This window comes from Rhizobium sp. 268 (genome assembly GCF_036571585.1).
Lineage (GTDB): Bacteria > Pseudomonadota > Alphaproteobacteria > Rhizobiales > Rhizobiaceae > Rhizobium > Rhizobium redzepovicii.
In genome coordinates, this window is record NZ_JAPPSO010000011.1 from 114,707 (window position 1) to 170,664 (window position 55,958).

The 55,958-nt window shown below is 58.5% G+C and carries 57 protein-coding genes (1 of these 57 cut by a window edge); 29 read left to right on the forward strand and 28 right to left on the reverse strand.

The window, feature by feature from the left end; genetic code table 11:
* Nucleotides 1–88 precede the first annotated feature (88 nt).
* Complete coding sequence (locus OS035_RS21915) at nt 89–514, reverse strand: helix-turn-helix domain-containing protein (protein WP_003590742.1); 426 nt, start codon at nt 512–514, stop codon at nt 89–91.
* 170 nt (nt 515–684) lie between these two features.
* Nucleotides 685–1,317, reverse strand: coding sequence for a class I SAM-dependent methyltransferase (locus OS035_RS21920; RefSeq protein ID WP_097626416.1), 633 nt, complete (start codon nt 1,315–1,317; stop codon nt 685–687).
* Nucleotides 1,318–1,789: 472 nt separating this feature from the next.
* Between OS035_RS21920 and OS035_RS21925 the strand changes: the two genes are divergently transcribed.
* Nucleotides 1,790–2,677: a DUF6030 family protein gene (locus OS035_RS21925; protein WP_097626414.1), complete on the forward strand. Its 888-nt coding sequence runs from the start codon at nt 1,790–1,792 to the stop codon at nt 2,675–2,677.
* A 27-nt stretch (nt 2,678–2,704) separates the two neighbouring features.
* Here the strand turns inward: OS035_RS21925 and OS035_RS21930 are convergent, their stop codons facing one another.
* Nucleotides 2,705–3,040: a hypothetical protein gene (locus tag OS035_RS21930; RefSeq protein WP_245426845.1), complete on the reverse strand. Its 336-nt coding sequence runs from the start codon at nt 3,038–3,040 to the stop codon at nt 2,705–2,707.
* A 243-nt stretch (nt 3,041–3,283) separates the two neighbouring features.
* On the opposite strand from OS035_RS21930, the gene OS035_RS21935 reads away from it, so the two are divergent.
* From OS035_RS21935 to OS035_RS21990, 12 genes are all read left to right on the forward strand, one after another.
* Entirely contained in the window at nt 3,284–4,357 is a 1,074-nt protein-coding gene (locus tag OS035_RS21935; RefSeq protein WP_097626410.1) for an endo-1,4-beta-xylanase, read from the forward strand.
* 31 nt (nt 4,358–4,388) lie between these two features.
* The gene (locus OS035_RS21940; protein WP_003590733.1) at nt 4,389–5,540 is read left to right on the forward strand and encodes a glycosyltransferase; all 1,152 of its coding nucleotides are present in this window, start codon (nt 4,389–4,391) and stop codon (nt 5,538–5,540) included.
* On the forward strand, nt 5,540–6,046 hold the full coding sequence (locus tag OS035_RS21945) for an acyltransferase (RefSeq protein ID WP_003590730.1): 507 nt from the start codon (nt 5,540–5,542) through the stop codon (nt 6,044–6,046). The genes OS035_RS21940 and OS035_RS21945 overlap by 1 nt, the downstream gene beginning before the upstream one ends.
* Entirely contained in the window at nt 6,043–6,945 is a 903-nt protein-coding gene (pssM, locus tag OS035_RS21950; RefSeq protein ID WP_097626408.1) for an exopolysaccharide glucosyl ketal-pyruvate-transferase, read from the forward strand. Before OS035_RS21945 ends, pssM begins: the two co-directional genes overlap by 4 nt.
* Before the next feature lie 150 nt (nt 6,946–7,095).
* Entirely contained in the window at nt 7,096–8,598 is a 1,503-nt protein-coding gene (locus OS035_RS21955; protein WP_003590726.1) for a lipopolysaccharide biosynthesis protein, read from the forward strand.
* Nucleotides 8,599–8,629: 31 nt separating this feature from the next.
* Nucleotides 8,630–9,661 (forward strand): polysaccharide pyruvyl transferase family protein, encoded by a 1,032-nt coding sequence (locus OS035_RS21960; RefSeq protein ID WP_183777539.1) that lies wholly within the window; start codon nt 8,630–8,632, stop codon nt 9,659–9,661.
* A gap of 12 nt (nt 9,662–9,673) precedes the next feature.
* Nucleotides 9,674–10,495 carry a galactosyl transferase gene (locus OS035_RS21965; RefSeq protein ID WP_097626404.1) on the forward strand — a complete coding sequence of 274 codons (822 nt, stop codon included), beginning with the start codon at nt 9,674–9,676 and terminating at the stop codon, nt 10,493–10,495.
* An 83-nt stretch (nt 10,496–10,578) separates the two neighbouring features.
* Nucleotides 10,579–11,523, forward strand: a complete 945-nt coding sequence (locus tag OS035_RS21970) for a glycosyltransferase (RefSeq protein WP_097626402.1) — start codon at nt 10,579–10,581, stop codon at nt 11,521–11,523.
* 24 nt (nt 11,524–11,547) lie between these two features.
* Nucleotides 11,548–12,432, forward strand: a complete 885-nt coding sequence (locus OS035_RS21975; protein WP_183777538.1) for a glycosyltransferase family 2 protein — start codon at nt 11,548–11,550, stop codon at nt 12,430–12,432.
* Nucleotides 12,429–13,412, forward strand: a complete 984-nt coding sequence (locus OS035_RS21980; protein WP_097626398.1) for a glycosyltransferase family 2 protein — start codon at nt 12,429–12,431, stop codon at nt 13,410–13,412. The genes OS035_RS21975 and OS035_RS21980 overlap by 4 nt, the downstream gene beginning before the upstream one ends.
* 209 nt (nt 13,413–13,621) lie before the next feature.
* Nucleotides 13,622–14,080, forward strand: a complete 459-nt coding sequence (locus OS035_RS21985) for a glucuronosyltransferase (RefSeq protein ID WP_097626396.1) — start codon at nt 13,622–13,624, stop codon at nt 14,078–14,080.
* On the forward strand, nt 14,077–14,553 hold the full coding sequence (locus tag OS035_RS21990) for a glycosyltransferase (protein WP_097626394.1): 477 nt from the start codon (nt 14,077–14,079) through the stop codon (nt 14,551–14,553). Before OS035_RS21985 ends, OS035_RS21990 begins: the two co-directional genes overlap by 4 nt.
* 93 nt (nt 14,554–14,646) lie before the next feature.
* On the opposite strand, the gene OS035_RS21995 is transcribed toward OS035_RS21990, so the two are convergent.
* The 4 genes from OS035_RS21995 to OS035_RS22010 all read right to left on the reverse strand — a co-directional run bounded on the left by OS035_RS21995 (nt 14,647) and on the right by OS035_RS22010 (nt 20,701).
* Nucleotides 14,647–15,342 carry an SGNH/GDSL hydrolase family protein gene (locus OS035_RS21995; RefSeq protein WP_097626392.1) on the reverse strand — a complete coding sequence of 232 codons (696 nt, stop codon included), beginning with the start codon at nt 15,340–15,342 and terminating at the stop codon, nt 14,647–14,649.
* 154 nt (nt 15,343–15,496) lie between these two features.
* Entirely contained in the window at nt 15,497–16,804 is a 1,308-nt protein-coding gene (locus tag OS035_RS22000) for an HlyD family type I secretion periplasmic adaptor subunit (protein WP_097626390.1), read from the reverse strand.
* A gap of 15 nt (nt 16,805–16,819) precedes the next feature.
* Complete coding sequence (locus OS035_RS22005) at nt 16,820–18,589, reverse strand: type I secretion system permease/ATPase (RefSeq protein WP_097626388.1); 1,770 nt, start codon at nt 18,587–18,589, stop codon at nt 16,820–16,822.
* A gap of 492 nt (nt 18,590–19,081) precedes the next feature.
* A complete protein-coding gene (locus OS035_RS22010) occupies nt 19,082–20,701 on the reverse strand; it encodes a right-handed parallel beta-helix repeat-containing protein (protein WP_131711328.1) in 1,620 nt (539 codons plus the stop codon).
* A 686-nt stretch (nt 20,702–21,387) separates the two neighbouring features.
* On the opposite strand from OS035_RS22010, the gene OS035_RS22015 reads away from it, so the two are divergent.
* Complete coding sequence (locus OS035_RS22015; protein ID WP_097626384.1) at nt 21,388–22,098, forward strand: Ig-like domain-containing protein; 711 nt, start codon at nt 21,388–21,390, stop codon at nt 22,096–22,098.
* A gap of 120 nt (nt 22,099–22,218) precedes the next feature.
* Here the strand turns inward: OS035_RS22015 and OS035_RS22020 are convergent, their stop codons facing one another.
* The 5 genes from OS035_RS22020 to OS035_RS22040 all read right to left on the reverse strand — a co-directional run bounded on the left by OS035_RS22020 (nt 22,219) and on the right by OS035_RS22040 (nt 28,953).
* Nucleotides 22,219–22,923 carry a hypothetical protein gene (locus tag OS035_RS22020; RefSeq protein ID WP_183777537.1) on the reverse strand — a complete coding sequence of 235 codons (705 nt, stop codon included), beginning with the start codon at nt 22,921–22,923 and terminating at the stop codon, nt 22,219–22,221.
* Nucleotides 22,923–25,199: a polysaccharide biosynthesis tyrosine autokinase gene (locus OS035_RS22025; protein ID WP_097626380.1), complete on the reverse strand. Its 2,277-nt coding sequence runs from the start codon at nt 25,197–25,199 to the stop codon at nt 22,923–22,925. The genes OS035_RS22020 and OS035_RS22025 overlap by 1 nt, the downstream gene beginning before the upstream one ends.
* Before the next feature lie 47 nt (nt 25,200–25,246).
* On the reverse strand, nt 25,247–25,948 hold the full coding sequence (locus tag OS035_RS22030) for a sugar transporter (RefSeq protein ID WP_097626378.1): 702 nt from the start codon (nt 25,946–25,948) through the stop codon (nt 25,247–25,249).
* Between the two features lie 82 nt (nt 25,949–26,030).
* Nucleotides 26,031–27,242, reverse strand: coding sequence for a polysaccharide biosynthesis/export family protein (locus tag OS035_RS22035; protein ID WP_097626376.1), 1,212 nt, complete (start codon nt 27,240–27,242; stop codon nt 26,031–26,033).
* 286 nt (nt 27,243–27,528) lie between these two features.
* Entirely contained in the window at nt 27,529–28,953 is a 1,425-nt protein-coding gene (locus OS035_RS22040; protein ID WP_331814080.1) for an O-antigen ligase family protein, read from the reverse strand.
* 302 nt (nt 28,954–29,255) lie between these two features.
* Here OS035_RS22040 and OS035_RS22045 point away from each other — a divergent pair, with 302 nt between their 5' ends.
* Nucleotides 29,256–29,855, forward strand: coding sequence for a transglutaminase-like cysteine peptidase (locus OS035_RS22045; protein WP_097626372.1), 600 nt, complete (start codon nt 29,256–29,258; stop codon nt 29,853–29,855).
* A gap of 268 nt (nt 29,856–30,123) precedes the next feature.
* Complete coding sequence (locus OS035_RS22050; RefSeq protein WP_003590689.1) at nt 30,124–31,449, forward strand: UDP-glucose dehydrogenase family protein; 1,326 nt, start codon at nt 30,124–30,126, stop codon at nt 31,447–31,449.
* Between the two features lie 96 nt (nt 31,450–31,545).
* Here the strand turns inward: OS035_RS22050 and OS035_RS22055 are convergent, their stop codons facing one another.
* Nucleotides 31,546–32,340 carry a metallophosphoesterase gene (locus OS035_RS22055; protein ID WP_183777534.1) on the reverse strand — a complete coding sequence of 265 codons (795 nt, stop codon included), beginning with the start codon at nt 32,338–32,340 and terminating at the stop codon, nt 31,546–31,548.
* Between the two features lie 647 nt (nt 32,341–32,987).
* On the opposite strand from OS035_RS22055, the gene OS035_RS22060 reads away from it, so the two are divergent.
* Nucleotides 32,988–33,239 (forward strand): KTSC domain-containing protein, encoded by a 252-nt coding sequence (locus OS035_RS22060; RefSeq protein ID WP_003590684.1) that lies wholly within the window; start codon nt 32,988–32,990, stop codon nt 33,237–33,239.
* 80 nt (nt 33,240–33,319) lie between these two features.
* On the opposite strand, the gene OS035_RS22065 is transcribed toward OS035_RS22060, so the two are convergent.
* The 3 genes from OS035_RS22065 to ung all read right to left on the reverse strand — a co-directional run bounded on the left by OS035_RS22065 (nt 33,320) and on the right by ung (nt 35,707).
* On the reverse strand, nt 33,320–33,925 hold the full coding sequence (locus OS035_RS22065; protein WP_183777533.1) for an alpha/beta hydrolase: 606 nt from the start codon (nt 33,923–33,925) through the stop codon (nt 33,320–33,322).
* Nucleotides 33,926–33,936: 11 nt separating this feature from the next.
* The gene (locus OS035_RS22070; RefSeq protein ID WP_183777532.1) at nt 33,937–34,869 is read right to left on the reverse strand and encodes a VOC family protein; all 933 of its coding nucleotides are present in this window, start codon (nt 34,867–34,869) and stop codon (nt 33,937–33,939) included.
* Between the two features lie 130 nt (nt 34,870–34,999).
* Nucleotides 35,000–35,707, reverse strand: a complete 708-nt coding sequence (gene ung, locus OS035_RS22075) for a uracil-DNA glycosylase (protein WP_183777531.1) — start codon at nt 35,705–35,707, stop codon at nt 35,000–35,002.
* A gap of 234 nt (nt 35,708–35,941) precedes the next feature.
* On the opposite strand from ung, the gene OS035_RS22080 reads away from it, so the two are divergent.
* The 3 genes from OS035_RS22080 (at nt 35,942) to OS035_RS22090 (ending at nt 39,378) form a co-directional block, all read left to right on the forward strand.
* The gene (locus OS035_RS22080; protein ID WP_183777530.1) at nt 35,942–37,366 is read left to right on the forward strand and encodes a phosphomannomutase; all 1,425 of its coding nucleotides are present in this window, start codon (nt 35,942–35,944) and stop codon (nt 37,364–37,366) included.
* Nucleotides 37,367–37,403: 37 nt separating this feature from the next.
* Nucleotides 37,404–38,831 (forward strand): mannose-1-phosphate guanylyltransferase/mannose-6-phosphate isomerase, encoded by a 1,428-nt coding sequence (locus OS035_RS22085; protein ID WP_183777529.1) that lies wholly within the window; start codon nt 37,404–37,406, stop codon nt 38,829–38,831.
* 241 nt (nt 38,832–39,072) lie between these two features.
* Entirely contained in the window at nt 39,073–39,378 is a 306-nt protein-coding gene (locus OS035_RS22090; RefSeq protein ID WP_003590675.1) for a hypothetical protein, read from the forward strand.
* Between the two features lie 14 nt (nt 39,379–39,392).
* On the opposite strand, the gene OS035_RS22095 is transcribed toward OS035_RS22090, so the two are convergent.
* A complete protein-coding gene (locus OS035_RS22095; RefSeq protein ID WP_183777528.1) occupies nt 39,393–40,349 on the reverse strand; it encodes an endonuclease/exonuclease/phosphatase family protein in 957 nt (318 codons plus the stop codon).
* Between the two features lie 280 nt (nt 40,350–40,629).
* On the opposite strand from OS035_RS22095, the gene OS035_RS22100 reads away from it, so the two are divergent.
* Nucleotides 40,630–41,646 (forward strand): NAD-dependent epimerase/dehydratase family protein, encoded by a 1,017-nt coding sequence (locus OS035_RS22100; RefSeq protein WP_097626356.1) that lies wholly within the window; start codon nt 40,630–40,632, stop codon nt 41,644–41,646.
* Nucleotides 41,647–41,693: 47 nt separating this feature from the next.
* Here the strand turns inward: OS035_RS22100 and OS035_RS22105 are convergent, their stop codons facing one another.
* Together OS035_RS22105 and OS035_RS22110 are read right to left on the reverse strand one after the other, a co-directional pair.
* A complete protein-coding gene (locus OS035_RS22105; RefSeq protein ID WP_183777527.1) occupies nt 41,694–42,005 on the reverse strand; it encodes a hypothetical protein in 312 nt (103 codons plus the stop codon).
* Between the two features lie 240 nt (nt 42,006–42,245).
* A complete protein-coding gene (locus OS035_RS22110; protein WP_003581757.1) occupies nt 42,246–42,398 on the reverse strand; it encodes a hypothetical protein in 153 nt (50 codons plus the stop codon).
* Between the two features lie 301 nt (nt 42,399–42,699).
* On the opposite strand from OS035_RS22110, the gene OS035_RS22115 reads away from it, so the two are divergent.
* The 6 genes from OS035_RS22115 (at nt 42,700) to OS035_RS22140 (ending at nt 48,934) form a co-directional block, all read left to right on the forward strand.
* A complete protein-coding gene (locus OS035_RS22115; RefSeq protein WP_183777526.1) occupies nt 42,700–43,407 on the forward strand; it encodes a CerR family C-terminal domain-containing protein in 708 nt (235 codons plus the stop codon).
* Complete coding sequence (hlyD, locus tag OS035_RS22120) at nt 43,404–44,417, forward strand: secretion protein HlyD (protein ID WP_183853091.1); 1,014 nt, start codon at nt 43,404–43,406, stop codon at nt 44,415–44,417. Before OS035_RS22115 ends, hlyD begins: the two co-directional genes overlap by 4 nt.
* Nucleotides 44,414–46,171 carry an ATP-binding cassette domain-containing protein gene (locus OS035_RS22125; protein ID WP_183777524.1) on the forward strand — a complete coding sequence of 586 codons (1,758 nt, stop codon included), beginning with the start codon at nt 44,414–44,416 and terminating at the stop codon, nt 46,169–46,171. The genes hlyD and OS035_RS22125 overlap by 4 nt, the downstream gene beginning before the upstream one ends.
* Nucleotides 46,168–47,295, forward strand: coding sequence for an ABC transporter permease (locus tag OS035_RS22130; RefSeq protein ID WP_183777523.1), 1,128 nt, complete (start codon nt 46,168–46,170; stop codon nt 47,293–47,295). Before OS035_RS22125 ends, OS035_RS22130 begins: the two co-directional genes overlap by 4 nt.
* 1 nt (nt 47,296) lies before the next feature.
* Nucleotides 47,297–48,409, forward strand: a complete 1,113-nt coding sequence (locus OS035_RS22135) for an ABC transporter permease (protein ID WP_183777522.1) — start codon at nt 47,297–47,299, stop codon at nt 48,407–48,409.
* 129 nt (nt 48,410–48,538) lie between these two features.
* Entirely contained in the window at nt 48,539–48,934 is a 396-nt protein-coding gene (locus OS035_RS22140) for a DUF1236 domain-containing protein (RefSeq protein WP_097626342.1), read from the forward strand.
* A 104-nt stretch (nt 48,935–49,038) separates the two neighbouring features.
* Here OS035_RS22140 and OS035_RS22145 read toward each other — a convergent pair whose 3' ends face one another.
* From OS035_RS22145 to OS035_RS22165, 5 genes are all read right to left on the reverse strand, one after another.
* On the reverse strand, nt 49,039–49,476 hold the full coding sequence (locus OS035_RS22145; RefSeq protein ID WP_097626340.1) for an EamA family transporter: 438 nt from the start codon (nt 49,474–49,476) through the stop codon (nt 49,039–49,041).
* A gap of 41 nt (nt 49,477–49,517) precedes the next feature.
* A complete protein-coding gene (locus tag OS035_RS22150; protein ID WP_097626338.1) occupies nt 49,518–50,561 on the reverse strand; it encodes a Gfo/Idh/MocA family protein in 1,044 nt (347 codons plus the stop codon).
* A gap of 9 nt (nt 50,562–50,570) precedes the next feature.
* Complete coding sequence (locus OS035_RS22155; RefSeq protein ID WP_183777521.1) at nt 50,571–51,356, reverse strand: ThuA domain-containing protein; 786 nt, start codon at nt 51,354–51,356, stop codon at nt 50,571–50,573.
* Nucleotides 51,357–51,547: 191 nt separating this feature from the next.
* Nucleotides 51,548–51,889 (reverse strand): DMT family transporter, encoded by a 342-nt coding sequence (locus OS035_RS22160; RefSeq protein WP_179611833.1) that lies wholly within the window; start codon nt 51,887–51,889, stop codon nt 51,548–51,550.
* Between the two features lie 17 nt (nt 51,890–51,906).
* Entirely contained in the window at nt 51,907–52,470 is a 564-nt protein-coding gene (locus OS035_RS22165) for a TetR/AcrR family transcriptional regulator (RefSeq protein ID WP_183777520.1), read from the reverse strand.
* Nucleotides 52,471–52,635: 165 nt separating this feature from the next.
* Between OS035_RS22165 and OS035_RS22170 the strand changes: the two genes are divergently transcribed.
* Nucleotides 52,636–53,025, forward strand: a complete 390-nt coding sequence (locus tag OS035_RS22170; protein WP_183777519.1) for a group II truncated hemoglobin — start codon at nt 52,636–52,638, stop codon at nt 53,023–53,025.
* A gap of 2 nt (nt 53,026–53,027) precedes the next feature.
* Nucleotides 53,028–53,399, forward strand: a complete 372-nt coding sequence (locus tag OS035_RS22175) for a DUF423 domain-containing protein (protein WP_097629191.1) — start codon at nt 53,028–53,030, stop codon at nt 53,397–53,399.
* Between the two features lie 272 nt (nt 53,400–53,671).
* Here OS035_RS22175 and OS035_RS22180 read toward each other — a convergent pair whose 3' ends face one another.
* From OS035_RS22180 to OS035_RS22195, 4 genes are all read right to left on the reverse strand, one after another.
* Entirely contained in the window at nt 53,672–53,986 is a 315-nt protein-coding gene (locus OS035_RS22180; RefSeq protein ID WP_183777518.1) for an antibiotic biosynthesis monooxygenase family protein, read from the reverse strand.
* Nucleotides 53,987–53,995: 9 nt separating this feature from the next.
* Nucleotides 53,996–54,268, reverse strand: coding sequence for a hypothetical protein (locus tag OS035_RS22185; protein WP_183777517.1), 273 nt, complete (start codon nt 54,266–54,268; stop codon nt 53,996–53,998).
* Nucleotides 54,265–54,672, reverse strand: coding sequence for a DUF2325 domain-containing protein (locus tag OS035_RS22190; protein WP_003590644.1), 408 nt, complete (start codon nt 54,670–54,672; stop codon nt 54,265–54,267). Before OS035_RS22190 ends, OS035_RS22185 begins: the two co-directional genes overlap by 4 nt.
* Nucleotides 54,673–54,780: 108 nt before the next feature.
* On the reverse strand, nt 54,781–55,958 hold the 3' portion of the coding sequence (locus OS035_RS22195) for a cell envelope integrity protein TolA (protein WP_183777516.1). It continues 172 nt past the right edge of the window; the window shows 1,178 of its 1,350 coding nt (coding positions 173–1,350); its start codon lies off the right edge, out of view; the stop codon is at nt 54,781–54,783.

Genomic DNA, 55,958 nt, shown 5'->3' on the forward strand with positions numbered 1-55,958 from the left:
AGCCCCATGACCGGACGGCTGAGCAGTCACCATTCGTCTCGATCAACCGCAGATCGCCGAATGTTTGCAGGCGATGCACCATCCGTCCTCAGCCGTTTACAACCGGATCCTGCAAATCACCGTCGATCTCCGACAAGCCGGCGACGGCCAGACTTTTGGCCAATGCCACCAGTTTTTGCCTGATATTCGGATCCTCGATAGCGATGAACGCCTTGTTGAGCGCCAGCCCCTCCTTCGAGGACAAAAACTTGTTCAATTCGCTCGTCTCGCCTTCGATCGGTCCGGAGCCACCGTTCTCGAAGAAAAAGCCGATAGGCACGCGAAGAATCTCGGATATGCGCTGAAGGCGGCTGGCGCCTATCCGGTTCGTTCCTTTTTCGTATTTCTGGATCTGCTGGAAGGTAATGCCCAGAAGTTCGGCCAGACCATGCTGGGTCATCCCGAGCGTCTTTCGCCGCACCCTGACGCGGTTGCCAACATAGACGTCGATCGAATTCGGGGATTTAGCCTTCATGTGAATAAGTCTCCCACTTTATCAGCATGCCAGCCGTATAATGGAGAGTTTAAGCAAAAATGCAACTAAAAGTAAATATTTCGTAACGATTTTTTTCAGCGCTGCTCACAGTATAAACAACCTGCGCTCGCGCACTGCTGTTCGAAATGACGGCCGCTTAGAAACCGCCCCTAAAGAGGCTTTTGAGCCACGGCGATCATCGACTTAGCCAAGACGGGAATTCTTCCGACATAACGAAAACGGACGTTATCGAAGCCGGCATCCAGCAGCAGCATGCTCAAGGTGTCTTTCGACCAGAACTTGATATGCCCATGATCCTTCAGCGGCATGAAGTGATCATCCATTTTCCCCATCGTGGCGAGTGCAAGGTTCTTCAGATAACCGTGATAGGGCGTCGACATCACGGCGACGCCGCCCGGCTTGACAAGATCGTACACCGTCGAGGCGAATGCCCTCGGATCGTAGACATGCTCGACAACCTCCAGGCTGATGACGGCGTTGAACGTGCCGTACTCCCGGGAAAGATCGTCATAGGCCGAGCCGACATTCAGCGGCAGTTCGGGATAGTTGATATTGGCCTTGGCAATACCATCGCTGGAAGGATCAACGCCAACGACATAATAACCCCTCTCCGCAAGAGCAGCGGCCGCGCCGCCCGTACCACATCCCAAATCAAAGACGTCGTTTTTCGCAGAACCGTCGAAATGGCTCTCCAGCGCGTCAAGCACGGCGGGCAAGATGTAGGAATGCGCGGTTGTCGGCTTGGCATGAACATAGGTAGTTGCGTCTAATTCGACGGACATGTCCCCCTCCGCAATTGCGCGGCAGACACTATCGAAGAATACGTCCAAAATTTGATGAGATCCACCAAACAGCAAGGATATAAAAAGATATAATCCGGAGTTTTATAATTAAAAACAAAATCTATGCGCGAAATATTAAAAATTCGACGAACAAAATACACAAGAGAATACAGAATCTCGGAAAATACTTTAAATAATTCAATGGATTCATTGAATTCAAGACAACGATCAAAAGCAATATCTCGAAGTTACGAAAGCACCAGACCAGCGGCGACTGCTTTCATAGAGCCGCACGAGCTGTTCCCGATTGGATGGTGCTGCGTCTTCACCGAATTTGCCGCGCCCATCCTGATGGCGAGGGCATAAAGGCGCCCAATTGCCGACACGAAGCCAAAGATATTTAACGGATAAATGTATACTGCTGGATTTAGACAGCCCGATCGAAATCCTTCTCGGACCGGAGAAGACAAGCTTGCCCGATAATTCGTCGTCCGCAAATGCGAAACAGCCATTGGGAAAACCGACGATTCCCGTGGTCTTCTGGTTGCTGCTGACGATCTCCCTGTCGCTGGTCATGGGAACGGTGCTTCTTTCCAACGACATGAAACACTTGAAGACGGTGGGCCATTATTTTGGCTTCGATCTCTTTCCCCCTGTCATTAGGCCGCCCTCCCCCAAAGCCTTTCCCCGCCCGACGCCGCCCGCCGCCTTTACGCTTCCGTTGCATCTTATCGACCCGCCGGTGGCGCAGACCGTGTCGACCTTTCTACGCACGTGGCGAATATCCGGGCCCGCAATGTGTGCAGCTCTGCGCGATGCCGGTATCGAAACCAGCGATTGGGCGGCGGCGAGCTTCAACGCCGATACGTTCGAATGCTTTTTCGAACATGGCGTCAAGCGGGAAAAGGATCAGCTTCCGAGTTCCATCTTCGTCATCGTTCGCGGCGACGCCGCCGGCGTGATCAGCAATATGCGGGTGAAAATCATCAATCCCGAGACGGAGCAAAACGGCCAGCTCGATCCCGCCATCCTGCGAATCTTCGAAACCATGTTGCGGCAACCGCAATGGCTGGATTTTCACGAGACGTTGAACGCAATCAAGAATCTGAAAGACATCAAGGAAGACGGTTTCGGAGCCAGCATCAACTTCGCCCGTGAGGTGCTCAATCCCGGGCGCTATAATTTCACGCTGTCGCTGGATGCGACCTCCGGGCCCCAGAAAAGAACAAGAAGCTATTTTTCCGACAGAACATGGCTTCCATCGCCCGAACCGACGGTCGAGCCCAACGTGCCACCGGCACAGCTATCCACCCCTGCCGATGCCGAGGCACCCGCAAGAAATGCGGACCATCCGCGTTAGGATCTCCGGAGATTATGCGTCGGTTTGTCACGCCATATAACTTGCATCGTCGTGATGCGTGGCCAGTCTCCTGTAAAGCTCTTTCAAACTTTCCGCGCTCGGCCGTTCGGTGCCGTCTCCGCCCGCCAGGCGCCAGAGACGCTCGACATTGAGGTCCTGCGTGACCTGGGCAAGCTCATCGCTCAGTGAGCGAATAGCTGCCGCCGATCGACGCAACCGCGAGGATGTTCTGATCAGTGCTGCAAACAGGATGAGAATGATGCCGACGACACCCAGGACAAGGGCTGTGAACTGCCGGCCGTCGAGAAGGAATAGGTCGTTTCGGACGGTCGCCATAAAAAAAGCGGCATTTTGAAATGCCATATGAAAACAGCTCATCGGATAGCTAAACCAATATTCCATCGCGGGCGCCCTCCAGAACGGTTTATATCTTGGAGCAAGCTGGAAAGTCTAGCAGATACCGACAATATCCCCTAGTTCGACAGTATATTTGAGGTTGCATTACTCTACTGAATTGAAACACAGACCCGCGATAGATCGTTGCCGGCGAGCCTGGCCCGTTAAATTCCGCCGCGGACATGAAAAAAGCCAACAGTGAGAGATAGAATGAATAGAAGACGTTTCCTCGCCTCGATTCCGCTTGCTCTGTTGTATGCCAATGCGGGCGACGTCCTCGCACAGGTGCCTCCGGCGAAAGGGTTGCGCGCCGTTGCCGACAGCAAGGCGTTCCGATTCGGATCGGCAATCGACCTGCAGGACATAAACGACCCAATCGCTTCCGGGATCTACACCGACAACGTCAATTCGATAACGCCCCGAAACGAGCTGAAATGGAATGCGACGGAAAAGAGACCGGGTGTATTCAGCTTCAAGAATGCCGACCTTATGGTTGCATTTGCACGCAAAAATAACATGAGGGTTTATGGCCATACGTTGATCTGGTATCGCGTCCCGGAGTGGGTGTCTGAGATCACCGACGCAAAGACGATTCAGGCGACGATGAACCGTCATATAAAACAGGTTGTCACTCGCTATAAGAACTCGATCGACGCTTGGGATGTGGTGAACGAGCCGTTGGAATATGATGCGCCGGATCTGCGAAATTGTGTTTTCCGACGCCTTCTTGGCGACGACTATATCCGTATGAGCTTCGACATGGCACATCAGGCCAATCCCGGCGCGACGCTTGTGCTCAACGAAACGCATCTGGAGAAAAAATCCGACGTGTTCGAACTGAAGCGCGCCCGCATCCTGAAAATCGTCGAGGACCTCGTCGCCCGGAAAACGCCGATCGGCGCGGTCGGGCTGCAGGCGCATTTCCGGCCCGGCCTCGACCGAATCGATCCGGAAGGAATGGGGCGCTTCTGCGCCGCGCTGAAGGACATGGGGGTCGGCGTTTTCATCACCGAACTCGATGCGTCCTGCCACTTCCTCAACCGCGACAAAGGCTTCACGCCGGCGTCATACGGCGGTATTTTCAGTGACGTGATCACCGTGGCGGCCGAGCGTGGCGACTTGAAAGGCGTGACGGTATGGGGCATGTCGGAAAAATACGCCGAGCCCGACGAGAAGGCGGCCGGTCCCGACGCGGCTTGCACCAAGCGCGTTAATCTTTACGACGAAAACAACACGCCGAGAAGTGCAGTTGATGGCATCCGACGGGCAATAGAGGCGATGTGATGCGCAAGACAACGGAGACATCGACAGATTCATGAGAAAAGCCGTTATTTACGTGGAAAAATTTTTGCCTGCCAGCCAGGCATTTGTTCTCAATCAGGCGGTGGCATTTCGTTCCTTCGAAGCTGAAATTCTTGCCGGGTCCCGAATTTCTTCCGCCCATACCAAAAAATCCACTGTTCCGGTTCATGACATCCGTCGGTCTCCCGTTGCGAGGGCTGGTGAACTGCTTCTGAAAATCCCCCAGATCGGCCTCCCCTTTCTCTTTCCCGCGATCGGCAATGCCGATGTTATCCACGCCCATTTCGGCAAGAACGGTTATGTCATCGGGCCCCTGGCGCGCGCCGCCGGCAAGCCGCTGGTCACGACATTCCACGGCTTCGACGCCACCTACGGCGGCGATCCGAAAAAGCCGGGCGGCTTCAACCAAGTGCGCTTCTTCGCCAAGGGACGCCGGGAGATGGCCGGCTGGAACAGCTGGAATATCGCCGTCTCCGATTTCATCCGCGACCGGCTGCTGGCGCTCGGCTTTCGCGCCGACCGGGTCTTCCGCCACCACATTGGCATCGATCTCGACCTCTTCAAAATGGAACCGCGTCCCCGAAAAAAAGGACTGGTGGTTTCCATTGCCCGTTTCGTCGACTATAAGGGCCACCGCTTCATGATCGACGCGCTGTCGCGCGTGGCGGCGACCGGCACCCCGGTCGAATTCGTCATGGTGGGTCAGGGACCGCTGAAAGAGGAAATCGAGGCGCTGGCGCGTCGTTCCTTGCCAAGCGTCACGATCCATGAAAATCTGTCGCAGACGGAGATAAGGGATCTGCTCGCCAGTGCGGAGCTCTATCTTCATGGCAGCGTGACCCTCGACAATGGTCACGCTGAAGCGTTCGGCCTCGCCAATCTAGAGGCGGAAGCCGTCGGAACTCCGGTCGTCGCATTTCGCTCGGGAGGCGTGGGCGAAGCGATCGAAGAGGGGAAAACTGGTTATCTCGTGGAGGAGCGGGATGTCGCAGGAATGGCCGAAGCCGTCGGAAGGCTGCTCAACGACCAGTCCCTGTGGACAGCCTTCAGCGCGCGGGCACCGCTTCTGGTGGCCGAGCGCTTCGACTTACGTCGTCAGACGGGGATGCTCGAGGACTATTACAGTTCCGTGCTAGACGAATTTTCCAGCCGGGGTCGGACTTGATGGTGCAGACAGGAAAGAAGCCGAAGTGGGGACTGAACGTATTTCGTCCGCTGCGGAACAGCATAGTGACGGCCAAGTGGCTCTATTATACGAAATTCTGGGGTATGGACATCGATCCGACGGCGAGCTTTTCCCTAAGCGTCCGGTTCGACAAGACCAATCCGAAAGGCCTTCATATCGGCGCGGAAACCTATGTCGCCTTTGAGGCAGCGATCCTGACGCATGACCTCACGCGCGGGCTCTACCTTCACACGCGAATCGGCAAACGCTGCTTCATCGGCGCCCGCAGCATCATTCTGCCCGGTGTTGAAATCGGCGACGAATGCGTTATCGGCTCCGGCTCGGTGGTGACCAGGAGCGTGCCGCCGCGTTCGCTCGTGGCGGGCAATCCGGCAAAGATCATCCGCAGCGACATCAAGATCATTTCGCGTTACGGCCGCATGGCACGCGAAGACGAAGCGGTCTCGCAGATCGTCACGCATTTGCCGACTGGAGAAGCACGATGAAGATGTTTGCCTATCGCGGGAAACACGAGAATTTTGGCGACGAGCTCAACCATTGGCTCTGGGAGCGGCTGCTGCCCGACTTCTTCGATGATGACGAAGGTCAGCTCTTTCTCGGCATCGGTTCGATCCTCTACGACAATTTCGATCCGAACATGCAGAAGATCGTCTTCGGCTCAGGTTATGGCGGTTACACCAACCCGCCGAAAGTCGACGGCAACTGGACCTTCTATTTCGTGCGTGGAAAGAAGACCGCCGAAGTCCTCGGCATCGATCCGAGCTACGCCATCGGCGATTCGGGCATCCTGACCCGCAGTTGCTGGGATGCAAAAAGCATCGAGAAGCGCTACCCGGTCTCCTTCATGCCGCACTACGAAAGCGCCATGTACGGCAGCTGGGACAAGGTCTGCGATCTCGCCGGTATTCACTATATCGATCCGCGCTGGTCGGTGGAAAAGGTTCTGACCGAAATCAGCGCATCACATAAGGTTGTGTCGGAAGCGATGCATGGCTGCATTATTTCGGATGCGCTGCGCGTTCCGTGGCGGGCGATCCGCCCGATCGCGCCGGGGAACAGAGCCAAGTGGTATGACTGGGCGAGTGCGCTCGATCTGGAGATCGATTTCGACCCGATCGGCCCGTCGAACCTCGTCGAGGTCGGAGCGTCGCTGGTGCGGAAAAATACCACCCTGTTGAAGAACATTACATTCCGTCACCGCCGCATTCGCCAACTGACCGGAAATTACGTCTTCGGATCGACGGTCAAGACGTTGCAGCGGGTGGCGGAGAAGCCGGGCCAGCTCAGCACAGACGAGTCGATCGTAAGAGCACACGATAGAATGCTGGTCGAACTGAACCGGCTGAAGCAAGATTTTTCCAAGAAAACGGCAAGCGCCCTCTAAGATCGCAACCGGTTTCGTGACGAGGCAATAAGGCATGATGCTTTTCGACTCCCTCAATACCCTCTGCGCCCGCAAGGGCCAGAAGCACCTTGAATGTGCATGTGGTCCGCTCAAATGGTCGATATCCTCGATCTCGGGAGCCGTTCGCCCATGAGCAGTGTGACCGACCGACTGATTCAAGGCAGCATGTGGCTGAGCCTGTCCCGCGCCATCGTCAACGGGCTTTCGGCACTCAGCACCTTTGTCCTCGCCTGGTATCTCGTACCGGCGGATTTTGGTCTCGTCGCCATTGCAACGACGATCCAGGTCATCTTGAGTTCGGTCACCGAGCTTTCGCTCAATCAGGCGCTCATCCGCCACGAGTCTCCGAGCGAAACGCACTTCAGCGCGGTTTGGACATTGAGCGTGACGAGAAGCGCCATATTGGCGCTGCTGTTTGCCGCCGCGTCCTATCCGATTGCCGAGTTTTACAACGAACCTCGTTTGACGAGTGTGATGCTTGCTCTGAGTTTCAGCCTGCTGCTGAGCGGTCTCGCCAATCCGCGCCGCGTCATGCTCCAGCGCGATCTGATCTTCTGGCAGGAATTCGTCCTCAACGTCTCGCAAAAGCTCGTCGGCTTCATCGTGACGGTGGCAATTGCTGCGATCTACCAGAGCTATTGGGCGCTCGTGATCGGCACGCTTGCCTATCAGGTGACCAATATCATCGTCTCCTACACCGTTTTGCCGTTCTGGCCGCGCATCACCTTCCGCCATGCCCGGGAGCTGTTTTCGTTCTCGGTGTGGCTGACGGCCGGACAGATCGTCAATACGCTGAACTGGCGGATCGAGTATCTGCTGATCGGCAAGATGCTCGGCGCCACGCAGCTTGGTCACTATACCGTCGGCAACACGCTTTCGACGCTGCCGACGCGCGAGGCGACAGCGCCGTTGAACCAGACGATTTATCCGGGCTTTTCCAAGGTCCGCAACGATCCGGTCCGGCTTATCGCAGCCTATCAGCGCGCGCAGGCGCTTCTGGCTGCGGTGGCGCTTCCGGCAGGTATTGGCATGGCGGTTGTGGCTGATCCGATGATGCGGTTGGCCTTGGGAGAGAAGTGGGCTCCCGCCATCTTCATCGTCCAGGCACTCGCATCGGTCTTCGCCCTGCAGACGCTCGGTTCGCTCGTCCAGCCACTGGGCATGGCGAAGGGCCATACCAAGATGCTGTTCATCCGCGACACGCAGATGCTGGTGGTTCGCATTCCCATCATCATCGCCGGCCTGATGATGGCCGGGCTTCCGGGCGTCGTGTATGCGCGTGTGTTCACGGGTCTGATTTCCACCGTGGTCAACATGCTTCTCGTCAAGCGGCTGATCAATCTGCCGTTCTTCCAGCAGCTGGCGGCTAATTTCCGCGCGCTTGCGAGCGTCGCCCTGATGGCCGCAGGCGTCTGGGGATTGTCGCATATCCTGAACACCCCCACCGACAAGCCGGCGCTGGCCCTGCACCTCGCCATCCTCGTCGTCACTGGCGGTATTCTCTATATCGGTTCCAGCTTTGTCCTTTGGCTCGCAATGAAGAAGCCAAATGGCCCGGAAACCGAAGTTCAGCGTATCGTCGTCAAGTTTCTGTCAAAAGCCAAACGTATTGCCGTTCCCAAGTCGGCTTAAAGCTAAAACGAACATTAACAAGTGAGGCAGAATGACCAGCCTATCCAGATCTGAGCTGATCGCAAAACTCAATGGCATGATCCATGATTGCCTGAAGGACTATGTCTCGCGCGACGAGCCGCTCGCGATCCTAGACTTCCCCGACATCCGCAATTGCGGCGACTCGGCGATCTGGCTGGGTGAGATGGCCTATCTCAACGATCGTTTCGGCAAGCGCCCGGACTATGTTTCCAGACTATACGACTTCTCCGCGGAAGAGCTGAAACGGCGCGTTCCCACAGGCCCGATCTTCATTCACGGTGGCGGCAACTTCGGCGACATCTGGGTTGCCCATCAGGATTTCCGTGAAGCGATCATGGAACGTTTCCCCGATCGGCAGATCATCCAGTTCCCGCAGTCGATCCACTACAGTTCGGCTGAGCGCATCGAGCAGTCCAAACGCGCAATCGGGCGCCACAAGAATTTCGTGCTGCTCGTGCGCGACGAAGAATCGAAGGAATTTTCCGAGAAACATTTCGACTGCACGGTGCGCCTATGCCCCGATATGGCTTTCGCCATCGGCGCGCTTCCGGAACGGGCGACGCAAATTCCCGTGCTCGCCATGCTGCGGGAGGATGCGGAACGGGTTGGCGGCACTGATCGCAATATCCCTTCCGACATTCCTGTGGAAGACTGGATCACGGAATCAAAACGGAAGGTGAATATCGCCAAGAAGCTTGGAGTAGCTTCGGCCTATCTCGCATGGAAGCCAAGCGAAGTTGCCTTGCGCAGGCTGGACGCGGCCGCGCACAACCGCTTCGAACGCGGCATCAGCCAGATCTCGCGTGCCCGCGCAATCGTCACCGACCGCCTGCACGTCCATATCTGCTCGGTGCTGCTCGGCCGTCCGCATGCCGTACTCGACAACAGCTACGGAAAGATCCGCCGTTTCATGAACGCGTTCTCCGGCGGAACGGATCTTTCCTACAAGGCAACTTCGCTCGAAGACGGGATCGAGTGGGCGCGTCACCAGGCAGCCAATCGGCGTATCGATAACAGAGAAGCTGTGAGCTTGCGGGCTTAAGGGGGTTATTCGATGCCACTTGTCACCTTCATTATCCCGGTCCGACATCAGGACAATGCCCGCGACTGGAGCAAGCTGAAGGCGAATCTCAGCCAGACCGTGGCCTCCATTTCCAACCAGACCAATGGAGATTGGCGCGGAATCATCGTGGCCAACGAAGGCGCCGATCTGCCTGATCTGCCGGAGAAATTTTCCGCCGTGCGCGTGACTTTTCCGCCGAACGACCTGCATGAACTCGGAAAGGGCAGCAAGGAGGACTTCCTTGACGCCTTCCGGGCAGACAAGGGCCGGCGCGTCCTGAGCGGCATGTTGACCGCCGCCGATAGCCGTTTTTTCATGATCGTCGACGATGATGATTTCGTCAGCTCCCGGATCGTGCAGCACGCATCCGAAAATCGGGACGCCAATGGGTGGACGATCGACCATGGTTATATCTGGGACGATGGCGGCAACTTCCTGTTCGGCCATGATGATTTCAGCCATCTCTGCGGCACATCACTGATCATTCGGGCCGATCTTTACGAACTCCCCAGCCGCTTCGAGGATGCTTCGCTCGACTGGATCAAATCGATGCTGGGCAGCCATGTCCGCATTGCGAATATACTGTCCCAGCGTGGAGCGCCGCTGACGAAACTTCCCTTTCGCGGGGCGGTCTATCGGGTTGCCCATGGCGGATCGCATAGCCAGGCACCGAGCCTGCTGCGGCAGTATTTCCTGAACCGCGGCGTGCTCACTAAGCCGCGGCGCTGGTTGCGCAATCTTCGCAAGCTGAGGGTACTCGGTGAAAGTCACAGACGCGAGTTTTTCGGCAAAATACGGTCGAACCCCGCTTAGGCGCCGATCCCGTTCAAACATCGCACAGGCAGTTAAAATATGAGACTTTTCGCTTTCGACTTCACCAAGAGGGTTGGTCACTGATGTCGGATCTATTCGTCAGCGTAATCTTTTCCTCCTACAATGGCGCCAGCCGCCGGCTGCGCCATACTTTGGATTCCTTGGTGCGCCAGGAGCTTCCGCATGATCGATGGGAACTGATTGCTGTCGACAACAACAGCAATGACGACACGTTTGATCTTTTGACCTCGTATAGCGACAAGCTCCCCATCACGATCCTGCAGCAGCGCAAGCCGGGAAAGTCCGGGGCGCTGAATTTCGCTCTGGATCGGGTGAAGGGCGATCTCGTCGTCTTTACCGATGACGATGTTCGCGCCGAACCCAACTGGCTGAAAGCCATCGTCGACTGCGCTGCCGCCCACCCGGGTTATGGCGTCTTCGGCGGCAGAATCGTCCCCGATTGGGAAAGAGAACCAAAAGACCCTTTCATCGAGTGGATCCCTATGGGCTCCACCTTTGCGATCGTCGATGAAACGCAGAGCGGGCCGTGTGACCCGACAAAAGTCTGGGGTCCGAATACGATCATTCGGCGGGAACTGCTGGGATCCAGCGTGCGCTACCGCGAAGATATCGGTCCTCTTCCCGGAAAGTTATTTGCCATGGGTGAAGATGCGGAAATCATCATTCGCCTGGCGGCAAATGGCGCCAAATCCTATCGATGCGCCGAAGCCGTGGTTCATCACTGGATTCCTGCATCGAGCGTCACCGAAGATTGGGTGCAGAAACGCGGCGAGCGTCTTGGCTATGGCATGCCGGCGCTGTTTCCCGACGAGGTGCCTGGAGGAGTGAGGTTAAGCGGCGTTCCGCTTCCGACCTGGATCGAAAGCGCGCAATGGGCATTCCGGGCAGGCACGCTTTATCTCTTGCCGCAATCCAAGAAGCGTTTCTGGGCTATCTGGAAATATTACTACATGCGGGGGTATCGTGCGGGAATTCGCCGATATGCGCCTCAGACGCTGGCGCGGTGATCGATTGATCCAGGAGGCGGTAATTTGAAGCTCTCGGTGCTCATCAATAATTACAATTATGGTCGCTTTCTCGGCCCATGCATCGATAGCGTGCTGTCGCAGACCTACCCTGACTTCGAAGTGGTGGTGGTCGACGACGGATCGACGGATGATTCCCGCGAGATTCTTGCCTCCTACGGGGATCGGATTCTGGCTGTATTAAAGGAGAACGGCGGTCAGGCCTCGAGCTTTAATGCAGGTTTTGCTGCCGCAAGCGGCGATATCCTTTTTCTCCTCGACGCCGACGATACGTTTTTGCCCGGCAAACTTGCGCGGATCGCCGAGATCTACGATCGCAACGAGATCGACTGGTGTTTCGACCGGGTGACGACCGAGGAAGGCGACCAGCCTTCTGCAGAACTGCAAGTGACGCTCTTCGACAAGCGGGACACGCTTCGCAAGGGCGGCTTTCCCTCGCTTCCGGTGCCGACATCGGGCCTGAGCTTCCGCCGCAGCCTGCTCGCCCAGATATTGCCAATGACCGTCGCGGCAGACGTCGTCCTCAGCGACAATTATATCAAGTTTGCCGCAGCCTATCTCGGCCGCGGCGCCATCGTCGAAACACCGCTGACCTTCCAGCGCATTCATGCGTCGAACCGCTATACGGGCACAAGCCGGGCAAAAACGCTGCGCCCGCGGATCATGATCGCGACAGGCCTGGAACTGGCGCGCCGATATGATGGGCTGCAGGCACTCGGCAAGAGCCTGGTGGCCGGCGGCATTGCCGAGACGACATCGCTGCTGAAGCTCAGGAGCGAAGCGCGCAACACGGTGACCGGCGGTCCGTTCGGCGATGCTGCCGCAACCGAGGTGGCCCTGATGGCGGCGCGCAAGCGTTTGGCAAATATGCTGCGGAAAGGACAGGCATGAACCAGCAGGAAACCTTCCCGCACTCGTCCGTCGGCACCGATCAGGCAGGTGCTGCGCCGTTAAAGATCGCCGTCGGGGTGCTGACCTATCGGCGTCTGGACGGAATTGCCAAGCTGCTTGACGTCATGACGCGCCAGATCAGGCACCCGGCCCGCCCCTATCATCTCACCATGGTGATCGTCGACAATGATGCGGCCGGCAGCGCCAAGGCAACGGTGGAAGGCTTTGGACAGACAGGCGCCTACGACCTGATCTACGTCGTCGAGCAAAACCAGGGCATCCCTTTTGCGCGCAACCGCGCGCTGGATTCGGCACCGCCCGGCACCGACCTCTTCTGCTTTCTCGACGATGACGAATGGCCGGACGACGGCTGGCTGGACGCCATGCTGGAGACCCGCGAGAAAAACCGCGCCGATTGCGTCTACGGCCCCGTCCAGCCGGTCTATCCCGAAAACCCGCCGGAATATTTCATCAAGGCCAGGGTATTCGAACGCAGGAAGAACACCGACGGCCAGCGCATCGGTTATGCGGCCTCGAACAACGTCATGTTCGACTATCCGCTGATCCGCTCATGGAATCTTCGTTTTGAGGAAAAGATGCGCTTCACCGGCGGCACGGATTATCTGTTCTTCAATCAGGCCATCCGCCGCGGCATGCAGATTTTCTGGGCTGACAAGGCCCTTGTCTATGACATCGTTCCCGCGAACCGGATGACCTGGAAATGGGTCTTGCAAAGACAGTACCGACTAGGCAACACCTTCGCCGTCAGCGAAGTTCTGCATGGCAACCTCAAGCGCCGGATCTATCGCGCCGCCTATGGCGCCACGAGGGTCGTGCTCGGACTGGTCATGCTGCCGGCGATCTTGATTTCACCTTACTGGGGCATGCGCGCCCTCACCCATGTTCTGCGCGGCGCCGGCATGGTTAATGGGATCCTCGGACATGCCTATCAGGAATACAAGCCCAATGCCGCCCACTGATATTATTTGCGGAAGCGCTCTTGGAGACGTCCTGGCTGTTACTATGTTTCAGCCAAAAGCATCATGCCTAATAACATCGATGAACTTGATGGCTTCAACCAGCCGGGCGAAGAATGGTACACTCCTGCTGAACCATCGTGACACAACCGCTGTTCGGACAGAACGGTTTTTCTCTCTTACCGCCGGTCAATCATAGGAGATGCCTGTCTATGACTGAGAAAAGATTAAAGGTTCTCGCTGCCTCGTCAGGCGGCGGCCATTGGGAGCAGCTGATGGCCATGCGCGGCGCGTTCGAGGGCTGCGATATCGTCTTTGCAACGACCATTCCCGGATTGCTTGCCAAATATGATATTCGCGACGGGCTGGTCCTTCCCGATTGCAACCGCGACTCGATTACCATGTCGATCCGGTGCTTTTTCAGCGCCTTCGCCATCGTTATCAAGCAGAGGCCCGATGTCGTCATTTCCACAGGTGCCGCGCCCGGGCTTTTTTGCCTGCTTGCCGGCAAATTGACGGGCAAGCGAACGATCTGGATCGACAGCGTCGCCAATGTCGAGAAGCTGTCGTTGTCGGGGAAATTGGCTGGCCGTATCGCGACGCTGTGGCTGACGCAATGGCAACATTTGTCGCGGCCTGATGGCCCCCACTACGCAGGAGCTGTGCTTTGATCCTTGTCACCGTCGGAACGCAGCTGCCGTTCGATCGCCTCGTCAAGGCTGTCGACACTTTCGCAAAGGAACTGTCCAGACCGGTTCTGGCGCAGATCGGCAAGGGCACCTACACGCCACAGAATATGAAATGGATCAAGAATATCGAGCCGGCGGACTTCGACCGGGTCTTTTTCGATGCAAGCGTCATCGTCTCTCATGCGGGAATCGGCACTGTGCTGACCGCGAAACGTTTTGGAAAACCGATCATTCTCGTGCCCCGGCAGGCATCCCTCGGCGAGCATCGCAACGATCACCAGCTTGCCACGGTAGGCCAGCTCGCGGGCCGGCCAGGCATCTATGTCGCGCATAGCGACGATGATCTCAGGAACTATCTTCTCGACGATCTGGACAGCCCCTCTCACGAGGATCCGTCCGAGCTTGGACGGGCTTCGCTGGTCAACTACCTTAAAGGCTATCTCGCGACAGTCTGAACCGGCAACGCGCTAAAGAGCGTCGCATCAAATTTGATTCATGCAACGAGCTTCGCCGCCTTGCGGACGGCGCTATCGGCAAGCAGGGAGCTTTCATTCGTTGCAATTGCCGCCGGCAATATGTTTGACAAGTTCCGGCACGATGATTTCGGCTGCAATGTCAGGCAGGGGATGGGCGCCATCAGGAATTGCCGCGGCCAGATCCCCCGGCGTCAGACGCTGCCAGTTCGGCCGGTGGTCGACAAACTCGAGACCGCGTTTTTCTGCTTCCGCCCGATGGGCCGAGATGTAGCTGCCAACAAACGGACGGATCAGTCCACGCAGTCCCGAAAATGGATTCATCGCCATGACGATGATCCGCGCTTGCGGCAGGCGCTGCCGAAGCTGGTCGAGGATGTCGCCGATATCCTGTCGGCTTTGCGCAAGCGACACGAACCGCTGCAATGCTGCGTCGTTAGCGTAAAGCTCGATCAGAACGACATCCGGCTGTTCGGCAACGACGCGATCAATCTGGGTCAGAGCCCAGAGCGACGTCTCCCCACTCTTTGCAACGCTCTCGATTTTCACCGGCCTCTGCAAGCAGGCTGCAAGCCTTGTCTTGAGAGCGGGCTGCCACCCTCCTCGGGCCGTCAACGATGTTCCGAAAGCTACTATTTTCAACGGCGAGGAATTTTCGGCATAACCGCTTTTCGGGGCCGAGAGCATCACCAGACACGCCAAAAGCAGAAGCCATCCATAGGTCGGTCGTCTCTCGATTGGCAGCATTCGCCAAAGCCGCAAACTTGTCATGGAGGAATCATATCTCAGCGGGACCGGTAGGTCACGCGTCAGAACTCCGGCTGGACGGGCAGCCATGCCCTTCTTCAACCAAGCTGCAGCCGCCTTGAGACAATGTCATGACGATGACCGCTCACGCCGCTTGTGACGCGGCACGGCCGCGCCATCACTCCTCACGAAATACATGCTGCATCTGATCGGTCAGCGGCTTCGTCAGATAGGAAATAACTGTTCTGTCGGCGATCTTGATGAAGACTTCGGCCGGCATGCCAGGATAGAGCTTTATCGACTTCAGCTTGGCGATGCTTGCAGCCTCCGGCTTGACGCGAAGGGGATAATAGCTGATGCCCGTCCGCTCATCCTTGACGACATCGGGCGCAATCGACGTGATCTCGCCGCGTACATCAGGCGTCGTGCGCTGATCAAAGGCGCTGAACCGCACGTCGACGGGCTGGCCGACGTGAAGCTGGTCGATATCGCGCGTAGCGACTCTCGCCTCAACGGTAAGATCTTCATTTTCGGGAACGACGAGCATCAGGGTCTCACCCGGATTGACGACGCCGTTGACCGTGTGAATGGAAAGCTCGTGGACACGCCCGCTGAGCGGCGCGACAATGTCGAGACGGCGGAGTTGATCGAGCGCGGTTCCGCGGCGCTCTTCATTTTCGGCGATCTTCGCCTCGACGTCGGTCAGTTCCTTGGCGATCTCCGAACGGCGATCCTCGTCCAGCTGGAGCGACTGGCGATCGATCTCGATTGCCTTGCCTTCGGCCTCGGCCTTTGCAGCGATTTCCTGGCCGCTATTGCCCTGAAGGTCGGCGCGGGCGCGCTTGAGTGCATTCAAACGCTGCAGCGTGACCAGCCCCTTCTTGTAGAGCGTATCGACGCCTTCGAGCTCTTGTTCGATCAGGCTGAGGGAATCATTGGTGGCGTTGATCTGAACGACCAACCCCTTGATCTGCTCGGCCAGCTGGTCTTTGCGCGACGCCAACTGGCTCTTCATTCCCACAAGCGCCGACCTGCGGCTGTCGAACAATTTCGTCTCGCCGTCGAGCAGATCCCGCGCCGCGGTGCTGGATGTCAGATCGCTGATGTTTTCCTCGACATCGAATGACTCGGCGTCGATCCGTTCGGCCTTCAGACGGGCACGGCGCGCATAAAGCTGAGCGAGTGTGCTTTCGACGATCGAAAGCTGTGCTTTTGTCGTCGTGCCATCGAGCTGTATCAGGATCTGTCCAGCCGTCACATGGTCATTTTCGGAGACCAGCAGTTTCGACACGATACCGCCGGTCAGGTGCTGGATCTTCTTGACGTCGCCGTTAACGACGACCACGCCTTCGCCGATGACGGCGCTCGACAGCTCCGTCGTCGCCGCCCAACCACCGATGCCGCAAACGAGAGCTATCGACAACACGCCGACAAGGGCGACATGGCGATTGAGGGAGCGCTTGGATTCACTGATGACTTTTCTCACTATCTTCCTTCCGGCCTATTCAGCCGCATTCATGCCGTCGACCACGACCTTGAGCTGAGCCACGCGATCGGCAATCGGCGTACGCGCCGCCGGTTCCGGCCGGCTGACCCGTGCCAGAACTTCCTCCTTCGGACCGAATGCGATCATTCGGCCGTCCTGCATCATCAGCACGAAATCGCAGACCGCCAGAACCCCGGACCGATGCGCGATAACGACGACGATGCCGCCGCGTGCGCGCACGCTCATGATCGCGGCGCTCAGCGCCCGCTCGCCTTCCTCATCGAGGTTGGAGTTCGGTTCATCGAGCACGACGAGGAAGGGCTCGCCGTAAAGCGCTCTTGCAAGCGCGATACGCTGTCTCTGGCCGGCCGAAAGTGCCGCACCCCCTTCACCGATTTCGGTTTCGTAACCGTTCGGCAGACGAAGGATGAGATCGTGAACACGCGCCGCCCGCGCCGCGGCGACCACTGCCTCCGGCGACATCTCCTTGGCGAAACGGCAGATATTCTGTGCGACGGTTCCTGAGAACAGTTCCACGTCCTGCGGGAGATAACCGATATGCCGGCCAAGTGCGTCGCCATCCCACTGGTCGAGTGCTGCGCCATCGAGGCGAATGGATCCCCTGACGGTCGGCCAGATGCCCATCATCGCCCGCGCCAGCGACGACTTGCCGGAGGCGCTGTAGCCGATAACCCCGAGGGCACTTCCTGCTCTCAGCCCGAAGCTGACATCGGAAATAACCAGGCGCTGGCCTGCCGGCGGCCCGCTTGCCAGCCCCTCGACTGTGACCTGCTTGGAAGGCGCTGCGAGCGCCAGCGGTGCCGGGATTTCCGGAATGGTTTTCAGCAGGTTCGCAAGCCGCGCCCAGCTTTGCTGGGCGGAAACGAAACCGCGCCAATTCCCGATCGCCGCCTCCACAGGCGCCAGAGCGCGCGATGTCAGAATAGAGCCCGCGATGATAATGCCTGAAGAGGCCTGCCCTTGAATGACCAGGATCGCGCCGGTCGCAAGTGTTCCCGATTGCAGAGCAATCCGGAAAATCTTCGACAGGGTCGCATATCCGTTGCCGACATCCGACGCCTGCCGGGTGATGAGCCGATATTCTTCGTTCTTGCGGTCCCAGATTTCAGCCATGGTGCCCGCCATGCCCATGGCGTGAATGACCTCGGAGTTGCGGATCGAGGTCTGCGCGAAGGCATTGCGCATATTGGCGGCGTCGGACTGCTGTTTTGACAGCGTCCGCGTTCCCTGGTTGGTCAAGAACGTCAGGATGGCGAGAACCAGCGATCCACCGATCGCAATATATCCGATCGCCGGATGAAACAGAAAGCAGATCACGAGGTAGAAGGGAAGCCACGGCAGATCGAACATCGCCGTCGGGCCCATGCCGGACAGGAAGGTTCTTATCTGGTCGAAGTCGCGCAACGGCTGAAGCCCGTCCCCGCCGATTTTGACCTTCAGCGGCGCCTTGATGAGCGCCCGGAACACCCGTCCGTTCACCATCTCGTCGAGCGCACCGGCAACGCGCACGAGCATCCTGCTCCGGAGAACCTCGAACGCGCCCTGGAACGCATAAAGAGCCAATGCAAGTATCGCGAGGGCAGCCAGCGTCGGTATGCTTTTGCTCGGAATGACGCGGTCATACACCTCAAGCATGAAAAACGAGCTGGTAAGATAGAGAATATTGATAAGCGCGCTTGCTATGCCGATGAAGACAAGTCCCCCCTTGCACTTCCGCAAGGCTTTGGACGGCTCACTGGCATCGGTCGCTGAACTCTGAAACACGAATTAAATCCCTCTCTACCGCATCGCATACAGACAAATAAGCCTGCGTATATCGCAGCTACAGGCCTATCAAGGCCAGACAATGACATAGCTACTTCGAACGTTCGACACTGGTGCCGAAACCCGCTGACAAGTCCAAAGCTTATTACATGAACCCCACTGAAAAATTACCGAAAATCCCCATTTATAGCGAATGATTTCAGAGGCCCTAGCTTAACGCTACGCTAAATATATCGGCCTAAGCAAGGGAAAACCGCAAATCGCCCAATAACGGTTCAAAGAGATGAACATGACGCGCCCATAGACGCGAGATTTACTGGGTGATTAACTATAAATTCAGTCTATAGTTTGTTCTGATTATGACCCGCAGACATATTTTGCCATCTGCCATCTCGCGCTTTCGACAGCCTGGCAGCAAGCATCGGCATTGAAGCCGGGAAACGTCAACCGGGCGAACACGATCGATTGACGCTGTCTCAGCGTTGGCGGGCTTCAGACCAACAAGTGCGATGCTTGGCTGGAATGAAACGCATCGACATTGATGTAGATACCCAGCGCGTCCGTGTCGATGTGCGAAGCACCGTCGGAAATTTTGTACTGGAAGGATTCGCTGACGTTCCCGTGAAGGCCGACGAGTTTTGCCGCGTCCACGGTGTAGGTGTAATCGCCATCACTCTCAATATGGATGACACCGTATTTCCCCGTAACCGTCAGCCCATGTTTATCCACGGCATTGTCGCCAAAGCGACGCAGCAGCACACTGCCATTGGCAGCACTGTCGTTTTCAAGAAGGTTTCCATGATATGCGCTGCCGGTGTCGGCCGAAATCTTCAAGTTGTCGTGGACAGCGACAATTTTTGGGGCGGCGACCGACGGCGTGGTCGCGACCGGCGTTTCGGTCGCAGGCACTGGAGTGGTAGTCTGCGGCGCCGGCATTTCCGCAGGGTGTTCGACGACCGGTGCAACAGGCGGCTGCTCATGGCTCGTTGACGTATCGCTATTCGTGCCGCCGGCGCTGTCGAGTTCGGCCTGCGCTTGCTCGAATGTTTTGTTGTCGCCGACAAAGAACGTGTTTTGCGCAGCGATTGTGGCGGGCATCGTCAGCGTCGATACATCGCTGTCGATGATATTGTCATAGAAGGAGCCCGATGCTGGCCGGTCGACCTTAAGCGCCGAGGAGGACAGATCGTCAAAGACATTGTCATGAACATCGATATTCTCGCGAATATAGACGGGATTGCCGGCGGCGCTGACCAGAACCCCATACACCCCGTCATGGACATAATTCCCGCTAATATCGTAGTTCTTCGCATCGCCCTGATCGCCAAGGCCGATGCCGTAGGACCAGCTGTAGCCGCCATATCCCGAGATGTCGTTGTCGTGGATGGCGATGTTGGTGCCAGCCTGTGCGCTCAATCCGAAGCCGCCGCCAACGAGCGTATTGCCCTCGACCAAAGCATCTTGAGCTCGGACCAGTACCAAAACACCTTTGGCGCTGTTGGTTTGCGTTTGCTCCAGATGATTGTCCTTGACGAGAATATTGCTGCTGTCGTTGAGCTGAATGGCGTCTGCGGCACTTCCCTGGCTGTTGGTGACGGTGTTGTTGATCAGGGTGACGCCCTTGACCTTTTCCATCCAGATCCCGTCGGAATGGACACCGGTCAGCGTGCTGTTTTCGATGGTGATGTTCTGGCTGCTTTGGAAGCTGACGGATCCGGGCTTTCCGGCAAGGCCGGTATTGGTCACCTCGACATTCCGTACGACCCAGTTCGACACGTTTCCTGCATATATCGCGTTCGCTCCAGTGTCGGCGATCTTGATATTCTCGATAACGATATTCGAGGCCTTGGAACCATGGATGCCGTCATTGCTGCTGTGAATGACCGGGGCGTCGCCAAGACCGTAGCTGCCAATGGTGATCGGAGCCGCAACGCTGCCGGAGTATTTCAAATCGAATTGCTCATTGAACACGCTTCCGGCAGCGAGCAGGACACTGTCGCCGGGGTTCAGCCTCAGGGATTCGACAGCGGACAATGTCGCGAAAGCTGAGTTCTCCGTGGTTCCGCTGTTATGATCGGATCCTGTCGCTGAGTTCACGTAGTAGACGGTCATGCTTTGATCTCCCCAAGGTAATGGGAATCTTCTAAGCGTGGACCTCTCTCTGGCGGCTAAAATGAAACACTAAAATTCTTTCTATCTGCCGTTATTCTTCATCGTCAGACGCATTTTCTTCGTCGCCGATGTATTTCTATGGCGTTAAAGTTGCAACGCATGACAAGAATGTATTTTTACTAGAAAGCAATTCGATGGAAGCCCATTTTCCGTAACCGACGGATTGCCGTGATCATGTTGCTACAACCAGGCAGGTTGTTCCTCAGCCTACCCCAACTATGAGAATGACAGTGATGACCTTAATAGGATGTGAGAGAGGCTATCGAGAAAACATGACAAAATCACCAAAAGAGATTGCTAGCCCGATGTGATTATTTGACAATTTCATCTGCGGGGAAGTGACGTCCTGTATTCCTATTGATTGCTTCCGAATAAAACTTCTTACCTTGTGAAGAAATATGTTCAATTTTCCAATATGCCGCGTATTCACTTATTATTAATGCGCCGATCAGCCGGCGTTTCGCCCAATTACTCCGATTGTATGTGTGCCATTATTGCACACCGGGCACTCCAATGTTAATCTCAGGTTAATCTCAGCCTTGACTCTCTGTATTAATATATCCTTAATCGCACCCGTCGCTAAGGTTAAAATTGGCCAGCGAAGATCAATTCAAGGAGAGACAACAATGGCTATTCACGCAACCGACGATACTGCCACATTTCTAGAAACCGATGTCATCTCTGGAAATCTGCTCAGCAACGATTCATCCGACAACGGTCACCTATTCCTCCGCGCATTCGACCAGCAGAGCGTTGGCGCCAAGCAGGGCAACAGCCAGGTCACCGAGATCCAGGGCGATTACGGCACCTTCTTCGTCAAACCGGACGGCAGCTACACCTATGTCCTGAGCGATGCTGCCAAGGTCAACTTCACCAATGGTGAATTGCTCCAGGAAAAGGTCTCATACAAGATCTCCGACGGCAGCGGTCATACCGATGTCGGCCTGTTCACCCTGAACATTCAGGGCGTAACCCAGGTCAAGCCGATCGCTGTCGACGACCACTACAGCTTCACCGAAGGCAGCCCCATCGCCGGCAATGCTCTCGACAACGACATTCCCGGCGACAATGGACATCTCTTCCTCCGTCAGTTCGCCGGCACGAACGTCAACGGCAATCCGAGCGCAACGACCGACGTCGCCGGGACCTATGGCACGTTCCATGTCAAGGCGGACGGTTCATTCACCTACGATTTGGCAGCGGATATCGCTCCGGGCGATCACGTCACGGAAACCATCCAATATTACAAGATCTCCGACGGCGAAGGTCATACGGATGCCGGCGTTCTGACGCTCAATATCACGGGCACGGACTTTGTCTCGGGCGCCAGCGTCTAATCGTTCACCAGATAATCAGTAGACGACGCCCGCCGCGCGAGCGGCGGGCGTTATTGCCCTTAAAGCCCTGGTTGACGGCAGTTCTGACTCTGCAGCTGTTCTCCTTAGAACGGCCGACGATTACTTGCTGCAGCGCTGCCGGAATCGGGCTGTCGCTCCATCCCCAAGCCCTGCCCAGGTTCGATCGAAGATAGGGCGGAGTTGTGGGCTGATCTCTCTAATAGCGGCGTTGACCCTGCAACGATCGCCAAGTTTCAGCATCGTCACGAGATCGCTATTAAGCGCAGCCTTTGCCGTTGATAGCGTTGCATTCGTAAAATCGTTCCAGAAGTAAAACCGCGTCAGAATCATCGACTCGTCGTGGGGCGCCAGAGCGACGGACCGCTTCATCATTTCCGCAACCGAAAGCGGATCTTCAGCAATCACGGATTGGACGGCGGCGAGACGAAGCCAAAAATTGCTGTTCGTCGGCATGCACGAGAGCGCATGTTGCAGGTAGTGTCGGGCCCTCGATGCCGCGGCAGCCCAAGCGTCGTAATTGACGTTGACGTTCTGCCGATCGAGTTGCGCCAGGACAAGTGTCACACCGGCGGAGACAATGTCGGACCGACAATAATGTCTATCGACAATATCGATGGTCCGCGCCGCATATTTGGCTTCAACATCATCGGTGACAGTCTCGCCGTGCTCGAGCCTTTCAGCGACGATAGAGATACTGGCGGTTTTTATCGAAGCGTACAGCTCTCTACCGGCCAGCAACGCAAAGACTGCGGTGACGACAAGGAAAACAATCCGTGTGACCGAAACGAACGGGCCGCGAGGCATCAGCTTTCAGTGTAGTATCGCGAGTAACGCTTATAATAATACTCACTGGAGCCGAATGTCCTGTAAAGCTTCATCTGCGACGGATCGACCTTGGTCAATATAGCGCCGACGCATTTCGCATAGAGCTCCGGCTCCGACAGCAGCGTCGACTGCACGACCTTGCGCGATGTCTTTCCCCACTCGATAACGAAAACCACTGCATCGAGCTTCGAGTTGATAGCGCGCGCATCGACGACGGGCGCCAAAGGCGGCAGGTCGACGATAATGTAATCGAAGCTTTGACGCGCAATTTCAAGAAGCTGGTCCATGCCGCGTGACGCGAGCAGCTCCGACGAATGCGGGACACGATACCTTGCAACCGTCGGAAGAAATGCAAGCTTTGTCTTGGGATCAAGAAGGATTAGATCCTTGAGCGGACGGCCATCGACGATCGCCTCGAGCAAGCCGGCCTCGGCATGACGACCAATTGCTCGGGTCGCACCGGGATTGCGCATATCGCCGTCGATCAGCAGGCAGCGGGCACCTTGCATTGCCAGAAGCTTGGCAAAATTGATTGATGTCGTCGACTTCCCCTCGCCGGGCAAGCTCGACACCACACCAATGACCTTGCAGCGCTGATCGGCCGCACTGAGGTCGATCGCAATCTTGGCGCTTCGAAGCGTCTCGGCAAACGCCGAGAGCGGGTGCTCCTCGACGTAGGTCGTGGTCTTGCTACCCCTGGCGATGCTTCGCGGGTTGCTCGGATCGACGAGCGTAGGATCATCGATGTTATCGTCAACCAGCGGCATGACGCCAAGCGATTCAACATCGAGCACTTCCTTGACGTCATCACCGGTGCGGAAGAACCGATCGCGGAACTCTCGGAAAGCGCCTATGCCGCTTCCGACCGCACATCCGAGGAACATCGCAAAAGCGACGACAAGGGCTCTCTTCGGAGCACTCGGCTTCGTCGGAGTCTCTGCCATGGTGATGATGCGCGCAGCGGTAATTGGGAAGCTCTGCTGCTGAATGGCTTCCTGGTAGCGCGTCAGGAAACTCTGATAAAGATTCTTGTAGGTGTCGCGCGTGCGCTCGAGTTCGCGAACCTGCACCTGCGTTTCACCGGCCGTCGCGGCAACGCCAGTCGCCTTCGTGACACTGTCACGCAAAGAGTTTTCCCGTGACTGCGCGACCTGCAGCTCGCTTTGATAGCTCTCGGCGATGCGGTTCAACTCATCGAACATGAGTCTCTTATATTCTTCCATCTCCGCACGAAGCCGAACGGCCTGGACGTGATCGGGACCAAGTCGCGCCTCGATTTCGGTCTCGAGCTTGGACGCCTCGAGATATTTCTTGCGCAGGTCGTTGGAAATGGAGCTGTCGAGCACGTCGGTGACGATCGCGTCGGTTTGCTTGGCGTCGATGATCGATTTGACGCGCGCATACTTTGCCTCGGCCTTCGCCGTCTCGGCCTGGGCATTGATCAACTGCGTGTTGATCTCGGAAAGCTGCTGCTCGCTGATCAGGGTACCGGATCCGGCCTCGACAAGCCCATGCTCGCTGCGGAATTTCTGAACCGCAAGGTCGGCATCAAGCGCCTGCTGCCGCAGCTCTTCGATACGCTCCTGAAGCCATTCGCCGGCCCGGCGTGTCGCCTCGTATTTCGAATTGAGTTTGTCGACCAGGTAGACGTCGGCAATGGCCGCGGCGATCTGACGCGCCATATCGGGCGACTGCGAGGTATAACTGACATCGAGAACGTAGGATTTGCCGACACGTTCGACATCGATATTACCGGCTACAGTTTCCGCAGCGTACCGCCGCAGCATTTCCCGATCGGGCGCGACTGCTGCGGCGTCGGCAAACCATGATTTGAAATTCACCATCGACTTCAGCGTCGCGACTGAAAACAGCGAATTCCGCTGGGCGTTGAACACCGGATCGTCGACCAGTTTCAACTTATCGACCACGGCATAGGCGATCGTGTCGGACTTCAACAGCTCGACCTGGCTGAGTACGGTCCCTTCGTCATCGTCCATCTGGCCGAAAGCCGCCAGTTGGTTGATCACCTGGTTATCGCTGCGGTCGATCAGCACGCTTGTATCGGCGGTGTAGACCGGCACCGACGTCAGCACATACACAACGCCGAGAATGGCGAAGGCGAACGCGCATGCCGCAACCATCCGCCACTGTCGGCGGGCAATCGCGATGAGCTTGTCGAAATCGATGAAATCAGCGTCGTTTCCTGCATCGCGGGAGGGGTCGATACGCGGGGTAAGTTTATCTGGCGATAGCAATTTCGATCTCCAACAAATCAAGCGCTAAGATCTAAGGGCAATTCCAGCTATTGTATGACCGCGACGCTCGGACTCGTCGACTGGGTCGTGTCGGAGGAGGATTGGCCTCCCCCATTTGTGCTGACAATCGTAATAGTGCTCGAAGACGAGTCGTCGCCGGCATTCGAAACTTTCAGCGTACCCGCAGTCGTCGCGGCGCCGTCAAAAGGCGTGCCATCGTCAGCGCCGGGGCCAGTTTGGCCAACCTGCCCGTCATTGCCGATGCCAGATGCGGCAGCGGCGGAGCTTGCACCTGGACCGAGCGCCGCGGTCCCGCCTTCGGCAAGGACCTTTGCAAAGGCGGCGAGTAGCGGGGCAAGATTGGGATCGGCGCTCGCAGCCTCGGCGACCGCCTTTTCGATCGCCAGCTTGGATAGCGGGTCCGTCACCTGACAGCTGTTTGCAGCCCGACCAAGACCCGAGCCGATGGCCGCCATCTGTGCGGCATTGGCTGTCTTGGCCTGCTCGATTACCGGTAATAGAGCCTCGCCGCTACTGCCGACCAGCGCACGAACGAGTGACGATAGAACCAGCGGATCAGACATGTCGAGCAGAATGGCCGGATTAGCCGTAAACGCGTTGACATCGACGGTAGTGAGATTTGCGAGGCGCACGCAAGCGGCCGCCAAGGCGCTTGAATTCATGCCGGCAAACATCGCAACGGCAAGTCCACTATATGCAAGCTTACGATAAACACCAAACCTTGCCATATCGGTGGTTCCTTCATCAAATCCGCTATGGAAAATACCACGCGGCGTTGGTCATCTGCGAGCAACGCCGCCTATATTTCAATCAATTTCCGAGATCCTGGACCGCGTTGCGAGTATCGTTCGCATCGTCGGTCACGCCTGCCACAGTGGACGATACCGAGTTTACGATGTCAAGGAACTTGACCAGTTCAACCGAGTCCGAATTGGAAATATAGATAATATCCTTGTCTTCCATCTTGAATTGCTGAACGGCAAACAAGGTCGCCGGATCGCGCAGATTCGCACGGACAATCACTGGAACCGTCTCACCCGCAAATCTCGTCGTGTCGACGTTCATCGACTGAACCGTTTTCTTCGGGACCAAGCGATAGAGCAAGACCTGAGCCGGATCGGCGCGGTCGTCGCGCAAACCGCCCGCCTTGGCGATCGCTTCTCCGAGGGTCAGGTCGGATTCTTCGAAATCGAAGCGGCCGCTGACGCCTGCGGCGCCGAGCGTGAGATAGGTGCGGCGCTCATGATCGATCGAGACCGTATCATTCGGCGCGACATAGATATTCTCCGCCGGATTCTTCAACAGCGTATTGTAGGCGACGGTTGCCGTCTTGCCGCGACGCTGCAGCGTAACATTCGTTTCGATATTGTTGGTCGTCAAACCGCCGGCGGCGGAAATGACATCGAGAACACGCTCTCCGGCCGGGCTGATCGTGATGCGCTGAGGATTGTTGACGTCACCGAGCACCGCCACCTGACTGGAGCGGTTGGTCGTCGTCGTGATGACCACCTGAGGCTCGATCGCGCGGCTCGCCAGCCGGTCCTCGACATCCTGCTCCACGGTCTCCTTCAGGCGACCGGCGGCCGGAACGCGACCGGCATAGGGAATCGTAATCGTCCCATTTCTATCGATGGTCTGCTCTGGCAAGGAAATGTAATTGCCGGGTCGACTGCCGGCATCGGACGGAATGAAGAGACCGCCGGACTGAGCTTCGAAGATGGCAACCTGGACGACGTCGCCATAACCAAGCGGAATTTCAGGCGCCCCGCCGCGACCACCGCCAAATCCTTTGAAGGACGTCGGCTGGGCAGAGGTAAAATAGGGCAGAACGTTCTTGCTGAGATCGATCAGGGCGTAGTCGATGCCGACACGACGCTCCTTCGTTGTCACTTTCACTGCCGCATCTCGATCAACATCTTTGTGATCGGGACCGGATCTTGGCAACGATGTGCAGCTTGCCAATATAGTGGTTAGCGCTACAACAATGGCGACGCGTGTACTACCGATACGAGAACAACCCATAGAATAACCTGTGTTGACGCCCCTGAAGCTACTGCCCCGCAATCTGACAAAATACAAGACAAACCCCGATCAATAACACTGAAAGCCGATTAACATTCCCCTAACTGTGGCAGGCTGGCAACGCCGAGCCTCTGAGGAAGCGAATAACGACCCAGTTTAACTTTTCTGGCGCCGTAAGAACCCGAGGGCTAGACCCGCTATAAAATTTCTTGCGTTTCAGAGTCAACAGTTCGCACCTGCACAATCGCTATTTTTCAAAAACCTTCATAAACCATCTGTTTAAATTTTAGCGGCTGAGCGGCCGCTCATATGCCACATCCGCGTCTCCGTTGCTCCGCCCAAGGCTTATGGCGACGACCGCACTGAGGAAGGCGGAATAAAACACGGCAAAACCCGGTATTTGCAGCGAGAAATCGACGGCCGCATGAAGCGCGACCAGTACCGTTGCCGCCAGGCCAAGCAGCACAAAATGCCTGAGACGCCGCCTTTGGGCGAACCCCTGCCGAAACACCTTGGCAAGGACCGCGAAGGCAAGGATTGCCGTGACCGGGAACAATACCCCGAGGCCCAGGAATCCTTCGAGATAGAAATTATGCGCTCGGTCGAAGATCCCGAAAATTCCGCAGGCCGAGTCGCGGTAGGCAGGAAATACGGTCCGGAAGGTTCCGAGGCCGGTCCCGGTCAACCAATGATCCAAAATAGCACGCCATATGCCCGGCAGAATGCAGAACCGATCATCATCCTCGAGCCGACGCTCTTGCGCGCGCAAAATCGCCTGCCCTGCAAACACCGACAGCAGCACGACGATGAAAACGATCGCCGAGAGGAGTTTCAGCATCGAACGCCATTGCGGCGCCGGTTTCAGATAACGCCGCGAGCCGTTCCAATTCATGGCCAGCCATGGAAAATAAATGAGGGCGGCAATAAAGGTCGCGAATATGCCGGCGCGCGAGCGGCTCAGCATCAGTGCGGTGAAGCATGCGCAAAAGAGCAGCATGTAGATCCACGATTTTAACAGAAGCGTGTTTCGGCCCGGCTCGCCGGGCGGGTGGTTTGAACAGGAACGGGCGATGTCTCTGACCAGGGTCAGCATCAGCAGCGTTCCAAGCCCGAGGAAAGTCGCCGCGGTATTGCGGTTGACGAAGACCGCGGTCAGGCTGTCGAGGTAGGCCTGTTTCTCCACGACGATCAGGATGTTTGGGAACAGTGTAAACTGGATCAGGCCGAACACAGCGATGATGCCCGCTGAAAGCCCGAGGACGGTCAGCACTTTCCTTGCGCGCCGATCAGTATCGCATAAGAGAAGCCCCGTCAGGAAGGTGACGAAAGGCAGCGCCACCGAGAGGATCGAAGCCAGCGTGTCGGCCGGCGCGACCGAGATTGCCGCGTACTCGACACCTGCCAGGTCACGAGCAGGCCCCCAGGCCGGATTTGCCAGCCAGTTGGAAGGCAGTTCGATGGTCTGGATGAACGTGCAGCCTGTCACCACGACGAGCACCAACAAAGCGCTGCTGAAGACCCATCTGCTCTGTCTCGGCTCTCCGAACAGCAGTGCCGAAATGGCGCCAAGGGCAAACATGCCGATCGCGGCAAAGGCGAAGGGAAAGGGCGTAACGCTCCCGAACGGAATGAGCGTCAGTATAACGAGGCCGATAAAGGCGAGCAGAAGAGCTTCTCGCAAGACCTGCCGATTGATGAGGTTGGATAACATTCGATTTCCTCATCAGCGGGCAGCAATAACGGAATTGCAACCAACGCGCTTAATATGCACGTACTAACATAAATTGCATATCAATGGCTTGCGTGTTAAAGTGCAACAGAATTTCACATCGTTTAAAATTGTCGCGAAAGACTTAAGCCAATCGAGACAAGGCCCGGCTATGCTCCGTCAAGCAGCAGGAACGGGACAGACGTTCTGCGGTCAATACTTGGCAGATCACTAAATCGCCATGCCATTGACTGGGACAAAATGCAAGCCTGATCTCAATCGGTTGCCCTGAGGGGATTTAACAGATGAAGAAAACATTCGTTACACTTCTGGCACTGGCCTTTACAGCAGGAAATGCCTGCTCGGCATTTGCCGCCGGTCCCGCAGGTTTTGCCCGCGGCCTTAATGGTAATTCTGCGGTCAATTATATCTCTGAAAAGGGCAAGATCATTCCGCCCTTCGCCCAGGTATTGTTCTGCGCCCAGAACCCGGCCGAATGCCGTGACAACAACGGTGTCTCGGTCATCGCGCTCACCGATGAGCAGATGCTACAGCTGAAAACCGTGAATGGCGCCGTCAATCGTACGATGATCGGCAGGAACGATTCCCGCAGCGAATTGAACGGCGACGTCTGGAAGGTGAACGTCCGCAGCGGCGACTGCGAAGATTTCGCCCTCACCAAGCGCAGCCGGCTGATTGCGATGGGCTGGTCGTCGCGCGCTTTGCGGATTGCGACCGCCTATACGCCCTCCGGCGAAGGGCATGCCGTCCTGGTGGTGAGGACTGATAAGGGCGACCTCGTGCTCGACAACAGGCAAAGCAGCATCAAGAACTGGCGGGACACCGATCTGCGCTGGGACAAGATTCAATCGGGAACAGACCCCTATGTCTGGTACCGGCTGTAATAGCGGACGCAGCAAAATAAACCGAACGCACCTCCTCGAGATCGAAGTCGAGCCGCTCTGATGGGCGGCTCGACTTGTCATATCGCCCACATAAACCTATGCTTTTTGCTATCGGCAGGGCCACCGACACAGAGCTGCGGCGCCCCAAGTTCGATTTCCGGTGTGGGTATCAAGCGATCTTCGATATTGTCTTTTCGCCCAGATTAAGTATGACGGACGCCATGCTGCGACGCAGCATGATGTCCTACTCTAATGATTTGAGGGAATTATGCGCATCACGATGATTGGATCAGGCTATGTCGGCCTCGTTTCAGGCGTTTGCTTTGCGGATTTCGGCCACGACGTCATCTGCGTAGACAAGGATCTGAGTAAGATCGAAGCCCTTCGCGAAGGCCGCATTCCGATCTACGAGCCGGGTCTGGAACAATTGGTCGCCGAAAATACCAGCACCGGCCGGTTGTCGTTTTCGACGGATGTCGGTGAAAGCGTCCGTAGCGCCGATGTCGTCTTCATCGCGGTCGGCACGCCATCCCGGCGCGGCGACGGCCACGCGGATCTTTCCTATGTCTACGCCGCTGCGCGCGAGATTGCCACTTACGTGGAAGGCTTCACCGTTATCGTCACCAAGTCGACGGTGCCGGTCGGCACCGGCGACGAAGTCGAGCGCATTATGCGCGAAACCAATCCTGCGGCGGATGTGGCCGTCGTTTCCAATCCGGAATTCTTGCGCGAAGGCGCGGCGATCGAAGATTTCAAACGTCCTGACCGTATCGTCGTCGGGCTGAATGACGACCGGGCGCGCGAAACCATGACCGAGGTCTATCGTCCGCTTTACCTCAACCAGGCGCCGCTGGTCTTCACTACCCGCCGCACCTCGGAACTGATCAAATATGCGGCCAATGCCTTCCTCGCGATGAAGATCACCTTCATCAACGAGATCGCCGATCTCTGCGAGCGGGTCGACGCAAACGTCCAGGACGTCTCGCGCGGCATCGGTCTCGACGGCCGTATCGGCGCCAAGTTCCTGCATGCCGGCCCCGGTTACGGCGGCTCGTGCTTCCCCAAGGATACGCTTGCCCTTGCCAAGACGGCGCAGGATTATGACGCGCCGATCCGTCTCATCGAGACGACGATCTCGATCAACGACAATCGCAAGCGGGCGATGGGACGCAAAGTCATCTCGGCCGTCGGCGGAGACATTCGCGGCAAGAAGATCGCGATTCTCGGCCTGACCTTCAAGCCGAACACCGACGACATGCGCGACAGCCCGGCGATTGCCGTCATCCAGACCCTGCAGGACGCCGGCGCCAAGGTGGTCGGCTACGATCCCGAGGGCATGGAGAACGCCCGCAAGGTGATCGAGAACATCGAATATGCGAGCGGTCCCTATGAAGCGGCCGCCGATGCGGATGCGCTTGTCATCGTCACCGAATGGAACCAGTTCCGCGCGCTCGATTTCAATCGCCTGAAGCAGTCGATGCGCGCCCCGGTCCTGGTCGACCTGCGCAATATCTACCGCAGCGACGAGGTCCGCAAATACGGCTTTACCTACACCGGCATCGGCACCAATCTCTATCAGGAATCAAACGCCTGACAGGTTCTGGTGAACCGGTAATCGTCCTGACGCCGCGGAGCAAATCCCGCGGCGTTTTGGTTTTTGGCGCACTGCGCCAAAAGGCCTGAACGCGCTTTAGTTGAGAAGCCCGACCCGCGTTCCTTTTATCGTCAGCACGGTCAGCCGGCCCGTCGCCGAGACCGCGGTGTCGATGCCGATCCGTTGCGGACCGAATGTCGGGGTTCGCGCCGGGGTATGCCCATGGATTATTAGGACGGGAAGCTGCGGCCCGCTATCCAGGAAGGGTTGGCGAATCCACATCAGGTCGCTGTCCTTCTGTTTCTTAAGGTCGATGCCCGGTTTGACGCCTGCATGGACAAAGACCACCCTTCCCATCCGCAGCATTATTGGTAGCGATTCCAGGAATTGGATATGCCGCTCGGGGATCATGTTGCGAATGACCCGGGCAATCATTTCGCTTCCGGCCGCCGACTGCAGCAAGTGCTCGATATCGATACCGTATGAGTGCAGTGTCTCGGTCCCTGCAAAACCGAGCCATTCAAGAATGTGCGCCGGTTTGCGATAGAGCTTCACCAGTTCCGCGTCGTGATTGCCGCAAAGCGCGAAACGCTGAAACCCCGGCGGCGGGCTCTTGCTCAGGAACTCCAGCACCGCGCTCGAATCAGGACCGCGGTCGACATAATCGCCGAGCATGACGATAAGTTTCGGCCCCGGAATGCGCGCTGCGTCCTCCTCGATGCGGCGATGCGCCTCGACGAGCTCCTTATAACATCCGTGTATATCGCTCATCGCATAGACCGCAGCGAACTCGCCCTCGGCAAACGTCAGCCGAGCGCGTCCTTTGCGGTTGCCGGCCAGTATCCGTATCTGTTGTCGCCACGGCCCGAGATAGTTAAACATGTAACCCATATATGAGGTCCGAGCCCTCGAGGGTGTCGGAAAAGCTCCAGTTCCTGCCCATCCTTGCATGGGTATCAGGCTCAGTGTTCAAAAAAAATTGGCCCGATCACGGCCTCAGCGAAATTGTAACCGGAACCCCGCGTGAAGAGGCTATCGGGCCGTCGCTCGTGAATCGACAGCACTTTTCCCGCGTCGTCGATCGCTGCCGGAACGGTCTCCTCCGCACCGAACACTGAGCCTCGCGTCGAATCACCCAATCCTCACTTGATCCCTTCCGGCTTTCATGCGGAGCGGCTTTCGCAGGCACATCGTGCTGCCCCTGACGCAACGTCCCCGCGACAGCGAAATTATGATTGCGAGAAACGCAATTTGTATTCGGCCGTTTTAGAAGGACATCACGGTCAACATCGCGCTGTATTTTGGTAGATGAGGGTTAATTGAGCGTTAAGCCGTATTATTCGTTCCAGCAGCGGCTGTGTCGGCCGCTAGTTCTCCAAACCACAGAACTTCCGGCGATCGGATTTCCACAGGCGACACCTCCGAAAAAGCTGCATAAATCAACTATAGCGAGAGCCTGTAGAAAAAAATGAACGCTTAAGCTTATCACGCTTGACGCTACTGCACCGGCGCATGATGATGGCGCATTGCGAGCGTGAATGACATTCTTTACCGGGATTCTCAGATCCAAAACTGCGGGGTGCAAAGTGGAAACTGCGGTTGATTCGAAACTTATCGAGGCGATCAGCTACGACGAAGACAGCCGGCATCTACGGGTCTATCTGACAAACGGTCAGAGGCGGGAATATGAAGGCGTCCCCAAGGGCGTTGTCGTCGGCTTGACGATGGCGGAATCCCCGGGAAATTTTTATATGACGGCAATCAGGGGCAAATATCCTCCCCGCCCCTAATGTGATCTTCATTTCAGCTAAAATGCGAGACCGGCATCACCGGTCCCGCAAATCAGCGTCACCGACCGCGGCACATTCCATCAGTAGCCGCTGAAGAAATCGCGAACTGCATTGATCTCGAGCGGCGCAATCTCATGGCCGCCGGGATGCCAGACCGTTCTGACATCAGCGCCGCGATCCTTCAGATGTTCCGACAGCGCCTCGGTCATCGGGGCGGGAGCGATCGGATCGCGCTGCCCGGCCGTGACCAGCACCTTTCTCCCCGCAAGAGTTGCCTGAGCTTCGGGCTGAAATGGAATGAGCGGGTGCATCAGAACTGCGGCGTCGAATATGCCTTTTTCGATCAGCACATTGGCGAGAATGTTTGCGCCATTCGAAAAACCCAGACCGAGAATTTGGGAAGCCTGGTGCTTCTCAGCCAATGCCTTGACATAGGCGGCCATCTTCTCCGTCGCCCGTGAGAGGTCGGCCATGTCGTAGACCCCCTCCCCGGTGCGCCGGAAGAACCGCGCCGCACCATGTTCGGAAACGTCGCCGCGTGGCGAGAGAACCGTCGCTTCGGGCAGCAGGCGCCGGCCGAAATCGAAGAACTGGTTCTCGTCGCCACCGGTGCCATGCAGCACCAGCAGGATGGGTCTATAAGGTGCACCGGCATGCAGCCGGCGCACATATCCAGTTTCGGTCATAGCGCCTCTCCTTACGCTTCGAGCGGCTGCAGGTGCTGCTCGAGCAACGCGCGAAGATGGGCGTGCTGCTGGGGCAGCTTCAGGGCTTCGCCGAGATGGGCCGTATCCTCGTCGCGGTTAAACCCCGGCTCATTGGTCGCGACCTCGAACAGCACGCCGCCCGGCGTGCGGAAATAGATCGCCCAGAAATAATCGCGGTCGATCACCGGGGTCACCTGATAGCCGGTGTCCATCAGCGCCTTACGCACTTCGAGCTGCTTCTCGCGGTTTTCGACGGCGAAGGCGACGTGGTGAACGGAGCCAGCACCGGGAAGCGCGCGGGCAATGTTCGGCATAGTCTCGAGATCGATGAGATGCGCGCCGTTGCCGTCAGGCTTGATCAGCCGCTTGACCCGATCCCGTTCCTCGGCGACCTCGTAGCCCATGAACCTCAGGAGTTCGGCGGTGGCGCCTTCATCCCTGAGCCGCATCGCCACGGAATGGAAGCCGCGGATGGCGTGGTCTTCGCTGATGCCGCCATGGGTCCAGGCCTGACGCGCATCGTCCTTGACCTCGACCAGCGCAAAGCCGTCACCGTCAGGACCCGAAAAGTTAAGGCGCTTCTCGCCGAAACTTTCCTCGGCCTTCAGCCCGCCAATATTCAACGCGCTGAAACGATCGCTCCAGAAGCCGAGCGAGCCTTGCGGAACGGAGAACACCGTCGTGCCGACCTCCCCGGTGCCGGGACGGCCCTGCGCCATCTTCGGGAACGGGAAATAGGTCATGACAGTGCCGGGCGCACCGGTCTCGTCGCCATAATAGAGGTGATAGACATCAGGCGCGTCGAAATTGACGGTCTTCTTGACGCGGCGCAGCCCAAGCGCATTGGTGAAGAACTGATTGTTGGTTCGGGCGTCCTCCGCCATCGACGTGACGTGGTGCAGACCCTTGATCTGATCGAGCATGTGAAACCCCTTTCTTGCCTGCAGTGCGCAGGCTTTGGATGAGGCTAAGATGCGCGCTGAACCTCCGGGGGAACAGACCCCCAGATCAAAACGCATTGTCTTCTTTTAGTGAACGAAGATGCGTTGACGTTCACACCTCGACATCTTGGGGATCGGCCGGCAACTGCCAGTTGATCGGGGACCGCCCGCGCGACTGCAGGAAATCATTCGCCTTCGAAAAATGCCCGCAGCCGAAAAATCCGTTATGGGCCGAAAGCGGCGAAGGATGCGGCGCCCTGAGCACGAGATGCCGTGTCGTATCGACAAAAGCCGCCTTGCGCTGGGCATAGGAGCCCCAGAGCATGAAGACGACGGCTTCGCACTCGTCGTTGACTTTGCGGATGACCGCGTCGGTGAAGCGCTCCCACCCCTTGCCCTGATGGGCGGCCGCCTGCCCTTCCTCGACAGTCAGCACGCTGTTCAGCAGCAGCACGCCCTGCCTTGCCCAATGTTCGAGAAAACCGTGACGCGCCGGCGCTATGCCAAGATCCGTCTGCATCTCCTTATAGATATTGACGAGGGAGGGCGGGATGCGCACGCCCGGCCGCACGCTGAAACACAGCCCATGGGCCTGCCCCAGCCCGTGATAGGGATCCTGCCCGAGAATGACGGCCTTGACGCTGGAGATCGGCGTCAGGTCGAGGGCGCGGAAATATTCACTGCCCCGGGGGAAAATGCGCTTACCGCCCTGCTTCTGCGCGACAAGAAAGGATTTGAGCTGCTGCATATAGGGGCTTGAGAACTCCCCCGCCAAGGCGGCTTTCCAGCTCTCTTCGAGACTGACTGATGTATCGCTCATCCAGCAAACCCTTCGCATATGCCGAAACAACGGACACACGGTTCTAACAAAATCGATCTACGCTGCAATGCCTGTCGGCTCGGCAATGGGTCCAGGCAGATAGAATCGGCGAAAGAAGGTTGCGATGGCTGTCCGAGGCACGGCCGTCCGTGTTTAACTATATGACGGCTTTGGTATTTACGCCGGCTGGCAGCCTGAGTAGAACCTTATGATAAACCGGAGACATGTCTTCAAATGAAATTCGGCACGAGCGGCCTTCGCGGACTTTCAGTGGATCTCAAGGGACGCGCCTCTGCGCTTTATGCGACGGCGTTCGGCAGATATCTGCTGCAGACCGGCAAGGCGCAACTCGGCGACGCCATTCTGATCGGCCGCGATTTTCGCGATTCGAGCCCCGATATTTCGGGAAATTGTGCCGGCGCACTCACCGCACTCGGCTTCCGGGTATTGGACTGCGGCAATGTCCCGACACCCGCCCTTGCCCTCTATGGCCTCGAGAGCAACGCTGCATGCCTGATGGTGACGGGCTCGCATATTCCGGCAGACCGCAACGGCATCAAGTTCTATCGCCCGGACGGCGAGATCGACAAATCGGACGAGGCTCATATCACCGCATCGGCGGCCGAGATCGAGCGAACAGGTGAGACCGTTGCAGAGGCCCCGGCTGAAACCGAAGATCATGAGGCGATCTGCCGTCAGTTGTTTTTCCAACGCAACGCCGACCTGCTGCCGCAAGGCGCACTGTCCGGCTTGAAGATCGGCGTCTACCAACACAGCACCGTCGCGCGTGATATGCTGGTTGACGTTCTCGCCCATTATGGCGCCGAGATCATTGCTCTTGGACGTTCGGAGAGTTTCATTCCCGTCGACACCGAAGCCGTTTCCGACGAGACGATCACGCTAATGAAACGCTGGGCGTCCGAGCACAAATTCGATGCGATCGTCTCGACCGATGGCGACGGCGACCGTCCGCTGGTGGCAGACGAAACCGGCATGCCGCTGCGCGGCGACCTTCTCGGCCTTGTCGCAGCCAATTTTCTCGGCGCCGGCACGGTCGTGACGCCCGTGACCTCCAATTCCGGCATCGAGGCCGCTGGCTCTTTCGCTGTCAAGCGCACCCGCGTCGGTTCGCCTTTCGTCATCGCAGGCATGGAAGAGGCCGTAGCCGCCAGCAAAGATCATGTCATGGGCTTCGAAGCCAATGGCGGGCTGCTGACCGCAACCCCTTTCGATATCAACGGCAGATCCGTGCGCGCCTTGCCGACGCGCGACTGTTTTCTCCCGATGCTTGCAATCCTGTCGCTCGCCGCCCTTCGCAGGCAGCCGCTTTCGGCCGTTGCCGCCTCCTACCATCTGCCCTTTGCCGCCGCCGATCGCCTGGAGAATTTTCCGTTGGAGACGAGTGCTGCGCTGATGGAGCATCTGCGCGCCTCCGGTGAAAACCTTGCCGCTTTCCTGCAGCCGATCGGCGAGGTGGCGGCGAAATCCGACATAGACGGACTTCGCGTGACGCTGAAAGACGGTAGAATCATTCATTTTCGCCCCTCCGGCAATGCGCCCGAAATGCGCTGCTACGTCGAAGCCGGCAGTGAAACCGCAGCCCTGGATCTGCTGAAGGCTGGGCTCACCCGAATAATGCACTGGGCAAACGCCCGCTGAACATGCCACGAACAAGCTTTTTTCAAGGAACCCGCCTATGACGCAGAAAATCGTTCCCGTGATCATGGCCGGCGGCAAAGGCACGCGGCTCTGGCCGCTTTCCCGTGCCACCGCCCCGAAACAGTTCATCCAGTTCGTCGGCAATAAGACGTTGTTTCAGGAGACGCTCGAACGCGTTTCCAACCCGGAGCTCTATGAAGCCCCGATCATCGTCACCAATGAGGAATTTCGCTTCCTGGTCGCCGAGCAGGCCCGTACGCTGGGCATTCCGCTCGCCGCGGTGCTGCTTGAGCCGGTCGCCCGCAACACCGCCGCCGCGGTGGCCGCCGCCGCTACCCTTGCCGCCGAGCTTTTCGGCAAGAACACCATCATCCAGATGCTCGCCTCGGATCACGAGATCCTCGCCGACAAGAGCTATTTCGATTGCATCCGCATCGCCCGGAATGCTGCAGCCGACGGCAAGCTCGTTACCTTCGGCATCAGCCCCACCGAGCCGGCAACCGGCTACGGCTATATCGAAATCGGCGATGCGCTTGAAAATGGCGCCCACAAGGTCAGCCGTTTTGTGGAAAAACCGGCATTGGAAACGGCCGAGCAGATGCTTGCCGACGGCGGCTTCTATTGGAACTCCGGCATCTTCATGTTCCCGGTGGAGGAACTCATCGCCGAGCTGCAGGAATATGCGCCCGATGTGCTGAAAGCAGCGAGCAAAGCCGTTTCCAAGGCAAGCCGCGACCTCGACTTTACCCGTCTCGACGCCGACCATTTCGCCAAGAGCCCCGATATCTCAATCGACTACGCGATTATGGAAAAGACCTCCAAGGCCGCTGTCGTCCCCTCGCCGTTCAAATGGTCGGACATGGGAAGCTGGGATGCCGTTTGGAAATCTGGCGTGCGTGATGACAACGGCAATGTCGCTGCCGCAAACACCACCGTCGTCAACACGCGCAACTCGCTGGTCATGACCCACGGCGTGCATCTTGCAGTACAGGGCATGGAGGATGTCGCCGTCATCGCCAGCGAGGACGCCGTCTATGTCGGACCGCTCAAAGACAGCCAGAATGTCGGGCAATTGGTCAAGATGCTGGCCTCCTCTTCCGCCACGGCGAAATTCACCGAAACCCATCCGACATCCTATCGTCCCTGGGGCGGCTATACCTCGATCTTCAACGGCGATCGCTTCCAGGTGAAGCGTATCTTCGTGACGCCGGGCAAGAAGCTCTCGCTGCAAAAACACCACCATCGCTCCGAACACTGGGTCGTCGTCAAGGGAACCGCCGAGGTGACGGTCGGAGAAACCGTGCGGATGCTGCGCGAAAACGAGAGCGTCTATATTCCGCTCGGCGAAGTCCATCGTCTGGCCAACCCCGGCAAGATCCTCCTCGAACTGATCGAGGTGCAGACGGGCTCCTATCTCGGCGAGGACGACATCATCCGCATCGTCGATGAGTTCGGAAGAACATGAGGTCGCAGCCGAACGGCCGCCTCGAATAGGATAATCTTAGGTTCGGTTGGCCTAAAATCTGAATCCTGTCTAAATTTAAGAGTTAGAGCATGATGTCATGAGAAACCCACTCACACTCGGCATCATGCTCGAGGCCCAAACAATGCCGCCTTTTCCGGCGCGACCGCCATCGCTGTTGAATTCTCTATCGGACTTCTCGTAGAATGGACGCACCGAGAGACATGACCGGAGATATCCCCTGATGCGCATCCTGCCCGCCCTCGCCGGATTTCTTTTAATCATGGCCCCGGCAATGGCGTTTGCCGAAGCCGGAAAGATGCGAACCGCAAGCGAAGCTGAAATCCGCGAGCACCTGCCGGGCACGTCGGAGCTGAAAGAAAGCAGCAACGGTTACGAATATCGCCAGGGCAACAGCAATGGCTACAAGATAACCAATGGCCAAGTGTGCGTCCGGTTTGCCAATAAGTCGACCGACTGCGTCAGTGTGAAGACCGACGGCGAGAAATTTCAGATGATCGACAAGAAAGGCGGCAGGACGAAGTTTTGACTTTGACCGGCAGCTTATTTTGCCGGTGAAGTTTCACCGTCCCTGTCGAGAACGAATTCTGCGATCAGACCGGAATGGTTCGAGCCAAGATTGTCATCGAGACGTTTCAGCGATGTCAGATGAAGCGGCGCGCGCGCAAATATGTGATCGATGGCGATCCCCAATGAGCCGGCAGCAATCGGCCATGTCGCCGGTTCGGGCACGATTGTCTTCAGTCCCTGTTTGCGCAGGAAAGCCTGGATGCTCGGGGCAATCGACGAAGAGTTGAAATCGCCTGACAGCACCACAGGGCCGTCGATCGAGCCGAGCGTTTTCGCGAGATCTTCCAATTCAGCCATCTGGAAATCGTCGAAATATGGTTTGCTCAGATGCGCCGATACCAGATTGACGGTTTCGCCGCCGAAGTCGACGCTCGATATAACCAGCCTGTTTTTCCGCAGACTGCCCATGCTAACGACCTGCTGGTTGAGGAATGGGCGTTTGGACAGCACCAGCGTATCGCACGTATCCTTCCCGGTGTCGCAACCGATATGATAGGGATAGGCCTTGAACAATTGCTGCAGATGGAAGGCCAGCGGCTTTGCTTCAAGCAAATTGACGACATCGGCATTCGACGCGATCACCATGTCGGTAATGGCAGTCGAGTTTTTCCAGTTGTCGATCGCGATGTTGAACGACATCAGACGAAAAAGCGGCGGCCTGTCCGTGCCTCTACCGTCCTCCAAAAACTCGCCCAGCATGATGACGCCGTGAGCGATGAGAAGAAGCGAGACGAACAGAAGGACGAAGCCGTAAATCTGTCGCCTGACAGCCAGAATCACAAGGCTGGCGGCAACAAAGAGGACACCGAGGTGAAGCTGAAAGCTGTAGAGAAAGGACAGCAGCCAGAAGTTCGTGACATAGCGCAAGGATACGATCGCGATTGCAACGGTCAGAAACGCGCAGAGAATCCAATAAATTATCTCTCTCATCGATCCTGACCTGCTTGCAGACGACCCGCCGGCCATAACATGCAGGCCGGGATGTTGCAACGCAGCATAACGGCCGATGGCCGCGGCCGGGCTTTGGACGATACCGGCGGCCCTGCGTTATCCTGCAGGGCAGCGGGCAAAATGCCGTCAACCGCAGCAAAGGCCGCCGCCGCCTTCTCTTTCAAAGATCTATCGACTCGGCGTCTTCTTATCTTGTAAGTGGGGTCACGCGATACGGAATCGGCTTTTGCCGTCGGCAGCGAGCCGAGAGAAGGTGGGAATGCGCTACTTCATTACCGGGACGGCCGGCTTCATCGGTTTTCATCTGGCCAGGCGCCTGCTGCAGGAAGGCCACGAGGTCACCGGCTTCGACGGCCTCACTCCCTATTACAACGTCAAGCTCAAGGAGATGCGCCATGCAGCACTCTCCCAGTTCCCGGCCTTCAAACCGGTCATCGCTATGCTCGAAGATCGCGAAGCGCTTGAGGCAGCGGTTGTCGCGGCCAAGCCGGACATCCTGATCCACCTCGCCGCCCAGGCCGGCGTGCGATACAGCCTGGAAAATCCCGAGGCCTATCTTCGATCGAACGTCGAAGGCTCGTGGAACATCATGGAAATCGCCCGGCGCGTCGAAATCCGTCACCTGATGCTGGCCTCGACGTCATCGATCTACGGCGCCAATGCGACCGTTCCCTTTCACGAGACCGATCGCGCCGACGAGCCACTGACCATCTATGCGGCGACGAAGAAATCGATGGAACTGATGGCGCACAGTTATGCCCATCTGCATAAAATCCCGACGACGGCCTTTCGCTTCTTCACCGTTTACGGGCCGTGGGGCCGTCCCGACATGGCGTTGTTCAAATTCACCAAGAACATGCTTGAGGGACAGCCGATCGAGATCTACGGCGAAGGCAATATGAGCCGTGACTTCACCTATATCGACGATCTCGTTGAGGGGATCGTCAGGCTGTCGGCAATCGCCCCTGGTGAGGATAACCGTCTGGACAACGTGGCTGTCGAAACGCTTTCGCGCCAGGCGCCCTTTCGGGTCGTCAATATTGGCGGCGGCCAGCCGGTCAGCCTGATGGATTTCGTCGAAACGGTGGAGAAGGCACTCGGCCGTCCGGCCATCCGCAAGATGCTGGCGATGCAGAAAGGCGACGTGCCGCGCACCTTCGCGGCCCCCGATCTGCTAGTTGCGCTGACGGGTTACAAGCCGGACACGACTTTGGATGTCGGCGTCAAGGCCTTCGTCGACTGGTATCTCGACGTCCGCGGCCAACTCGACGCCTAATTGGGTTACCTCAACGCCGACCCGAATTGTTCCCATAACCGGGAATATCAGGGGAGAAACGTCACCGCCGCAACCGCGTCGACCGCCTTCGAAAACACATAGTCGACGACAACGGTCAGCTTCTGCGAGTAGGTCTTGAGCTGATAACCCTCGCCTCCGATTTCAGCAGGGCTGCGCAGGACGAAAGGAACGCCCGGGCGCACGAAACCGGCGCGTGTCGTCAATGGAATTTCCGGCGAATGGCCAATGGCGGAGGTGTACATCAGGTCGCGGCCGAGGCTGGCGGGGCCGATGGCGAGCGCCGGCCCGGCAGCAGTGATGCTCAGAGTCAAAGCGATGGTGGCAAGAATTTTGTGCATGTCGAAGTCCCCGTTTGCGGATCGGCGGGCTTCGCTTTGCCCGTCTCCAAACGATCGACGCGTCTGTCCACGCTTCGGTCGCTTTCATGAGACCACTCTACACATCAGTATTTGCAGGGCTTTTAAGCGGATCAGTCAAATTTTATGAAATTCGGCTTTCTGTCCCGATAGGGCACACGGGAAACGCCCCGAGGTCGCCAAGGCAAGATCGGCGGAATAACGAGGGACGCTGACCGCAATCTAGAGAACGCGATCCAGCTTCTTGTTGATATGCAGGTTCGGCATCAATCCCGCACTTTGCGCGGCATGATAGGATTCGCGCGCCGCATCGAACGAGATCGACCACATGATGGCGCTCAGGAGCAGCGCAATAATATAAATTTGAATACGCATCTCATCGGCGATACGGAAAGAGCAAGGCAGTTTTGTGTCAAAAAATGACCGCGAAAATAGAAAAAATCGGCGGGCTTTTTCCCCGCGCGTTTGGCATCAGACATATTAGTATCGCGCGAATTTTGGCTACTGTTAGCAGCCAACCCCGAGGCTCGAGAGCCCTCGGAGGTCCCTCCGCCAGGGGCCTCTTTGCTTTTTTACCGACATTTACCGCAGGCGGCTGACATCCCCGATATATCGAGCTTGGCGAAAAGTATATCAATCGATTGACTTATTTCGCAATCGGCGTTATAAAAGTGTCATGAGTCAGGAACACGACACCCAAAACCCGCCAGCATCCGCCCGCGCCGAGGCCGCGCGCCAGAAGATGTTGGCCGCCGCTCTCGACGTCTTCGGCCGCTACGGTTTTGACGGCGCCTCGACACGGCAGCTGACCGAAGCCGCCGGCGTCAATCTGCAGGCGATCCCCTATTATTTCGGCAGCAAGGAAGGCCTCTATATCGCCACCGCCGAATATCTGATGGCCCGCATCGATACCCATGTCGGCGACATGAGAGCGCGCATCGGCACGCGCCTCATGGCGCTCGACGCCGCCGGCGAAAGGCTTGGCGAAACGCAAGCCCGTCTGTTCCTCACAGAAATTCTCCAGACGATGGTGACGCTTTTCGTCGGCAAGGAATCGGAATCCTGGGCGCGCTTCCTGATCCGCGAGCAGATGGAGCCGACCGAAGCCTTCGCACGGATCTATCAGGGCATCATGCGGCCGATGATCGAGATGGGCCGGCGGCTGATCGGCGCCATCCTGAGTGAAGATCCCGCCTCGGAACACGTGCGCCTGCGCACCTTCAACCTTATCGGCAGCATCCTTGTGTTTCGCGTCACTCACGCGGCCGTGCTTGCCCAGATGGAATGGGACGCAGTCGGTCCGAAACAGGTGGAAACCTTGCGCGGCCTCGCCGCCGAATTGGTCGATATGCTCGGTCCATCGACGAAGGGAGGCGCGGCATGAAACGCCTCGTCCCCGTCGCCCTCCTTCTCCTCGTTGCGGCAGGCGCCGCCGCCTGGTGGTACGGTCTGCCTGAAAAGCTCGGCTGGCTGCCTGAGGCCCGCCGCGAATTCGTCCTTTACGGCAATGTCGATATCCGCCAGGTCTCGCTCGGCTTCCGCGTCAGCGGCCGCCTCGCCGACCTCGGCGTCGACGAAGGCGATGTTGTCAAGAGCGGTACGGTGCTGGCGAAGCTCGATGCCGCACCCTATGAATTCGCCGTGCGTTCGGGCGAGGCCAACGCCGCGGCCCTTCGGGCGACTCTCGACAAGCTGAAGGCGGGTCCCCGCCCGACCGAGATCGCCCAGGCGCGCGCCGCCTATGACGAAAGCCTCGCCGATCTCGAAAATGCCAACCTCGCCTATGACCGAGCCCGCCAGCTTCGTCCGCAGGGCACGATTTCCGAAGCGACGCTCGACCAGGCGACCGCTGCAAAGGCAATGGCCGCCGCCCGCTCCGAGTCCGCCAACGAGGCGCTGAAACTGCTGCAGGAAGGTTCGCGCGTCGAGGATATCGCCGCCGCCGATGCACAGCTAAAGGCTGCGGAGGCAACGCTGGCCTCGGCCCGCACATCGCTTGCCGATACCGAACTGCGCGCACCGAACGACGGCGTCATCCTCTCGCGTGTGCGGGAGAATGGAGCCATCGTCTCGCCGGCCGATACCGTCTTCGTGCTCTCCCTGACCGAACCCGTCTGGGTGCGCAGCTATGTCGCCGAGCCCGATCTCGGCCGCATCCACCCTGGCATGAAGGTTTCCGTCGCTTCCGATACGGCGCCTGACAGGCCGTATGACGGCACGATCGGCTTCATCTCGCCGGTCGCCGAATTCACCCCGAAATCGGTGGAGACACCGGAACTCAGGACTGATCTCGTCTATCGCCTGAGGATCGTCATCGACAAACCAGGCCCGGATCTGCGCCAGGGCATGCCGGTCACGGTGCGTCTTCCGACACGTGCGGCAGACGGACGATGACCGCCGCCGAAACCGCCCCCCAGACAGAGCGGGACGACAAGCCGCTCGTCCGGATCGACGGCGTCACCAAACGCTTCGGCGAAGCGCCCGCAGCCCTCAACGCCGTCTCCGGCATCATCGGTGGCGGTGCGATCACCGGCCTCGTCGGCCCTGACGGCGCCGGCAAGACGACGCTGATCCGTCTGATGACCGGGCTGATGCTGCCCGATGCGGGGACAGTGGAGGTTCTCGGCTTCGACACCAGGAAGAACGCCGCCGGCATCCAGGCGGCAATCGGCTACATGCCGCAGCGCTTCGGCCTCTATGAGGACCTCTCGGTGCAGGAAAATCTCGATCTCTATGCCGATCTGCGCGGCCTGCCGAAAAGCGAGCGCGCCGGCGCCTTCGACGAACTGCTGACCTTCACCGACCTCAAGCGCTTCATCGGCAGGCTCGCCGGCAAACTCTCCGGCGGCATGAAGCAGAAGCTCGGCCTTGCCTGCGCGCTTTTGAAGAAGCCACGCCTGCTGCTGCTCGACGAGCCGGGCGTCGGCGTCGATCCGATCTCGCGCCGCGACCTCTGGAAGATGGTCGAGAACCTGACGAAGGAAGGCATTGGTGTGCTGTGGTCAACCGCCTATCTCGACGAGGCGGAAGCCTGCGACCATGTCCTGCTGCTGAACCAGGGGAAGCTGCTCTTCTCGGGAAAACCCGCGGAGATGACCGAGCGCGTCAACGACCGGGTCTTCAGGGTGTCCGATGTCACCGGGCGCCGCCGGCAGGTGCTTGCCGAGCTCCTGCAGGCCGATGGCGTCATCGACGGCGTGATCCAGGGCGAAGCGATCCGCTTGGTGGCCGCCAAGGACAAAAAGCCCGATATCGGCAAGGCGGGCGATGGCGCATCGCTTAGCCCCGCCCCGCCTCGTTTCGAGGATGCCTTCGTCGACATGCTGGGCGGCGGCCCCGGCGGCCGCTCCAGCCTTGCCGAGGCGCAGGAGCCGCTCACGGCTGAGGACGACCGGCCGGTGATCGAGGCCAAGAGCTTGACGAAACGCTTCGGCGATTTCACCGCCGCCGAGGATATCAGCTTCGATATCCGCCGCGGTGAGATCTTCGGCCTGCTCGGCCCGAACGGCGCCGGCAAATCCACCACCTTCAAGATGCTCTGCGGCCTGTTGAAGCCGACCGGCGGCGAAGGCCGCGTCGCCGGCTTCGACCTTCGCCGCGATGCCGGAAAAGCCCGCAACCAGCTCGGCTACATGGCGCAGAAATTCTCGCTTTACGGCGATCTCACCGTCATGCAGAATCTCGAATTCTTCGCTGGTGTCTATGGCCTGCGTGGGCAGCGCAAGCGCGAACGAATCGCGCTGATGGCCGGCATTTTCGATTTCGGCCGCCACGCCCGCGAGCCCGCCAAGGACCTGCCGCTTGGCCTGAAGCAGCGCCTGGCGCTCGCCTGCGCCGTCATGCACGAACCGCGCGCTCTCTTCCTCGATGAACCGACATCGGGCGTCGATCCGATCACCCGCCGCGAATTCTGGACGCATATCAACGCACTGGTCGAAAAGGGCGTCACCGTGCTCGTCACCACGCATTTCATGGACGAGGCGGAATATTGCGACCGAATCTCGCTGATCTATCGCGGCCGCTCGATCGCGCTCGGCTCGCCGGATGAATTGAAGGCGCGCGTGGCAACGAGAGAGCAACCGGACCCGACGATGGAGGATGCCTTCATCGCCCTGGTGCAACAATCGGAAGCGGAGGATGCCGCATGAGCGCCTCTTCCGGTCGGCGTCGGCGTCTTTTTGCCCTCGTGCGCAAGGAGAGTTTCCAGGCGATCCGCGATCCGAGCAGCATCCTCATTGCCTTCGTGCTGCCGCTGATCCTGCTCTTTCTCTTCGGCTACGGCGTCTCGCTCGACACGACCCGCACCCGCATCGGCCTCGTGACCGAGGAACTGACGCCGCTGACACAGGACCTGTCGGCGAGCTTCCAGGCCTCGCGCTATTTCGATGTTGCAATGGGCCGCGACCGGCGACTGTTCGAGGAAGATCTCGTACTCGGCAAGGTGCGCGGCATCGTCGTCATCCCGGCCGATTTCACCACGCGTTACACTGCAGCCAACCGTCCCGCCATCCAGGTGATCGTTGATGGTTCCGACCCGAACACCGCCAATTTCGTCCAGAACTACGCCCAGGGCGCCGTCGCCAACTGGGAAGAGCAGCGGCAGGCCGACGTCGCCTCCCGTAGTCCCGCCATCGCGGTCGAGCAGCGCTTCTGGTTCAATCCGGAGCTCACGAGCCGCAATTTTCTCGTGCCCGGCTCGATCGCCATCGTCATGACGCTCGTCGGCACGCTGCTGACCTCGCTCGTCGTCGCCCGCGAATGGGAACGCGGCACCATGGAGGCGATGATGGCGACGCCGGTGACAGCGGTCGAACTGCTCACCGGCAAGATCCTGCCCTATTTCCTGCTCGGCCTCACCTCGATGACGCTCTGCGTGCTACTGGCGGTCTTTCTCTTCGGCGTGCCGTTCCGCGGCTCCGTCGCCGCCCTTTACGCGCTTTCGGCCGCCTTCCTGATCCCGGCGCTGGGGCAAGGCCTGTTGATCTCGACCGCAACGAAGAACCAGTTCCTCGCCTCGCAGCTGGCGCTGATATCAGCCTTCCTGCCGGCCTTCCTGCTCTCGGGCTTCCTGTTCGAGATCAATTCCATGCCGAGGATTATCCAGTGGATCACCTTCATCGTGCCGGCGCGTTACCTGATCCCCAGCCTACAGACAGTGTTTCTCGCCGGCGACATCTGGCCGATGTTCGCAAAGGCAATCGCCGTCATGCTGGCGATCGGAGCCGTCATGTTCGTGCTTGCGGCCCGCAGCACCCGGAAGAGGATCGGCTGAGATGGGATGGACAAGGCTCTACGCCCTCATCATCAAGGAGCTGCTCGCCGTGCTGCGCGACCCCAAGGGCCGCGCCATCCTGATCGGCCCACCGATCGTCCAGCTTCTGGTCTTCTCCTATGCCGCCACACTCGAAGTGCGCAATGTCGACGTGATGATCCTCAACCGCGACAGCGGTCACTGGGGCCAGGAGCTGATCGAGCGTATCGACGGCCCGCCGACTTTCCGCCGGATCGCGATGGCGGGAAGCCAGGCGGATATCAGGATGGCGATCGATAACCAGACGGCCATCGCGGCAATCGAGATCGGCCCGGACTTTTCGCGCAATATCGAGGCGGGAACGCCTGTTGATCTGCAGGTGGTGCTCGACGGTCGCCGTTCCAATGCCTCACAGATCGTCGCCGGCTACCTCTCGCAGATCGGCGGCGCCCTTGCCGCCGAAACACCGGCAGGCAGACGCGCCGGCGCCGGCATTGTCTCGTCGGTGCCGCGCAACTGGTTCAACCCGAACCTCACCTACCAATGGTTCATGGTGCCGAACCTGATCGCCAGCATCGCGCTCTTGATTGGCCTGATCGTCACGGCCTTGTCGATCGCCCGCGAGCGCGAGCTCGGCACATTCGACCAGTTGATGGTCTCGCCGCTGCGCCAGCACGAAATCCTGATCGGCAAGCTGATCCCGCCGATGATGATCGGCCTCTTCCACATCACCGTCTATATCCTGGCCGCCGTCTTCCTGTTCGAGGTGCCGCTCCGCGGTTCGCTATTCCTGCTTTACGGCAGCGCGGTTTTCTATCTCGGCTCGGTAGCCGGCCTCGGCCTCTTCATTTCGGCGCTGTCGATGACGCAGCAGCAGGCGATCCTCGGCGCCTTCCTGTTCATGGTCCCGGCCATGCTGCTCTCGGGTTTCGCGACGCCGATCGAGAACATGCCGGCATGGCTGCAGCCGGTGACGCTGATCAACCCGCTGCGTTATTTCCTGGTGATCGTCAAAGGCGTTTTCCTCAAGGATATCCCCCTGAGCGAGGTGGTGAACCAGACGATCCCGCTGGCGCTGATCGCCGGCGTCACACTCAGCGCTGCCGCCTGGCTCTTCCGCCGGCGCCTGGAATAATCCAATACCGCCGCATGCTTCGGTCGCCTCACAGAATGTGAACCGGCCTGCCAAAGCGTGATTCTCCTGCCGGAACCTCGGATTGGCGTGGTCGTTACCCAAACGCAACCCCAGCAAAGGAGAAGCAAAATGTACAAGATCCTACTTGTCTCCAGCGCCCTTGCGCTGTCGTCTTTTGCCACCAATGCGTTCGCTGATGGCGCCGTGACCGGTGCAGCCGGCGGCGCCATCACCGGCGCGATCGTCGGTGGCCCCGTGGGTGCTGCCATTGGCGGCGTGGCCGGCGGTGTCGCCGGTGCCGTTGTCGATCCGCCGCCGCGCGAGGTCGTCACCTATGTCCAGCAGCAGCCTGCCCCGACCGCCTCGGTGGTGGTCCAGGAGCCCATCGTCGTCGGCAAGCCGCTCCCGGCTGATGTCGTCGTGACGCCGGTGCCCGACAATCCGAAATATGCCTACACCGTAATCAATGATCGCCATGTGATCGTCGAGCCGCGCACCCACCGTGTGGTTCAGGTGATAGAATAATCAAGCAACCGAAGCCGCCTGCTGCGGCTCGGCAACTTCCGGCCCCGCCTCGGCGGGGCCCTTTTTCGTGAGATTGCGGAAACGCATTAATGCTTGTCGCCGGTTCATGCCCTGTAAGCGACGAGCACGGCGCCGCCGGCGATCATGATAACGCCGAGCCAGTTGGGAAGCGTCAGGCGTTCACCCAGGAAGAGCACCGCGAAGACGGCCACGAAGACGACGGATAGCTTGTCGATCGGGGCGACCCGCGCAGCATCCCCGAGCTTCAGAGCCCGGAAATAGCAAATCCAGGATGCGCCGGTGGCAAGGCCGGAGAGCACCAGGAAGAGCCAGCTCCTGCTCGACACCGAAGACGGTTCCTGCCAGTTGCCAGTGATGGAGACCATCATTCCCGCCGCCAGCAGGATAACGATGGTGCGAATGAAGGTCGCGAAGTCGGAATTGACGTTCTCGACGCCGACCTTGGCGAAAATCGCCGTGAGCGCTGCAAACCCCGCGGAAAGAAGCGCCCAAAGCGGCCAGCTTGTCAGAAGGCTTTTCATCCCGCTTGTCCTTGCCCCGTTGCACCTCATCCTAACGCAAATCAGACCTTCAGCTCGCGCCGCTCGCGCTCGGTCACCATGGCGAGATCCAGCACCTTCTGCAGGTTGGCGGCGTGGCGGAAGTTCGGGTCCGGCTGGACACCGGTTGCCACGGCCTCGGCAAAACGCTCGTAGTTGGTCGCCACCGGTTCAACCTCGATCTGCGTCCAGGTGGCGGTTTCGACACCCTCCCCAAGGCAGCCATGCAGTTCCGAACCGCTGGGGCGGTGGATGACCTCAAGGCTGCCTTTTTCGCCGTAGATGCGCAACTTCAGCTCGTTCAGATGACCTGTCGCCCAGCGGCTGGCGTGGATGACGCCGAGTGCACCATTGGCGAAATCGACCGACATGGTGAAGCTGTCATTGGCATCCAGCATATATTCGCCGATCTGTCCGCCCGGCGCCTTATTGAAGGTCTTCAATCGTGCAAAGACGTGGTCGATGTCGGTCGCTGCGCCATAGGCGGCGAAATCGAGGATATGGATGCCGACATCGCCAAGCACGCCGTTCGAGCCGTGGCCGGTGGAAAGCCGCCACAGCCAGGTCGATTCCGTGCGCCAATCGCCCCAGGCACGCGACACGAGCCAGCTCTGCAGATAGGAGGCTTCCACATGCCTGATCGTGCCGAGCTCGCCTGATAGCACCATCTCGCGGGCGCGCTGCAACGGCGCGACATTGCGGTAGGTCAGGTTCACCATGTTGATGACGCCGGCCTTTTCCGCCGCCTCCGTCATCTCCAGCGCCTTCGCATAGTTCTCCGCCAGCGGCTTTTCGCAGAATACATGTTTGCCGGCAGCAATCAGCGCCATGGTCGTCGGGTGGTGGATCCGGTCGGGCGTGACATTCGTCGCCGCATCGAATTCACCCCAGGCGATCGCCTCGTCCAGTGAAAGAAACCGTTTTTCGATATTGAACTTGTCGGCGAAGGCGGAAAGCCGTTCGGGATCGGTGTCGACGGCGCCGACCACCGTCACGCCGTCGATGAGAGAGAAGCGGGCAAGCTGGTTTTTCGCCATCACTCCGGTGCCAAGAACGAGTAGTCGCATGGATGCTCCTCAGCGGTAACCGGCTTCGCCGGCCTGATGCAGTTTCGGGCCGCGTTCGACGATCGGCTCCAGGGCCCTTTCTACCGGCACATTTGGGGCGTCGGTAATTCCAGTCAACGACCCTTGCGGGTTGTACGCCCATTTGACGCCGTTGATCAGCACCTTCTGGATGGTGGCGTCGTGATAGGTCGGATAGGTCTCGTGGCCGGGCCGGAAGTAGAAGATGTTGCCGGCGCCGCGCCGCCAGGTCAGGCCGGAGCGGAACACTTCGCCGCCCTGGAACCAGGAAATGAACACCGTTTCGAGCGGCTCCGGCACCGAGAACTGCTCGCCATACATCTCCTCGTTCTCGAGCTCGAAATGCTCGCCGATGCCGGCGGCGATCGGATGGCGCGGATTGATCGTCCACAGCCGCTCACGCTCGCCCGCCTCGCGCCATTTCAGCGCGCAGGGCGTGCCCATCAGCCGTTTGAAGATTTCCGAGAAATGGCCCGAATGCAGCACAAGCAGGCCCATGCCTTCCCAGACGCGCTTGGCGACGCGCTCGACGACGACATCGGAGACAGCGCCGTGATCCTTATGGCCCCACCAGGTCAGCACGTCGGTTTCGGCAAGCCGGGCTTCACTCAACCCGTGTTCCGGCTCCTGCAGCGTCGCCGTCGTCGCCGAAATGCCGGGATCGGTGTTCAGCGCATTGGCGATCGTCGTGTGCATGCCCTCGGGATAGATCCCCCGGACGATTGCATTGGTAGTCTCGTGGATATTCTCTCCCCAGACGACGGTGCGAATGGCCATGATGTGCTCCTGCAGAAACTGGAAGTATCGATAGGCGGGAAGGCGGGATTCAAAGCGCTTTGGAAAACAGCGCTGGCTGCGCCTCGTCTCCTCCACGTCTCAGCAACACATAGACCTTTGTCAGGAATTTGACAAAGGGGAAAATTTATCGGTGGGATTCTGGTAATGCTGCACGCAATATCACAGCAATATCAATGGGAAACGGATTTGGAAAAGAGATTGACGACGACCACCCCTGAAATGATCAGTCCAAGCCCGACGATCGCCGGCAGATCAAGACGCTGCTTGAAGAAGACCAGACCGACCGAGGAAATCAGCACGATTCCCAAAGCGCTCCAAATCGCATAGGCGATGCCGACGGGGATGCTTTTCAGCGTCAGCGACAGGCAATAGAAAGCGGCCGCATAACAGGCGACGACGAGCACCGTCGGCCCGATGCGGGTAAACTGCTGCGACAGCTGCAGCGCGGTCGTGCCGATGACCTCGAGCACGATGGCAGCAAACAACAGCCCGTAGACGGCGGTTTGGCTCATGGCGAAATTCCTTCGGATTATTTCCCGGTCAGTTCGATAAGGCGATCGATGAGATCCCGTCTCAGAACGCCGTCGATATCATGGCTTTCCAGCGTATCCGCAAACCACAGCCCATCGGCGGCGAAACGCACAAGCTGTGCGTCGAGGGAAGAATCGGTGCCCACATATTCCTCCGCCCGCACCTGCACCCATCGGCGCCAGCGAAGGCGTAGCCGGGGTTCGGCAAGAAGCGCGATCGTCACCTGCGTCCAACTCCTGGAATCGTCGGGACGATCCCTGAGACCGGATACGGCCCTCACATAGGCGCGGGTGAAGCGGCCTTGCGGCAGCGGATCGCCGCGCATCAGTTCCTCTATATCGGCGTCGAACTTTTCAAGCAGGCTCTCGAACAGGGCATCAAGCAGCGCATTCTTCGTCGGGAAGTGATGCAGCAGCCCGCCCTTGCTGACGCTGGAGGCGGCGGACACCGCATCGAGCGTGACGGCGGCCATGCCTTCGCTGGCAGCAAGGCGCGCCGCGACATCCAGCAACTGCTGGCGCACAAGGACGGGTTGCTTCTTGCGATGGTGAGCGTTCGACATGCGATTAAAAGATACCGTCCGGACGGTTTTGTCAAGGAGAATCGGTCGAAACCCCTGCGCTACAGGCATTATGTGCTAAATGCCGCGGCAGCTTGATGACAGTTGCGATCATTTTACCCCCGGTGCATGAAAGAGATTGTGGGGAATGACATTTGGGATGGTTTCGTGACGGAGAAGGTCACCACTCTATATGAAGCGATCGGCGGCGATCCCGTGGTGCGGGCGCTGACGCACCGTTTCTACGTACTGATGGACAAGCTGCCGGAGGCAGGCAACGTCCGCGCCGTGCACCCGCCGAGCCTTCACGGCAGCGAAGAGAAATTCTACGAATATATGAGCGGCTATCTCGGCGGCCCGCCGCTCTATACCGACAAGCGCGGCCATCCACGCCTGCGCAGTCGCCATTTCGTCGCCGAGATCGGCCCCGTCGAGCGCGACGAGTGGCTGCTCTGCTTCCGCCGCGCCCTCGACGAGACGATATCAAGCCAGGCGCTGCGCGACCTCATCTGGCCGCCGGTGGAGCGGCTCGCCTATCACATGCAGAACAAGGAATGACCATGAGCCTGAATGCGCGCCTGGAGCCAGTGCTCTATCTTTTTGCCGGCCTGTTCGGCGTCGCCGGCGTGGCTCTTGCTGCACTTGCCGCCCATGGCGGCGGCGAAGCCAACCTGGCGGCATCCGCATCCGCCATGTGCCTCGCGCACGCTCCTGCGCTGCTGGCATTGGCTCTTGGCACCGCCAAGCTCAAAACCGCCTGGCTGGCCGGTTTGCTCATGATTGTCGGAACGCTGCTCTTTGCCGGCGACCTCATGACCCTGCGTTTCACCGGCGCCGGCCTCTTCTCCTATGCCGCCCCGACCGGTGGCTGGGCGATGATGCTGGGGTGGCTGGCCGTTGCCGCCGGCGCCGTCTTGCGCGAACGGCGTTGAGGAAGTTGGGAAGCTTGACTTCCCGGTTCTGAGGATGGGCCACATCAGAGTAGCCATCCGCAAATTTGGCGTTTCGGGAAGCCCTACCTCTCCTCCCTCATTCCTGTGCTTGTCACATGTGCGCCCAAGTCTTTGGGCGCGGGAGACCCTCTTCAGGTCCTATAGGTCATTCACGGCGCGGACGCGTCGTGGCTGGATTCCTGTGACAAGCACAGGAATGAGGGAGGGTGAGGAATGCCTCGCCTTCCCCCTGCAAAATCGCTCGAACCCCGTTATATGCCCTCGACGACGTTGAAACCTTCGAAAACAGGCGGGCCCTTGTACATGGCCTTGCGGTCGCCGGCATTGCGGTGCGCCGCACGAAAATTCTCGGACTTCGTCCAGTTCTGGAAATCCGCTTCGCTCGTCCAGACCGTGTGCGAGGAATAGAGCGTATAGCCCTCCTCTTCGCTGGCCTTGCCGCGCAGCAGGCGGAATTCGACGAAACCGGGTACCTTGGCCAGGCTGGAATCGCGATTGCGCCAGACTGCCTCGAAATCACCTTCGTTCCCGGCTGTGACCTTGAAGCGGTTCATTGCGATATACATGCGATCTCCTTACGCCTTCCTCTTGCCGGCCCTTGCCGCATACGAGGGAAAGGCGACAACATTATCGCCGTGTGCCGCCGCCGGGCCAAGCGGCCTCGTCGCCGCTTCTCCGGGCATGCGCGCTTCCCAGGTCGGGGACAGCGCCACATTCTGGTAGATCTCCTGGCGTTCGGCATGCTGCCGGAAAAGTTCGTAGAGCTCGGGCACGAGGCCCTCGCCCGTCTGCGCGGCAAGCTTGTGCAGGCCGATCATGGTGAAGCCGTCGGGACGCTGGTCGCTCATCGGGAATTGTCTCGCTCGTTCATCGTCTGCAGCGCACGCTCAAGGCTGGACTTGCTGCCGTTGCGCAGCGGGATAAAGGCCTTGCCGAACTTTTTGCAGCCGGTCTTCACGCGCAGGCAGGCATCGTGGCTGATACAGTCGATCGGGCAGAAGACGCAGTCGACCGAAGGCAGCACGGTATCGATTCGGGACACCGCTTCGCGCAGGCCGCCGTCATGATGAAGGAGTTCGGCGCCAAAATTGCTGGCGATCTGGCGAAGATGCGCCACTTGGCAATCACGCCCGCCGACATAGAGGAAACTGCGGCCATCCAGTTTGGAACGCCCGGCGGACGCCTGAGCAACCCCCTCGCCCGCGACGTCGCGGACCTCCCGGTTCGATCCCTTCTTGCCCTTGCGAGCCATATACCACCCGTTCACTCGTTGATCGTCACACGATTCCTGCGTGTGCGGGTGGACCTTATTAAACTTGATTTTTGGAGTAAAGTATAAAGTTGATTATTTTTATCATATTTATCGCGAGGTGACCTGAACCTCCTGGATAAAGCTCCAACTGGCCTTACCCCACTCAGGCGGCAACGGCGGAAACGGCGCGGCGCGGCGCACACCATCGAGAGCAGCCTTGTCCAAATCTGGAATACCCGAGCTGCCGGCGACGGAGACTGACGACAACCTGCCGGTTCCATCGATCGTCAATCTGAGACGCACCGAAATCGCCTCGCCCATCCTCTTGTATTCGTCAGGCACTCGAACTGCGCGGCGAATACGCTTCTGCACTTTGCCAGGATAATTGGCTACAGCGGCGCTTCCAACGCCATCACCTCTGCCTGATGTCGTTGACATGCCATTAAATTCAGGCGCGTCCTGACCAGTCGTTACGCCTCTATCCGAATCCCGCCGGTCCGTGCCGTTTTTTCCACCTGTAGGCTCCGCCTTTTTCCGAGACGGCTTTTTTTCATCCGGCTTCGGCTTTTCGACCTTCTTGGGTTTCGGCTCCGGCTTTTCTTCGGCTTCGGGAGAAACTTCGGCAGTCTCGACGGGCTTCACTTCCTCTGGTCGAACTTCAGTTGGCGGCACCGCAACCGCCGTCTGTTCTGGTGCCGCAGTCGGCAAGATATCGGGCACCGGCTGTTCCGGCACCACCGTTGCCATGGGCTGAGCGACGAAAGTGTCGGCGGGATTCTGAGAAACAAGAATCTCCGGCTCCGCAGCCACAGCTGACTCAGGCGAAACACGCGTTACTTCTTGAGCAGGCTGAATCGCTTCTGCAGACCCGATCTCAGTTGGTTGTGCCTGCTCGGGCTGCATCTCTGTCGGCTGAAGTTCGTCAGTCTCAGTCGTCGATTGAACCGTCTCCGGCTTGACTTCCTCCGCGGCAATTTCATCTGGCTTCAATTCCAGCTCTGGATCACCTGCCGAAGTCTGATCGACATCGGAGTCGCCATACACGATGACGCTGACGGCCTCCCCGGCGTCTTCAATCACTTCGGTCGGTGGCTGCGGCATGACCAAGGCAAGAGCGACCACCAAACTTACATGGAAGATCAGGGAGCAGATGCAGGTCAGCGTCAGCCGCCGTCGCACCGGCTTCTTCTCGTCATCCTGCTTTTCCACCGCCGCATCCATCGGCGGCGCGGAGAGCGGAGCGACCGGTGCGGTTTCCGGATGGTCGGGAAAGGAGGATATCTGCG

Excerpts from the sequence above, each read along its gene's own strand:
- OS035_RS22030 (WP_097626378.1), bottom strand. The coding sequence starts at position 25,948 with ATGGCAAGGTTTGGTGTTTATCGTAAGCTTGCATATAGTGGACTTGCC.
- OS035_RS22055 (WP_183777534.1), bottom strand. The coding sequence starts at position 32,340 with ATGGGTTACATGTTTAACTATCTCGGGCCGTGGCGACAACAGATACGG.
- OS035_RS22095 (WP_183777528.1), bottom strand. The coding sequence starts at position 40,349 with ATGAGAGAGATAATTTATTGGATTCTCTGCGCGTTTCTGACCGTTGCA.
- OS035_RS21960 (WP_183777539.1), top strand. The coding sequence starts at position 8,630 with ATGACCAGCCTATCCAGATCTGAGCTGATCGCAAAACTCAATGGCATG.
- OS035_RS21985 (WP_097626396.1), top strand. The coding sequence starts at position 13,622 with ATGACTGAGAAAAGATTAAAGGTTCTCGCTGCCTCGTCAGGCGGCGGC.
- OS035_RS22010 (WP_131711328.1), bottom strand. The coding sequence starts at position 20,701 with ATGACCGTCTACTACGTGAACTCAGCGACAGGATCCGATCATAACAGC.
- OS035_RS22185 (WP_183777517.1), bottom strand. The coding sequence starts at position 54,268 with ATGAGCGACCAGCGTCCCGACGGCTTCACCATGATCGGCCTGCACAAG.
- OS035_RS21920 (WP_097626416.1), bottom strand. The coding sequence starts at position 1,317 with ATGTCCGTCGAATTAGACGCAACTACCTATGTTCATGCCAAGCCGACA.
- OS035_RS22130 (WP_183777523.1), top strand. The coding sequence starts at position 46,168 with ATGAGCGCCTCTTCCGGTCGGCGTCGGCGTCTTTTTGCCCTCGTGCGC.
- OS035_RS22150 (WP_097626338.1), bottom strand. The coding sequence starts at position 50,561 with ATGCGACTACTCGTTCTTGGCACCGGAGTGATGGCGAAAAACCAGCTT.
- OS035_RS22165 (WP_183777520.1), bottom strand. The coding sequence starts at position 52,470 with ATGTCGAACGCTCACCATCGCAAGAAGCAACCCGTCCTTGTGCGCCAG.
- hlyD (WP_183853091.1), top strand. The coding sequence starts at position 43,404 with ATGAAACGCCTCGTCCCCGTCGCCCTCCTTCTCCTCGTTGCGGCAGGC.
- OS035_RS22190 (WP_003590644.1), bottom strand. The coding sequence starts at position 54,672 with ATGGCTCGCAAGGGCAAGAAGGGATCGAACCGGGAGGTCCGCGACGTC.
- OS035_RS22105 (WP_183777527.1), bottom strand. The coding sequence starts at position 42,005 with ATGCACAAAATTCTTGCCACCATCGCTTTGACTCTGAGCATCACTGCT.
- OS035_RS22020 (WP_183777537.1), bottom strand. The coding sequence starts at position 22,923 with ATGCCTCGCGGCCCGTTCGTTTCGGTCACACGGATTGTTTTCCTTGTC.
- OS035_RS21940 (WP_003590733.1), top strand. The coding sequence starts at position 4,389 with ATGAGAAAAGCCGTTATTTACGTGGAAAAATTTTTGCCTGCCAGCCAG.
- OS035_RS21955 (WP_003590726.1), top strand. The coding sequence starts at position 7,096 with ATGAGCAGTGTGACCGACCGACTGATTCAAGGCAGCATGTGGCTGAGC.
- OS035_RS21965 (WP_097626404.1), top strand. The coding sequence starts at position 9,674 with ATGCCACTTGTCACCTTCATTATCCCGGTCCGACATCAGGACAATGCC.
- OS035_RS22090 (WP_003590675.1), top strand. The coding sequence starts at position 39,073 with ATGCGCATCCTGCCCGCCCTCGCCGGATTTCTTTTAATCATGGCCCCG.
- OS035_RS22015 (WP_097626384.1), top strand. The coding sequence starts at position 21,388 with ATGGCTATTCACGCAACCGACGATACTGCCACATTTCTAGAAACCGAT.
- OS035_RS22125 (WP_183777524.1), top strand. The coding sequence starts at position 44,414 with ATGACCGCCGCCGAAACCGCCCCCCAGACAGAGCGGGACGACAAGCCG.
- OS035_RS22140 (WP_097626342.1), top strand. The coding sequence starts at position 48,539 with ATGTACAAGATCCTACTTGTCTCCAGCGCCCTTGCGCTGTCGTCTTTT.
- OS035_RS22180 (WP_183777518.1), bottom strand. The coding sequence starts at position 53,986 with ATGTATATCGCAATGAACCGCTTCAAGGTCACAGCCGGGAACGAAGGT.
- OS035_RS21915 (WP_003590742.1), bottom strand. The coding sequence starts at position 514 with ATGAAGGCTAAATCCCCGAATTCGATCGACGTCTATGTTGGCAACCGC.
- OS035_RS22065 (WP_183777533.1), bottom strand. The coding sequence starts at position 33,925 with ATGACCGAAACTGGATATGTGCGCCGGCTGCATGCCGGTGCACCTTAT.
- OS035_RS22145 (WP_097626340.1), bottom strand. The coding sequence starts at position 49,476 with ATGAAAAGCCTTCTGACAAGCTGGCCGCTTTGGGCGCTTCTTTCCGCG.
- OS035_RS22135 (WP_183777522.1), top strand. The coding sequence starts at position 47,297 with ATGGGATGGACAAGGCTCTACGCCCTCATCATCAAGGAGCTGCTCGCC.
- OS035_RS22070 (WP_183777532.1), bottom strand. The coding sequence starts at position 34,869 with ATGCTCGATCAGATCAAGGGTCTGCACCACGTCACGTCGATGGCGGAG.
- OS035_RS22175 (WP_097629191.1), top strand. The coding sequence starts at position 53,028 with ATGAGCCTGAATGCGCGCCTGGAGCCAGTGCTCTATCTTTTTGCCGGC.
- OS035_RS22050 (WP_003590689.1), top strand. The coding sequence starts at position 30,124 with ATGCGCATCACGATGATTGGATCAGGCTATGTCGGCCTCGTTTCAGGC.
- pssM (WP_097626408.1), top strand. The coding sequence starts at position 6,043 with ATGAAGATGTTTGCCTATCGCGGGAAACACGAGAATTTTGGCGACGAG.
- OS035_RS22115 (WP_183777526.1), top strand. The coding sequence starts at position 42,700 with ATGAGTCAGGAACACGACACCCAAAACCCGCCAGCATCCGCCCGCGCC.
- OS035_RS22160 (WP_179611833.1), bottom strand. The coding sequence starts at position 51,889 with ATGAGCCAAACCGCCGTCTACGGGCTGTTGTTTGCTGCCATCGTGCTC.
- OS035_RS21945 (WP_003590730.1), top strand. The coding sequence starts at position 5,540 with ATGGTGCAGACAGGAAAGAAGCCGAAGTGGGGACTGAACGTATTTCGT.
- OS035_RS22035 (WP_097626376.1), bottom strand. The coding sequence starts at position 27,242 with ATGGGTTGTTCTCGTATCGGTAGTACACGCGTCGCCATTGTTGTAGCG.
- OS035_RS22110 (WP_003581757.1), bottom strand. The coding sequence starts at position 42,398 with ATGCGTATTCAAATTTATATTATTGCGCTGCTCCTGAGCGCCATCATG.
- OS035_RS22040 (WP_331814080.1), bottom strand. The coding sequence starts at position 28,953 with ATGTTATCCAACCTCATCAATCGGCAGGTCTTGCGAGAAGCTCTTCTG.
- OS035_RS21930 (WP_245426845.1), bottom strand. The coding sequence starts at position 3,040 with ATGGCATTTCAAAATGCCGCTTTTTTTATGGCGACCGTCCGAAACGAC.
- ung (WP_183777531.1), bottom strand. The coding sequence starts at position 35,707 with ATGAGCGATACATCAGTCAGTCTCGAAGAGAGCTGGAAAGCCGCCTTG.
- OS035_RS22080 (WP_183777530.1), top strand. The coding sequence starts at position 35,942 with ATGAAATTCGGCACGAGCGGCCTTCGCGGACTTTCAGTGGATCTCAAG.
- OS035_RS22060 (WP_003590684.1), top strand. The coding sequence starts at position 32,988 with ATGACATTCTTTACCGGGATTCTCAGATCCAAAACTGCGGGGTGCAAA.
- OS035_RS22100 (WP_097626356.1), top strand. The coding sequence starts at position 40,630 with ATGCGCTACTTCATTACCGGGACGGCCGGCTTCATCGGTTTTCATCTG.
- OS035_RS22085 (WP_183777529.1), top strand. The coding sequence starts at position 37,404 with ATGACGCAGAAAATCGTTCCCGTGATCATGGCCGGCGGCAAAGGCACG.
- OS035_RS21995 (WP_097626392.1), bottom strand. The coding sequence starts at position 15,342 with ATGACAAGTTTGCGGCTTTGGCGAATGCTGCCAATCGAGAGACGACCG.
- OS035_RS22155 (WP_183777521.1), bottom strand. The coding sequence starts at position 51,356 with ATGGCCATTCGCACCGTCGTCTGGGGAGAGAATATCCACGAGACTACC.
- OS035_RS21980 (WP_097626398.1), top strand. The coding sequence starts at position 12,429 with ATGAACCAGCAGGAAACCTTCCCGCACTCGTCCGTCGGCACCGATCAG.
- OS035_RS21935 (WP_097626410.1), top strand. The coding sequence starts at position 3,284 with ATGAATAGAAGACGTTTCCTCGCCTCGATTCCGCTTGCTCTGTTGTAT.
- OS035_RS21970 (WP_097626402.1), top strand. The coding sequence starts at position 10,579 with ATGTCGGATCTATTCGTCAGCGTAATCTTTTCCTCCTACAATGGCGCC.
- OS035_RS22045 (WP_097626372.1), top strand. The coding sequence starts at position 29,256 with ATGAAGAAAACATTCGTTACACTTCTGGCACTGGCCTTTACAGCAGGA.